Genomic DNA, 57,671 nt, shown 5'->3' with positions numbered 1-57,671 from the left:
TGATGAGCCTGCACTGTTGACATTTGATGAAGCAAGTACCCTGTTCCATGAATTTGGTCATGCACTGCACGGCATGTTGTCAGATGTTGAGTATCGCTCACAAGCGGGTACGTCTGTACCCCGTGACTACGTAGAGTTTCCATCACAGGTGATGGAAAACTGGATGACACAACCTGAAGTGCTAGCGCAGTTTGCAAAACACTACAAAACCGGTGAAGTGATCCCACAAGAGCTGGTTAAGAAAATTCAAGCGGCAAGCAAGTTCAACCAAGGCTTTGCAACAGTAGAGTATATGGCGGCGACTAAGCTCGATTTAGACTGGCACACGGTCACCGACTTTACCCCAAAAGATGCAGCTAAATTTGAAGCCGAGTCTCTGAACAAGATGGGACTTATCTCTGAGATCGCACCACGCTATCGCAGTACGTATTTCTCACATATCTTCTCAGGTGGTTATTCTGCTGGTTACTACAGCTACATCTGGTCTGATATTTTAGGCGCCGATGCGTTTGAGGCCTTTAAAGAAAATGGTATTTTCGATAAAGCCACTGCCGATGCCTTTAGAAACAATATTCTGTCTCAAGGCGGCAGCGAAGATCCGATGAAACTTTACAAGCAATTCCGCGGTAAAGAAGCCGGTATTGACCCACTACTACGCAGCCGAGGCTTGCTCGCTAAATAAGGCTGGCACCTGTAAATCGTTCAATAAAAAGACACGCATTTAGCGTGTCTTTTTTTGTGCCATAAAAACGTCAAACGTCAGAATTACCACCAGCAAAAACATCTGCAGATCCGATAAATTGCAGTGACTTAAACCGACTGATCGGTACGTTTTCAGCAGAACACCGCGTCACAAATTGATACACGGAAAATCCACCATTGATCACAATTGTCTCATCAACACTCTCTATAATCGGGACGGCTAATAGTGAGTTATGCCAAAAATAAACCTATTCGCAGTTTAAGAAGGGTTAAACCTTCTTGGGGTCTAAACAATTATAAGAGTATGGATATGTTAAATAAGAAAGTACTAGCAGTGGTTATCGCTTCTACGCTTGGTCTTACGGCCTGTGATTGGATTGATAATGACGATGACGATAAAAATGTTCAAGTTGACTTACGAATTCTAGAAACCACCGATCTTCACACCAATATCATGGACTTTAACTACTATAGTGGTAAAGAAGATCCAACCATAGGTTTAGCCAGAACAGCGAGCCTGATTGCCGAAGCGCGTAGCGAAAGAACTAACACAGTATTAGTCGATAACGGTGATCTATTACAAGGTAGCCCTATGGGTGACTATATCGCGAGCGCTGGGCTAAGCGACACCCACCCAGCCTATAAGGCAATGAACACTCTTGATTATGATGTCGGTAACATAGGTAACCACGAATTTAACTATGGTCTTGAGTTCCTAGAAAAAGCCATTGATGGTGCAGACTTCCCTTACATTAACGCTAACGTAATCTGTGCAAAGGAAGACGGCTGTTGGAATGATGTTGAGTTTGCCGACAACATGTTCGCTCCTTACTTGATCACCAATAAAGTGGTTGTCGATACTAATGGAAATGAACACAGCATCAAGATAGGTTATATCGGTTTCGTGCCGCCACAAATTCTGCAGTGGGATAAGGCTCATTTAGACGGCGAAGTCGAAGTACTTGGGATCACCCAAGCTGCTAAGAAGTTTGTTCCTCAGATGAAGGCTGAAGGCGCCGATGTCATCATCGCAATTCCTCATTCGGGTATTGGTTCAAGTGAAAACCCTGGTGATGCATGGGCAGAAAACGCCACTTATGCACTAACCGAGGTTGAAGGCATCGATGCTATCATGTTTGGCCACAGCCACTCTATTTTCCCTGATGCTCGTTTTGCCGACCTACCTAATACCGATATCGAAAAAGGCTTACTCAACGGTGTTCCGGCGGTTATGCCTGGCCGCTGGGGTGATAACCTAGGTATTGTGGATCTAAAACTGCGTAAAGAAGATGACAAGTGGGTGGTTTACCACGACGAGTCTCAGACCGAAGCTCGCCCTGTTTTTGACAATGCAAACAAGGTTGAACTGGTTGACGGTGAGCAATCAATTCGTGACGCTGTTGAGCTTGAGCACCAAGGTACGATGGAATTTGTTAGCCAGCCTATCGGTCAAGCTGCTGCAGACATGTATAGCTTCCTCACACTGGTACAAGACGATCCAACGGTACAGATTGTATCTAATGCACAAATCGCCAAAGTAGAGCAGCAGATCCAAAATGGCTCAGATGAGGAGCTTAAGAAGCTTCCTGTACTATCAGCCTCTGCGCCATTTAAAGCCGGTGGACGTTACGAAGAAGGCGATGCAAGCCAGTTCGTGATGGTAGAAAAAGGCGAGCTGACTTACAGTAACGCCGCCGATCTTTACCTGTACCCAAATACCATGGTGGCAGTTAAGGCCACAGGTGCCGAGCTAAAAGACTGGCTAGAGTGTAGTGCTAACCAATTCAATAAGATTGATCCAAACAAAACTACGCCACAAAATTTAATTAACCGTGCAGGTCACCCAACTTATAACTTCGATGTTATCGATGGTCTCACCTACAAAATTGATGTCACGCAAGAATCTAAGTTTGATCGCGATTGTAAAGTGGTTAATCAAGATGCTAACCGTATCGTCGATTTAAGCTTTGAAGACAGTGACGGCAAGATCTTTACTGGTGAAGAGTTAGCGACCAAGGAGTTTATTGTCGCTTCTAATAACTACCGTGCCTTTGGCGGTGCTTTTGCGGGTACAGGCCCTGATCACGTAGTGTTAGAGCTTCCTGATGAGAACCGTGAAGCCTTATCGCAATACATCACAGCAGAGTCAAAGCCTAACGATGCAGGTGGTTACGATAGCGCTGTTGACCCAACAGCCGATTACAACTGGGACTTCAAGACAATTGAAACCAACGTAAAGCTGGACGTCCGCTTTGAAACTCAAGATAGTGCACTTGCGGCTCAGTTTATCGAAGAAAACCAACAGCGTAAGATGGTTAAGATTGATAATGCCGAAGCCGTTGCAGGCTTTGCCATTTACAGTATTGATCTAGTGACAGAACCCGTTGCTAAGTAAGCGAAAATACCCAAGCAACTTTAGCCACTAGAACTGAAAAGGCTCCAATAGGAGCCTTTTATTTATCGTTCTATTTTACTGAGCTATTCTATCAAACATGAGGTTAACTCATAGGTAATAGCCATTGATACAACCAGCGGGCACCGTAGAAACCTGCAGGAAGCCCCGCCGCCACGCCGACAACAAACACAAAAAACTTCAATCTTTTACTATTGAGCTCAGAAAGAAGTGCTTCAATTTCAGCGTCATTCAGTTGTTCTTCAGAAGTAAGTTTATTTGACTCCATGTCATATAACTCTCTTAATCCATATTAATCTCTTACTAAACAGTCTAAACCATCTTTAACCGAGCACCGTAATAGATTTTAGTATAAGAATGTTTCACCAAGACAAACTCGCTGAATCAAATTCAATATATCTAGAACTAGCGTGTCTACTTATAACAGCCTGACAACCTGCTTACACCTGCGCTCCACCAGCACTTTCTCATCCACTAAGCTTAGTGCCTTGCCTCAAAACGGCACTGTTTACTCGGGTTGGCTAAACAGATGTTATCTATTTTTAGGCTAGCCTGAGTCAAGGCTATCATCTGCTGTGTCTGCCGGCCTGACCTGGCCTTATCGAGTAATACTTGCGACTCAAACATAAAGGTGATCACTAAAGAGTCCATTCCCTGTGAGAAGTTAACCCTATGAGTCAGCCAACTAAAACCTTCAACCTCTTGTTTAAGTGTTTCACACACTTCAGTGAGGGCTACGCGAATGGCATTATCAATCTTCTTATCAGTTTTTCTCATCAGCTTTTCACCCTTTTTACCTAGGCATTTTCGTCAGCTGTACCTTAGCCCTGGTTGATAGTGATCAACTGCTTGATAAAGCTTTTTAATCCATCTGCGTTATCGAAGCTAAATGCTAAACCGTAATGAATGCCATTGACGCTCTTTTGCACTCTTTTAGGAAATCGGGTCATCTCTGAATAATGGCAATACTGCTCTTTTGCATTGACCCCCTCAAGCGCTGCTAAATCGGCTTTGAATACTTCATAGGCAGGGCGGATCACCAATTGAGCCTGTTTACCATCAACATACAGATAGAAAGGCTCCTTTAATTTAGGCAGCATGTATTCGGTTACTTTCTTGATTGAAAAATTGGTTCTGCACTCGAGTTCACTTAATAGCGCAACAATCTCATTTTGTTCTATAGCCAAAGTCTTGCCTTATTCACTGCAAATTTGAGCCTAGATAGTAGCGCCTTTTGTCGGCAACACCTAGTGGCTGTTAGGCTTTTTCAACTTACTTGGCATTCGTTAGCTACATGATAGTGACTTGTTTTAGCTGATTTCATTTTTAGCTCTTCACCATTTACTCATGGATCCGTTAATTGCTTAATGGCAGATCTATTCGAAAGCAGCCCTGTTCCAAAGTGACACAGGGCTTTACAAAACAAGTGCAAGTTTAGGCTAGGAGAAAGACCCCATAGGGTTAGCAACGGTTGAATTTATTCAGTATTCGGGGTAAAACAATGACCTAACCCCAAAATATAGAAGCTATTTTGAGCTCATTACCCTACTCCCAGTCTTGTGAAAATAATAAATCTGCCATCGCCGCCGTGTTAGAACACAGCTTTGCCCAAGTCAGGCATGTACTAGAAGTGGGCAGTGGTACGGGCCAGCATGCGGTACACTTTGCTAAGTTGCTGCCACACCTTATTTGGCAAACTAGCGATCAGCTTGCTTACCATGATGGGATCAATGCTTGGCTTTGCGCAGAACCTAGCTCTAATTTACGTACCCCGCTGGTACTTGATGTCACTCAGCCCTGGCCGATAGAACAGATCGAATCAACAGATCTCGATGGTATTTTTAGTGCCAATACCTTGCATATCATGTCGAAGGAGATGGTGGAGGATTTCTTTGCTGGGATTGGAAAACATTTAGCTAAGGGCGGCCATTTTTGTGTCTATGGTCCTTTTAACTATAACGGCGAATATACTAGCAACAGCAATCGTAATTTCGACCAATGGTTACTGCAGCAAAACCCACAAAGTGCCATCCGAGATATCGAATGGATAAATGCGCTAGCTGCAGTGCAAGGCTTGGAGCTCATTGCCGATCACTCCATGCCTGCCAATAATCGTTTACTGCATTTCGAGAAGAAACGCTAAAGCCTTAAGCGATCATCTTATCGCTAAGTAACAGCCTTAATTCACATAACGAACTCACCTGATAGTGAGGGTCGATATCATGGGGTTTCTCGGCTCCGTGACTGTTAAGCCAGCAGGTATGAATACCGGCGTTTAATCCACCTAAAATATCTGAATGAGGATTATCGCCCACCATAAGAACCGACTCTTTGTGTGGGTGACCCATCATCTCGAAAGCGTGATTAAAAATACCAATATCAGGCTTAGCAACTCCAACTTCCTCAGAGATCACTAACGGGGAGAAACGATTGGCTAATCCCACCTTTTCTAAACGGACTGTTTGCAACTGTGTGAAGCCATTGGTGATAATGCCCATATTCACGCGACCCGTTAACGCATCTATCAGCTCCTGAGCACCTGGAAGCAACTGACAGATCTCAGCCATTGCAGTAAGGAAATCGCTATTTAGCCTCTGGGTTGAAACAGCCAGTTTCTGCGCCCAAGATTCGAAACGAATATTCTGTAGCTCGCTCGCGGTCAGCCTTCCATCTTGGTAATCGACCCAAAGCGGCTGGTTGACCGTTTGATAATGAAGAAAATCTTGACGAGTAAACTCCACGTCAAAACGGGAGAACATCAACTTTAAGCCTTGAAATGCATCGAAGTGAAATAAGGTTTCATCGGCGTCAAAAAGTACCCATTTATACTGCATCTCAGTCCTATTAAATATTCGACAATAAAAAGTCCGGCAAGGTTATCTTAAGTCCTATTTCTTGTCCAAGCCCCAGATACATTTTTGCTATAAAGACCTTATCGTCGGCAGATAGAAATAGATCTCGAACAGCACTTAGTGCTTGATAACTCTTAAAGTAAAGAACCCAGTTTATACTGGGTTCTTAGTTTTGCGTTTTACATTTTTCGTTTTAAATCTGTTTGAGCTTAACTTACCGCCATTGCTCGTAAAAAGCGGCTTTAGGTAAAGCCGCCGCTATGCTTTAAAAGCCACTGTCATCAAATGCCATGATACCTTCACTTGCCGCCTGGATCTGTTTACGCAAACTACGAGTCTGTACAGCCCAGTAGTTCATGTAAAACTGCGCCGTATCTAACTTATCTTGGTAAAACGCCTCTTCATCGCTGCCATTAGCCAAAGCTGCTAGCGCAGTTTCGGCGCTGCGCGTCCACATCCACGCCAGTGCCGTGATCCCCAAGATTTGCATATAAGGCATTGATGCTGCGCCGATAAGATCTGGGTTCTTACTTGCATTAGCGGCAATATATCCCGTGGCCTTTTCAAGATCGCCAGCAGCATCCATTAGCCCGGCAAGATAAGGTTTCATCGCTTCATTGGCCATATTAGTTTGGATAAGTCCTTTAACTTGCTCAGACCATAACTGCAAAGTCGCACCTTTATCAGACAATATCTTTCGTCCAACTAGATCTAATGCCTGCACCCCATTGGTCCCTTCATAGATCATCGCAATACGGCTATCACGGACAAATTGCTCCATGCCCCATTCATGAATATAACCATGACCACCAAATACTTGCTGAGCATCCACACAGGCCTTAAAGCCCTGATCTGTCACGAAGCCTTTCACAATAGGTGTAAATAACGCTGCCAGTTTAGAGGCTGCTTTTGCTTGTTCGGGAGAGCTATCTCTTTGCGCCTGATCGAGCCAAAGTGCCTGTTGCCCCATTAATGCACGAGTTCCTTGGTTAAAGGCCTTTTGTGATAGCAACATACGGCGAACATCACCATGAACTAAGATGGGATCGGCTGCTTGCTCAGGTTGCTTCACTCCGCTTAATGCACGGCCTTGAATACGATCTTTGGCGTAAGAGACGGCATTTTGGTAAGCAATCTCAGACACGCCTAGCCCTTGAACCCCTACCCCGAGTCTTGCTTGGTTCATCATGGTAAACATAGCTCTTAAGCCTTGGTGCGCTTCGCCCACCAGCTCGCCAATTGCGCCGTCGAAATTCATCACACAGGTAGAGTTACCGTGGATCCCCATCTTATGTTCGAGACTGGCTGCATAAAGACGATTTGATTCGCCTAGGCTACCATCGTCGTTAATTAAGATTTTAGGCACCACAAACAGTGAAATTCCTTTTACGCCTTCAGGCGCATCGGGCAGTCTGGCTAACACTAAATGGGCAATATTATCGGTCAAGTCATGATCGCCCGATGAGATAAAGATCTTCTCCCCTGTTATGCTGTAATTGCCATCACCACAAGGAATAGCTTTAGTGCGCAGCAAAGCTAAGTCGGTGCCAGCATGAGACTCGGTAAGGTTCATGGTGCCGGTCCACTCGCCGCTAACCAGCTTATCTAAATACTTGGCTTTTAACGATTCGCTGCCGTGAGCATGAATCGCGGCGTAGGCTCCGTGAGTTAGGCCTGGGTACATGGCGAACGCCATATTGGTCGCCGTTTTCATCTCGGTAGCAAAAATACCCACCACTTCTGGTAGCCCTTGTCCGCCGTATTCGGGATCGCAAGTTAAGGTTGCCCAACCATTATCAACATACTGCTGATAAGCATCGATAAAGCCTTTAGGGGTTATCACTTTGCCCTCCACCAAACGACAGCCCTCAACATCGCCACTGCCATTTAATGGCAACATAATGTCAGTTGTAAAATCGGCGACGCCCTGAAGCACTGCATCAATCAACTCTGGGTCAAATTCGTCAAAACCACTTAAGTTATCTTGCTGGTAAATATTGAGTAGTTCGCCTAATACAAACTGATAGTCACGTATTGGTGCTTGGTAAATTGGCATAGTGTCGTCCCTTTCAATTTCTTATTAATCGTTATCATTATGGTCAGTGCTCTGACCACCTTAACCAAGTTTGAGCAAAAACTCAGCAATAAAATGTGTTTGTTTGTACAAGAGAACAGCATTACCGTAAATACAGTCGAAAGAATGCTTATCTAGATATTGAAAAACGGGTAAGCTAAATCAATTATTAGTGCTAACGCTTTGAAAGGACAACTCCTCATGGGTTCGGTCACCACCAGTAAACATGCTAATGGTCTAGAATATGTCGACATCAATACTCCTTTGTGTAAGGCCAGAGTCTTTATGCAGGGGGCGCAAATTGATTATTTTGAGCCGGTAGGCCAAAAGCCATTACTTTGGGTATCCAGTGCCGATGATTATCAGCCAGGTAATGGTATTCGTGGAGGCATTCCGGTTTGTTGGCCTTGGTTTGGCATGAGTGATAATCCTGATTTCCCTCAGCATGGTTTTGCTCGAACTCGTATTTGGTCGCTTGAGTCGGTTAAAATGCGAAACCAAATCGTTGATTTAAAATTTACCCTTAAGATTAGTGAAGAAGATAAGCAGTACTGGCCCCACGATACTAGCGTTGAGTTACTGTTCACGCTAAGCGACACGCTATCGGTAAGCTTGGTCAACACCAATAACTGTGATTATGAAGTCAGCCTAACGCAGGCGCTGCATACCTATTTCCCAATAAACGACATTCATCAGTTAACAGCCAGTGGTTTTAGCGGTGCCAAGTATATTGAATTTGCTAAAGGGCCGTTCCCGCAAGAAGGTGATAGTGTCGATTTCACTCGCGAAACTGACCGCGTCTATACCAACTTAGGCGAGTGCCAAGAATTACATACCCCAGATGGCATAATAGAAGTGCGCCGTGAAAACAGTCAGAGCGCCGTACTTTGGAACCCTTGGATTGAGAAATCACAGCGTTTGTCTCGATTCAATAGCGATGACTATCTCACCATGGTCTGCCTAGAAGCTGCGAATGTACTAGAAGATAAGGTGACACTCGCGCCAAACGAGAGTCATACCCTAACTACCCATATTCGCTGGAAAGCATAAACGGTTAATAGCTTTTAACGCCGTATCAGCATCAGCTGTAGAAGACCGGCATGTCGGTCTTCGCTTTTTGGACTAAAGTCATTACCCTTGTTTTGCTCCCCATAGTCTTTTGAGCACTATGTTTCAATAATGGTGCTTTCAATAGCAGTGCTTAATCACGCCATCGCCCCGAATCCTCCTCTCAATACACATAAACACTAACTCATTGTTATAAAATATTAATCGAGAGTATTTGTCATTTAAAAAACACCTAAGATAAGATTTTAATCCCCTATTCAGCTCTTTAGTTAAGATGTTAGAATCTCACTACTATACTGAAAGCGAGAAGCTACCCAGCTCCTTCTAAATCAACTACAGATGGGATCTTGCAAGTGTCACAGGCTGTACAGAAAAACTGGCGCCAGAAAGCCGCGCGCTTTACATTATTCTCGTCCCTTGGCTTGATCGCACTTGTAGCAATCGTTGCAGGCCTTGCACTGTGGCATTATGAGCGGCTAAGTATCAATTTCGCCAATCAATTTCTCGCCGCTTACCAGACTAAAATACACACTCTCAAGTTTACGCCTACGAGCCTGACCCAATGGCAGATTTCTCGAGCCGAATTAACGGTAGACAGCACAGAGATAGTCATCTCAGATCTTACTATCTTACTCAATAAAGACACTAAGCTCTGGGCGCTCAAGGCCGGCGAACTGCGCGCTTTATCTGCGGCAAACATAGATGTAAAACTTGCGCCCAGTGCATTGAAATTATCGAGCCAGAGCAACAATGACAGTGGGCCGACTATCGGCCTGAATATCGATGCATTTCCCGAGATTGTGCTCGATAACATCCACATCTCCATTGAAGGGCTTAAGGAGCTCGCGCCAACGCTTCAGCTAGAACAGCTAAGTTTAAACAGGCTGGGCGAGCTAAAAAGCCAGCTCAAGGTGGATCATAAACCACTGCTGTCTTTATCTGCTGAACTCAACCAAAAGCAATGGCATACATCAACTAAGGTTGACTTAACTCTGCTGCAATCTTTTAGCCGTCGATTAGCCGCAGCGGAGCACAGCTTAGAGGCTAACCAGCCCCCTAATGCCATCGCTTCAAATAAGAGCCTATTTGCGCCGCTATATCGACTCACCCAAGCATTAGATGATAAGCACGTCTTACTCGACGCCACACTCGACTCGACGGCCACACTCGATTTGAAAACTGCAGAGCTGAGCTCTCACCATAGTTTGCAGGGAACCCGATTAGTCTTAAACGACTTTGCCAAACTTATTCTGCAACCCATTAGCCTTAACACCAGTCTACAGCCATTAGGCAGACTCGATTTCGAGGTGAACGGTCATATTGCCACTCCAAAGTTCACAATTATGCCCTTTGAGTTGCCCATTAGCTTAGACAAGAGCCTCTATGCTGATCCCCATTTACCTGCAAACATAAACAACGATAAGCAACTTAAACAGCTACTCTCGTTACTCGATAACAAACCGTTCGAGCAAGCCCTGAAGCAACTATATGATCAGCTAAGCCTGACTCGTGACAAAGTTACAGCCAGAGATGGACCCAAACCGAACTTGCGACTTAGCTTCGATGAGGGGTTAAGCTATCAAATCGACCAAGAGGCATTGTCTATACCCAGAGTATCGCTGGCGATAAAAGACAGTAAACTCGAAGCCAACTTGTTAGGTTCAAGCTTAATTTATCAAAGCTTAGCTGCTGACGATTACCAGTTCAGTGCCAATTGGCAACTCACGGCAAAACATCAGCAATCTATGACTCTCAATCGTTTATGGCCTAAATTAGCCGAGCTCCCCTACCGCATTGAGATTGATAAAGCCTCATTAAACATCGGGGGGAGATTCTCTCTTAAGCAGACACAGCAACAAGCAAGTTACACTATCAGCATCGATAGTGGTGCCTTACAGCAAGCCGAGGGCATAACGCTTAGCAGTCCAGTTCAAAATTCAGATACCAACATTGATCCTGGCGCAGATACAGCGCTCGCCACTTCTTATCTAGACAGTAAAATAGGTCAGACGAAGCTCTCTATCGACTCTCCTGTCGAGTACCATTACCAGCAAGGGCAAACTCGGCTGACCATTCCAGCGCTTAGCTATCAAGTCATAGGCGTCGATGGCCATTTACTGTTACATAATGCCCTTGAAGAGAACTATAAACTTCATCTCGATAGCGCCAACATAAAGCTTATGCAGGCTATCCCATTGATGTTTCAATCAAGCGACAAGGATAATGCAAAAAATAGCACTGCCAATAGCGAGAAAAAAACCTTAAAAGCTGATGCCTCATTTATCTCTCAACTGCTAAGCCACACCCTGAGTAATCAAGTTGATATCAGCCTCACAGAGCTGAGCCTCGACAAATCTGGCTATAATCGAGTTCGACATGGGGATGGCGCTAAAAGCAGTAAACACAAGAGACGCCTGATTAAGCAAAAGCTCGCTCAGTTCGAGTCCATAGAGTTAAGCCAAAAACTCCAACTTAAACAGCAACGTATTAACAGTACTGAAAGCTGGCACATTAATGATCTCACCCTCAACAGCCAACATCAGTTCGTACCTGAACGCGATAAGTTAATAAACGACTTAAGCCACTTTCGCTTAACTGGGGACTGGCAATTTGAGAGCGAGTTTGCGCCTATCTTGGCGTTTTTAAGCCAAACTGACAGCTTGCCAGACTCACTGGATATTCAAGGTAATGCCGACTTATCCATGCATTATCAGCTTAATAGAGAACAAAAACTGGCATTTAACCTCACACTCGACCCAAAGGTTAGCGATATTCAAGGCAGTCTTAACAACCTGCCCTTCGATGGCGGCAATATGGCTACCCAATGCCAATTTGAATGGCAGCAAGATAGCAGCAATAAGCGCGAGAGCGCCTTTAACTGCGATAACATCACCCTGTCACTGAAAGCCTTTAACCCGGGTGTACTGATCACCGATATCAACGCCGACGCTGCTATCTCTTTTGCCACCCAGTCCACATCAGAACCTGACAATGAGCTAATGAGTGAGTCTGCCAATAAAGGTGAAGGCACGCAGAACTTGGCCTTAGCGCAGCAGTTGTTAGGCGTAAAGCAGGCATCGGTAGGATTAACAGCACAGGGCAACTTATTGGGTGGTCAGTTACTAATTCCGCAGTTTCAGCTAAACCTTAAAAAACCTTCATCGGCATATTTCGTACTGCAGCAGATAGATTTGCAGCAGCTGCTAGCAATCCAACCCCAAGTTGGGATCTACGCCGATGGTATTTTCGATGGTGTCCTGCCCGTCAATATCGAAAAAGGTAAAGCCAGTATCTCAGGCGGTCGACTCGCAGCACGAGCGCCCGGCGGCCTTATCGCCATAGGCAACAACCCTGCCGTTGAGCAGATGCGCCAGAGCCAACCTTACCTAGAGTTCGCCTTCTCCGCGCTCGAACACCTAACCTATTCAGAGCTTTCAAGCAGCTTCGATATGGACGCCCAAGGAGATGCAATATTAAAGGTCAATGTAAAAGGACGCAGCCGCGGTATTGAACGGCCTATTCACTTCAACTACTCTCAAGAGGAGAACATGTTACAGTTATTGAGAAGTTTACAGATAGGCGATAATTTACAGGATCAGATTGAGCGAGCAGTCAACTAAGCATAGATAGCTCCCAAACAATCAAAGTGTTACTTTTGCCAATTGCATTCACAGACAAAGCGATTGGTAACTCAATTCAGCCTAACCCGATAAGGAAAGGATAAACCAATGAAAACATTGCACAATCCAAAAGTACTACTCAGTGTAATGCTTGCGTGTTATGCGCTAGTCGGTTGCAGTCCAACCGTTAAGATTGAGCCACCAGATAAACCAATAGTGATCAATCTCAATGTGAAGATTGAACACGAGATTAAAATCAAAGTCGACAAAGAGTTAGATCAACTTTTATCTAACGACGAACTGTTTTAAGCAAAGAATTAAAGGAGATCATGATGAAATCAAAATTACTTATCCTTTTTGCAGCTCTATTGCTTAGCTTTAATGCCTTTGCAATTTCACTGCAAGATGCTAAAGCTCAAGGACTAGTCGGTGAACAGCTTAATGGCTACCTGGGTGTGGTTAAAAGCTCTGCCGAAGCCAAGTCAGTTGTTAGCTCAGTCAATGCCAAGCGCAAGGCTCATTACGAGAAGATAGCTAAGAAGAATAGCATCACAGTCAGTGACGTTGCTAAGCTCGCCGCCGAGAAAGCAATTCAGGCCACTAAGAAAGGCCACTATATTCAGAATAAGTCTGGAAAATGGGTTAAGAAGTAACTAAAACTTTGCTAAACGGCCGTTATTCTATAGCGGCTTAGCGGATTAGCTATGTAGCATAAATCAGGCGTCAGTTATCTAAAGTAGGCTTATGTATAGGCTTGATAGTTTCTCATTAAGCCACAACGTTTTGAACTCTCACTTCCCCCTTATAATCCGCCTATGTACCGCTGTAAAGCTATAACGGATAACCTATAGCGAATAAGTTCGACCCGACCCGCTATAAATCAAAGATCCAGATATGCTAATCAAGATCAGTTACTGACTACCTAGGTTCGTCATGGATAAATCGATGAGCATATTGCCGTTAATCAAGCTCGTTTTCACACAGATTCTTTGCTAGAGTGTCGATAAATCAACATGTTGGCATTTCGACGTGTAGATAAATATTTATTACGCCGCTATCTAAATAGCCATGCGCGTTTCGCCAAGGAAGAGATCATTCATGTTCCGTCGCTTTATCGATAAATTCAGTTCAACTTTATATGTCCAGATATGGGAAAACCGGATCCGGGTTGTTGATATTAAAACAAATGTGGTATTTGACGAAAAGCCGCAGTTGCAAGTCGAACAAGGTAAAAATGGAGCCCAAATTGTGACCGCTTTTGGTAACAAAGCCTACGTTAATCCATTAAATCCGTTCTCTCACCCGAGAGCACTCCTTAATGATTTCTTTGTTGCAGAGCGTTTACTGAAAGAGATCATCAACAAATTAGGCGATAACAAGCGGCTAGCACCAGCTCCGCGCCTCATCATTCATCCAATGGAAAAAACTGAGGGCGGCTTAACCATGATAGAAATTAGAGCGTTTAGAGAGATGGCTTTAGGCGCTGGAGCTAGAGATGTTGTTATTCACCAAGGTCATGAACCATTAGTTAACTCAGCAATCTGTTTTCAAGAGCTTGCAAAACAGGAGCAAGAGTTAGCGATAGCGTCTATCAATTAAGCGCTAAGCTAAGCCAATAGAAGCTAAGCTAATAAAAGCAAAACTATTTAAATACTGATGAGAAACTTATGAAAAAAATGCTATTTCAAAACAGGCTATTTAAAAGCAGGCCTTAGCTTCATACAATAAGCATTTATCCATATCGGTACTTAATATATGAGTAGTCCTCTAGGCGGTTTATACATATCTTCGCTTAACCGTAATAAGCAGACTAAGTTTGACTTATCCCGTCGTGTATATATCCGACTCGATGTGACGCTAGAATATAATGGCCAAGTATTGGTTTCACAGTACCGTTGTTTTTATGTGGGAGAGGCGCAAGTTTTTGATACTGAATACGCTTCAATCATTATTAAAAGCAGCTTTATCGACTCTGCAAATTCTCCTTCAATACAATCAGGGTTACTTAACCTAAAGTGTCAGGTTAGTTGTCTGCTGCACGACAAAGAGTTTAACGGACTACAAGAGCTAAACTTATCTCCACATGAACCACTAAGCTGCTTAGTCAATGGTCATGAGAGGCTTAAAATCACCTTGTGTGGCAAACCTATTTAATCGCAAGCGCAATGTTATAAATAATGCTCAACCTACACTTCAACAATTAATTAAGACTTTGATTTTTGACATCTTAGACTGCTAACTTAAAGTGGTTTAAAGTCTTTATCTAACATGGACTCTAATAGTAAAGCCCCCTGCTGATTGACTCTGAACTGGCCATATTTCGCGGCTTCATATCGCTTAGCTTGGCCCTCTTCAAAAAAGTAGGCGTTGCTGGCAAACTTGATTTGCTTGTGGCGGACTCGATATTGAATATTTATGATATCGCTCGATGAAAGCTTTTTTGCTTCAGAGCCATTATCGACAGAGACTAATTGCGCCACTTGGTTTTCATCCAGTTTGACCTGCAATAAACCATCACCCACCTCCATAGCAATTCTGGCTCTCAGTTCGGCGGCAATGGCGTAGTTAAGTGCCATATAATCTCCCTGCATTAAGGAGCGTGGATCGACTGGCGCTAAGGTTAAGCGAACCACCTTACCCTTAGCTAATTGCTGTTCTTTTTGGTAAATGTCCCAATTAACAAATGCCAAAGTCCCTAAAACAGTCGCAATAAGAATATAAACCGAAACAGGTAATTTACACATCATCACGCTCTCCCACTTGCTCTTCCTGCTTCTCTCGAACGAGCTCGCTCTGTTGTAGCTCGCTCTGTTGTAGCTCGCTCTGTTGTAGCTCGCTCTGTTGTAATTGGGCTGACTGTAATTTATTTAGCAATAATTTAGCCAAAAGCAGTAACGAGCCAAGAGCCGCTAACCAGATTGACTTGTCGAGTAATGGCAATTGCAAATTGTAATAATACCAGGCAATAAAGCTAAGTATTCCGACAATACCTAACACAGTAATAAGCCTTTCCTTGACATAAAAACCGATAATCAAGACAAGCAGAGACGCGGACAGCCCCGTCATAGGTATAGAAAGCCCTGCCAATACAAGCATGGCGGCAATGATGCTTAAGCCCTGCTTACTGGTTAGCGAAATGGATAGAAGCCGTAAGCATCTTCTTAACAACACAAGCGAAATGATAAGCGTAGAGATAACAGACAAAGCGCTGGCCCACTCGGCGAGTTGAGGAAACTCATCTCGACCAAATAAATCAGATTGGCTGATTAGCAAAGGGAACTGAATTAGCAGCAGCCACAAAGCGAGCATATAACCAAAGGATCCCATAGCGGCAAAGTGCTTACCTGTTTTGCCATGGTTCAACCAGACTCCGGCAAACAAGATCATGATAAAGCTCGGCATGATCTCAAGCAGCCCTAACTCATAACTGGCACCAACAAGACAAGCTATCATGCCAAAGCTCATCGCATATTGATGACTAGTGTGCTCAATGAAATACCATTGAAGTAATAAGAGCCCACCAAAGGTTAAATACCATGCTAACCCAATATCTTTGCTCAGCTCATGGCTAAACCAATCTGTCATGCCGTAACCTAGAGACAGCAGTCCACATAAACTTAAAGCAAAAGCCATTTGATTTAAAAACAGTTGCTTATCGGATATGCTTCGATAGATAACCAAGGCGAGAAAACTATAAAACACACCCACAACCGTCGCAAAACCTGTGTCTAAGTCATCAAAAAAAAGGTTAAACAAACTGATGCTAAACGCGAGGATAAACAGTGATGCTATCCAAGCTGCAACTGACTGCATAAACTGGATATACCAAGGGCTGCGGTCTTCTACCTCAGGGAATTCTTCTTGGCTAGTTAGATTTAGCTTAAATAAACTAGACCAGAGTTTGTAAAGGTCAGACTCTGATGACGAGAAAAACCTTGCAATAAGCATTTGATTTTTCATCTATTGCCTCCTTTCGAAAATACCCTGTGACGCTGGCGAAGCCATATGGTCAGCAAACTGGTAGTTCCGATAATGCAAAGACCTAGCACTAATAACAAACCAACGGGCTCGTTTCCCTCGAGTACCAAACGAGTTAATAGACTATTGCTGACAGCGACTAAGCTAAAACCACCGATAGCAAGTACAAATATCTGTTTTAATTTCAAATTATAAAGCCAGTATCCCACTGCGATAAGAGCAAAGTAACCCCATAACCAGACACCTGAATTCCAATCGAAGATCTCTTCAATTGCCAACAGTGTTGCACTCACAACGACGACCGAGATGGTAAGCTGTTGCAGTAAGGTCGCTGCAAACCTTTGATGATTATTTGATGACAACTCCTTAGATAAGCCAAGCGTTAAACCTAGTGAGAAGCCTAGCTTGCCACTGAGTAGCAGGCTGGAGACATGGAGTAATAAATTCAGCAGAAATAGTGCCTCTAAGGCGAGATCAAACAAAAAAAGTCGGCCAAAAAAACCTGGAAAGGTTTGATAATAGAGCACGGTGGCAAGGTTCAATAACAAGCCAAATAGTAGCCATAAAAGTTCAGACCCAGCAACCAAAGCAAGTGGAAGTGTGAATAGTGCCCACAGGGCGAACAACTGCCAGGGATCTGCGCCTGTCTGATAGGTCTGGCCAACGAGTGCCAACAGACTACCGATCATGATGGCTAACATCAGCAACACCGCATTTGCCGAGGTATAGCCGAAGCCGAGTTTATCTCTATGATTAATGGCGCGCCAGCGCATGAATACATATAACAGTAGCGTAAAAATAACCGCCGCCTCTACCAAAGCAAATCGAGCAAACAGGCTCATGGTTTGCCAATTTGCCGCCACAAAGAAGACGAGTCCAGTTCCTATGAGTAAGGCTGCAAGCCAGCTAAGGAGTAAATCACTCAAGGCACACCATTGTGTGGCTGTGGGATGATTTTCTGCATTATCCGTTACACAAGTTAACGCGTCAGGGAGTGACGCTTGCGTTATCTTCTCTTGCTTATACCAATGCCACACTGCGGTCTTTAAATTATTCACTCGCTGTTCCTAGATGTTCTAGATCCCTTGATATTTCTACACTTTAGTATCCAATCAATATCTGATTAATTTTATGCACTAAGCTATTTTATCTCAATAAATTGATACTTTTAGCCAAATAAAATAGGCGCACAGTGGCGCCCATTGTCATTGAAACTAGCTAACGATTAACTCAATTAAGCATCCTTACCGCTCTGCTCTGGTGCACTAACGAGCTTATCTTCCGCTGCATCGGCCGCTTTAGCACTTGCCAATTGAGCCTCTTCCATATTCAGCCAAGTCGTAAATAGCTCATACCAAATAGCCAATATCACTGCGCCTAAGAACAAGCCGATAATCCCCGCGGCAATCATACCGCCAATCGCACCAATAAGGATCACAGGCATGGGTACATCGACTCCGCGCCCCATTAGCATCGGCTTTAAGAAACTGTCAGAAATACCCGCAATCAATACCCATACAGTAAATATCGTTGCTGGTGTAGTGTCTTGCGTAGAGAAAACATAGAAAATAATCGGTAATACCACCAACAGAGGTGGTAATTGAGCAATACCCAAAATAAACACGATAAAGGTAAATACGCCCGCAGCAGGAATACTAAAAGTAAATAATGCTGAGCCAATTAGCAAAGATTGAATAAATGCCACGCCAACCACACCGAGCAATACGCTGCGAATGGTTGCCGCAGTTAAACTGGTCCACTCTTCTCCATTTTTACCTACCACTCTCACTGCTACAGTACTCACCGCTGCCGATGACTTTTCGGCGTGAGCCATAAAACCACCCGCAATGGCCAGTGAAATAATAAACATCACCAAGGTACCTAGACTACTGCCGAGCATTCCTGCCGCGGCGCTAACCCCGGTCTTTATTTGCGGTAAGAAATGTAGCACGGCTTTTTCAAGGTTGGTGGCAAACAGTGCCCAAGCCTCAAATAGCTTGTCGCCAATTAATGGGATATCAGCCACCCTTTGAGTCGGCCCAGGGATCTTAATATCGCCTGCTTGCATCACCGCAACCATATGTGAGATCCCTTCAAAGATTGAACTTGAGACAATCCAGAACGGTGCGATAAGTAAGATAATCCCAGCTAACGCCAGTATGGTCGCAGCAAGCCCTCTGCGCCCCTTTAGTGCACGCTCAAGCTTTTGAGTCATCGGCATCAATGCAACCGCAATAATCGCTCCCCAAAGCACTGGGATCACAAAGGGTTTGATGATATCGAAGGTCCAAACAAGCAGCATAAACAGCAAGCCTATTCTAATTGCCGATTCCATCATGTTATTGATAAACAATTTACTTTGATTATGTTGCATTGGATTTTCCATATTAACGTTCCTATTGGGTCTCTTTTTGAGCTAATCCTGCGCTCACCAAACTTGCAACGACAATTGCCATGTAAAACACTCCAGCAATGGCCTCCATATATACTGCGACTTGGGCAAAAGGCGTATTAGGACTAATATCGCCGTAACCTAATGTCGTTAACGTGACAAAGCTAAAGTATGCCATTTGAGAAAAATCCTTCCCCCATGCGCTATGTTCGATACCAGAAAATGCTCCCGGCGATAACGCCAAGATAAGCAAATAAACCAGCGCCCACATGAGCCCAAGAAGTAGAAAAAGTGCTATGGAGCCAACGACTTTGTTGCCGTTAACTGAACCTGTGAAGAGTATTTGACGGGCGATAGAATTAAAGGTGCCCCAAAAAAAGGCAAACATTAAGCCGAGCATAAATAGGTCTATATAGGGGATACTAAAAAAACGTTTTACGATTGCAGTCAACAGCCAAATCAAGATAAGGCCTGACATAAAGCGCTTCCAGTTTGAATCTATCTTTAAGCTAACGACACAAACTAAAAAAGTGACGGTAATAATTCCCTCAAGAAAGGACTCCAATATTCCGTCAGCCACAGATTTAACCAAAGACGCACTCAATAACAGCACTACCAGTGCACAGGTCATATAGTAAAAATTATTCTGTTTATTAATTCTTTTATCAGTCAACTGACAATTCCTTGGCCGTAATCTTTACTCGACAATAAAGCGAACTAAGTCGTTTGGCGAATGCTTCTAATACAATAGCTTAGTTTACCATTTTACGCCTACTGTTTTAACATGTTTGCAACCAACAAAAACTAAATATTACCGTCAACGAGTTTTCTAAGTATATTGCGTCAAAAATAAAAAATAACCCGCGATGATATCGCGGGTTATTTGAATAAAATATAAGAACAATTAGTCCCGTTGCAGAGCCACGATGGGGTCAAGTTTCGCCGCCTTATTGGCTGGATACAGACCAAATCCCACGCCTATCGTCATACAAACGCCAAGAGCCAATAAGATAGAGAAAGGCGACCATGCCACTGGCCAGCCAGCTGCAGACGAAATCACCAGAGCTAATAGTAAGCCTACCGCAATTCCAATAATGCCGCCTGTTGCTGAGATAGCGATACTTTCAATTAAGAACTGACGTGCTATATCTTTGCGTTTTGCCCCTAATGCGCGTAATAAGCCAATTTCTCCAGTACGTTCGAGAATGGTTGCGAGCATGATATTCATAATACCAATACCGCCCACCAGTAAAGAGATCCCCGCCACACAGGCCATAACGATATTAAAGATCTGCTGGGTCTTTTGATGTTGAGCCAGTAGGTCTGCTGGAACCACAATCTCAAAGTCTTTCTCGCCGCCATGGCGCCTATCTAACAGATGCTGCAAACTTTTAGACGCTAATGATGGCTCAGTGCCATCCGTTAAGGCTAGTTTAAAGGCGTCAAGCTCGCTTTCTAACGTATTAAACTGCAGCTTTTTAAGCGCGGTAGTTAAAGGAATAAAAACTTGATTGCGCTCCCCCCCAAGTTTAACCCCTTGAATGCTCGACTTGCTGCCCTCTCTTTCTGAAAGCACACCCACCACGGTAAACCACTGATGATTAATCTTTATCAAACTATTAATTGCATTGCCTTGAGGGAACAAGCTTCTTGCCGCTTCTGGACCCAATACTGCAACTTGTTGATAATAATCTTCATCAGTAGCATTTAGCGTTCGGCCTTCGCCTAAAGGCAGCGCACTTAACTCAAAGTAACTTGGCGTCACCCCTGCAACTTTTGCATCGCTACGGCCTTTTAAGCTGAATAAGCTAAACACCTTTACGTTTTTCTCGGCGCTCCAATTTTCAACAAACGGTAAAGTATCCCTTGCGCTTTCTATGTCTCTAAGGCTTAAGCCGATACTGTGTTCGCGTTCGGACTTTAGCGCCTCACCTTCAGCGCTGCGCGCATTAACCACAAGGTTATTTACCCCCATGGATTCAATCATTTTTAACGCTTCGCGTTCAGCTCCCTCACCCACACTTAGCATTGCTATCACCGCACCAACGCCAAAGATCATCCCCAATAAGGTTAATGAGGTTCTTAGCTTATGATGACGCATTTCATCAAATGCTTGCTTAACCCCCTCCCAATATACGCTAAGAGGTACGGTCGCTTTTTTGCCTTGGATAGTTGTCAGAACCGCCGCGGGTCTATTCTGGGTCATACTCGATTCCTCTTTGGCGGTGTCGTCAGTGCAACCGTATCGCCTTGCTTTAATCCTTCAGTAATAACGGTACGGTTTAGACTGCGATTACCTAGCGTCACGCTTTGTTTGGCAAAGCCTTTTGGCGTTTTAAGGTATACCCAATACTCACCGGACTTTTGAAACAATGCTTGATTAGGCACAGTAATCACATCTTTTGCGTCTAGTGCATGCACCATGGCATTGACCTGTCGGCCAGGCTGCATAATTTCAACCAGGGTTTTGTCGAGGCTAACAGTAATTTGAAAATAATTCACAGGGCTGTCTTGCTCTTTTGCTTTGGCAAGCGCATCGAGCTGGGTCAAAGTGCCTGTAAGCGCAAGCTCTGGATAAGCATCAAGATAAAGGGTAACAGGTTTACCAATTGCTAAACCTAATGCCTCTGACTCAAGTACAAACAGTTTTGCTTGCATTTTAGAAGTATCAGGCAGTAAGCCTATCGCCATGCCCGACCACATCATGTCGCCGGGTATCGGTATTACCCCGTTCCAGCCAGGCTGGGCAACAAACAGGCCATCTTGCGGTGCTACGATTTCCATCTGTTGCAGATTACTAGAGTAGCGGTTCATCTTCGCTTTATGCCCTTGTTGCTTAAGCTTAATCAGCTCTTGCTCGGCATCTGCCTGAGAACCATGCTGACTAATCCCCCAGCCATAGAAATCCATTTTGGCTTTAAGGTAATCTTGGTTTCGCATCTGATCGATAATATCGATTTTGGTGTAAACACGTTCATCTTCACTAAAAAACCTATCGGCGAGATCTTGCTCTTGTGCCGTTAATTTAGTGTCAGTACTGAGTGTTTTATCTATGGTTTTATCTTTTTGCGATTGGATCTGACTATCTAGCCCTAAACGGTCATAGTCGAGTGACTCCATCTCTAAACGAAAGCTCTCTCGCGTACCGTCCATCCGCGCAATGACATCTCCAGCTTTAACATTGCTAAAATTGTCTATGATCCAGGCTAGAGACTGCGGACCTCGAAGGCCTGTGGGTACATTGACTGTGGTTGAGTTACTGGCTTCTAGTTCACCCGATGCTGGAATATCCACTTTAAAATCAGCACGCTCAACTTCAAAGGTTATTACGCCATTAGTGGCAGGATCGCTACACGCACTTAACGCCAGGGTCGCCAACAATAACATACTGCAACCTAAGCTTTTCTTATAGGATTGAATGCCATTACCGTGCACACTCTTTGTTGTAAAAGCGGTTATGTTTATCATGGCAATAATACCTCTTCACCTTGCTCAATCCCTTCGGTAATCACCACTTGCTCTTTACCCATAGCTCCTAAACTGACGTATTGTTTACTGTCGCTAAATAGGCCTGGTTTTATCACATAGGCTTTACCACGATCGTAATGCACTGCATCTAACGACAATAATAACTCAGGGGTGTTATTCGCAATGTCGATACTGATTTTAGCTGTCATCCCCGGACGCATTAAGTCAGAATCCACTTCATCAATACTGGCCACCGCATCAAAGATCACTAGCGGCACATCTTGGTTTTTAATTCTAAACACCGCCCCTAGCTCAATGATTTTGCCATTAAAGGTTTTTTCAGGATTAGCGTCGAGACGGATCTTTAACACTTGACCGACTTGTACCCTGCCCGCTTCCACTTCTGGTATGGTCATATTGACCTGCATGTGTTGCAGATCTGGGATACTCAAAACCGAGTCACCACCATAAATATTTTGTCCTTCCGCTAACTTATTGCCTTGTTGGTCGTTACCGTAAACAACCATACCATCACGGGGTGCGATTAAGGTCAGTGACTTGATTCCTTTATTTAAGGCTGCGACTTCTGCGGCAAACTTTTGCTGATCGCCTTCCAGCATCTTCATTCGCTGCTCAGCGCCTTCGATTTCAAGCTCAATCTTCTGCTTGATTAACGTCACGCGATCGGTAGCGATAATCGCATCTTTTAGGTATTTTTGCTGATCGATAACCGAAACGGTTATATCGGAAATGTCGACTTTCATCTGACTTTTCTCTTGATTCATCTTGGCCTCAGCCAGATCAAGCTTAAGCTCTTCCAGCTTCTTGGCATTACGCAGTTTGGAGGTTTCAATATCTTGTACGGTTGTCGCTAGATTTGCCGATTTAACCGACAAACGCTGGGTCAAGGCAGAGGTATCAAGTTGGGCAACTCTATCGCCTTTTTGCACCTGACTACCTTCGGGTGCTAACATTTTGACCTGATACTGCCACACACGCCTTAATACAGGCGGCTTGAGGTTAACAGTATTGGCTGACACTAATTCCCCCGTCACTTCGATTTGTTGATCTAATACGCCCGACTCAACTTGAGTTACCACTTCATCACCACAACCTGTGAGCAGACTAGATAACACGCATATTGCTATTGCTGTTTGCTTCATGATGAGCTGACTCCTGTTTCGACTAACACGCTCATTCCGGGAATAATGTCCACTCGATCATCGACGGCAAACTTAATCGCGATTTTAAACCAGTTACTATTTCCCCACGCCGCTTGTTTACGCGCTTGACGGCTCACTTGATTAATACTGCCGTTCAGTACAGTGCTCGACTGCGAGTCAAGTCTTAAACGTACTGGCTCCCCAACCGCAATGCGATCAACGTCGACTTCATTAACCCATGCAACCACTTCTAACTCATTCAATGCGGGAATATTGGCGACTTGCCTGCCTATTTGTACGTTGTCTCCCACCGAGTACTTTTTATCCCGCCACGGTTCGCGGCCATACAAAACAGGGCCGGCAATCTCTGCTTTTAACTCTAATTGTTCAAGTCCTGCAAGTGCCTGAGACAGTTCCAGCTCAGCACGTTTTTTATCAATCGCAAGTTGTGATAAAGAGGCTACACGCTTATCTTCAATTTCGGCTAACGCTTGGTATTTTTTTGATAATTCAGACTCAGCTTTGAGTTTGTTAAATTGATTATCAGCGTAATCCTTTGCAGCAATAAAATCGGCTGGAATGGCGGCATCTAATTTGGCTTTTTCTAACTCAAGCTTGGCCTGCTTTAAATCAAATTTTGCCTGTAACAATTGCCCATTGAGTTCAATCGCTTGGCTTTGCTCCTGAGCCGTCACTCTTAACAATGTGCCCTCTAATTGCTCGATACGGCTATCAATCTCACTTTTATCAAAAGTAACTACAATTTGCCCCGGCTCAGCTAAGGTGCCCTCGGGCATCATCCATTGAATTTGATAGCGCCATGAGTCGCCCGCTTTGGGTACGACAAACGCTTGTGAGTTCACCGATGCCACCTGGCCCGTCAACAATAATGGCGTGAGTTGTTTTTGTTTCACAGCCGCTATCGCCGACAGTGCATTTGGCTGAAGATGAGTATTAATATTGGCATCCACTGACTCAGCTAGTGCTAATGGGCTTATACTGCTAGCCAGTAACATTGAGACTGCAAGCTTGCGCTTTTGCCCCGCAAACAGGCTTAGTCGCCCAGTCACTTTATTGTTAAGAGTCACTGTGTGGTTGAAAATTCGATTAGGCAGCATTTTCACCTCGCTCTTCAATCTCAACAATATCACCATCACGCATGCGAATAATTCGCTGGGCGTAAGCGGCTACCTCTTCTTCGTGGGTCACTAAGATGATGGTTTGGCCAGCTTTATGTAACTCAGTAAAAAGCGCCATGATTTCAACCGAAGTTTTGCTATCTAGCGCACCGGTAGGCTCATCGGCTAATAAAATTGCTGGGCGGTTAACTAAAGACCGTGCAATGGCAACACGCTGCCTTTGTCCACCGGATAATTGATTTGGCCTGTGCTCATGACGGGTATCAAGACCAACCCGCTTAAGTAACTCATGAGCATAATCAGTGTCTTGTTCTGGTGAAGCTGAGAACCTTAAGGGTAACAATACATTTTGCAAAGCAGACAAACGAGGTAACAGATGGAAGCTTTGAAAGACAAATCCAATCTCCTTGTTACGCACAGCAGACAAAGCGTCATCATCGAGTTCTGCAACTTCTTGCTCGTTTAAGCTGTAGCTGCCCGACGTTGGCTTGTCTAAACAGCCAATAATGTTCATTAATGTCGACTTCCCAGAACCTGATGGCCCCATGATGGCAACAAACTCATTTCTCGCGATAGCGAAGCTCACCCCATTGAGCGCTTTCACGCAGCTGTCTCCCATGGGATATTCTTTTTTTAATTGATGAACTTTAATCATAAAATGCTCATATGGCTGGATTAGCAAACATCATAGACAAGCTCTAATCATACAGAGAAGAGCGCCGTAGCTATTTGGTTAATCTGCAAAAATTTGTAAATTATCGTCATTATAACTATCGGACAACGATTGTTACCAAATGTTCGGTAGGAACACGTAAATAGGCATCAAACGCGGATCCCGAAAACGTTTAGGAAGGCAAAATGATAGTGAGGTGCATAATGTCGTCCTTGTTTGTTGTTTATTAAATTCCAATCCTTTTGGAATAGGCTGTTCAACTTACCTAGCTGCTCAGTAAAAGACAAGTTGTGACTCTGTAATCAAATATTAACATGAGTAATATTCATAACACCCTATTACAGTTCAAACTTTAAGTCACTGTTTGTACGATCAATTGAGCAGTAGAGGACTCGAATGAGATGATACTGATTGGGGTTAACCTACTAATATGGCCTAATTTAATAGAGTCCCCGCTAAGGTAAACCCTGCCACTAGTGCAAAGAACACCCACTGAAATAACTGTTTAAATGGCGCTTCAAGGCTGCTCATAAAACCGATATAAAGCTGCCAGATGGCGAATAATCCAAAATTAAGCGCTATAAACAGTAAAGTGCCAAAACTTTGCATCTCAGAGATAGCCTCGAAAGCGCAACAAAGCAGAACCAAGGTAGACAGTACTAGAAATACTGATACATAGTGAAATACACAGTTCATAACGGCCTTGGCTCCTGGGTCAAAATCTGCTGCTTTCATCGGCATCAAAAAATGCGTTCGACCATAGGAAAAATGACCAATAGCGGTCAATGCTGCGAAAAGACCAGCGATCAATAAATAGATATTCATGGGTTACTCCAAAGCGCGAGATTACAGGGACCAATAATTAATATCTTGGGAGCTTCCAAGCAATTAATTAAGTAAGTAAGTAGACAGGGGATAGGCTGACAATATTACAGAGCTGTTCTTTTAAAAGTCATAATGAGAAAAGTCGTGTTCACTAAACCATGATTGCATATACCATGATCGCATAAACCATAATTGAATAAGTCATGATTTTAAAACTGAGTATAAAGAGCACACCTGAACTAATAGTAGAGCCAGCCAAGCTTATTGGTGGCTCTACTTACACTTCTGTCAGCACTTCAACTAACTGGCTTAAGCCAGGTCGAGGCAAGTATAATCCCAAGCGTATTACATGGTAACCATAGTCCAATAATCGAGACGCTTTTCTGGCTGGGCCAGAATACTCTTACAAGTCTCTTTATACTTTCCCATTAATGGGCCTAGGCTTTTAGCATTTGGCATTGAAGATTTATGCTTCTTCGCGGCTGCGACAATCGCGGCCGAGACCTGCTCTTCTGTTTGATATTGCTTCGCCAGCTGCGTCGCCTGCTCGCCCGAGAGTGTTAATCTATCAACCACTGCTGCCATCTGAGGAGCATCCATCGCAGAAATCGCATCGGAGGCGATATGGTAATAGGCAGCACAATCGGCAAGCTCGCTAACAAAAGCGTCTTCCGCCTCTCCAGCTTGGCTATTAAAAGAGAGTGCGCTGGCACCCAGTACAATTAGTGCTAGGTTCATCTTTGCAAACATTGAAGGTTATCCTTTTCTTTTAGTTGCTTCTGTTAATTGCTAATAGTTAGCGCTGAGTTCTGTACAGTACTTATTTCTACTTTAGCCTTCAATGAATATCAAGTGCATAGCTGAAGAACTCGTTATCTTTTTTAAATAACAGCGATTCATAGAGTGCCTGAGCCTGACTATTTTCATGGTGGGTTTGCAGGGATAAACTTGCAACATCTTGGCTCTTGGCGTAATCGATAGCACTTAACATTAAAGCGCGACCAATACCTCTTTTACGGGCATGATTAGTCACATACAGATCATTAAGAATGAGGCTGGTTTTAGCCGATATTGAAGAGAAAGTCGGGTATAACTGAATAAAGCCCAGAGGCTGATTTTGGCTTGAGAGTGCAATAAAAATCACCGATGTAGCTTCATGAATTCGCTGACCAATAAAACTACGAGCAAGTGCAAGATCATCGGCTTGCTGATAAAACTGTCGATACTGATTAAACAGCTTCGCCACCGCATCTAGATGTTCAGTTGAGGCTCTGACAACTTTAAACCCTTGTTCCATTGACACTCCTTTGTGATTTATCATCCTTTATTGAACATTCAGTGGCACAGCTTGTGCCACTGATACAGGGCTTAAGCTATTCCTGATAAGCCGATAACTTGTCTTTCAAGCCCTGCTTTACCTCAGGCCATTCGGTATCGATAATTGAATACACCACAGTGTCTCTGATGGTGCCATTATCTAATATTTGATGATTACGTAAGATACCATCTTGATTGGCGCCTAAACGGCATATTGCTTGGCGAGCAACCTGATTCTGAATATGGGTTCTAAACTCTACGGCCATCACATCTAGCGTTTCGAAAGCGTAATTTAGCAACAGTAATTTTGCCTCAGTGTTAACTGCCGAACGCTGAGCACGCTTTGAATACCAGGTGTAACCAATTTCGAGTCGACGATGTTGCTGCTGCCAGTTACAGATCCGAGTGCAGCCCACGATTTCTCCCGAGTAGCGATCACGTACGGCAAAAGCTAAGGCTTCACCTCTCGATTCGGCCGCTAACGCCGTTTCGATATAGGCTTTCATATCGTCTGGATGAGGCGCTGATGTATACCAAAGATCCCATAAACTACCGTCTGCAACGGCAATACTTAATGCGGCTTGATGCTCCAGTGACAAAGGCTCTAGGACGATATGCTCACCCACTAAACTGGTTTCTCTGACTTCTTCGTTCACCACAACCTCCTGAATTATAATTCTTCTACGCTAGCATGGTAACTGGCTCATTTTAAGCAAATTCTTGATGAAATTAGCTCAACTCCTAGGCATTATCTTTATCATAATAATTAGGATAAAGCGCTATAAATATCGAGCGAAGCTCTTGCCATCTTTAAGTGTTTTTGTTGGAGCTTTAATCGCTGGAGTACCTAGATAGAGAAAACCTACAATTTGATCCCTGGCTTGTAACCCAAGTAATTGATGCACATTGGCATCGAAGGCCAACTCTCCAGAGCGCCATATGCCACCTAATCCTTGAGCAAATGCCGCTTGTTGCATCGCCATCACTGCGCATCCGGCTGCAAGTTGTTGTTCAAGCGCTGGGACTTTAGGGTGTTCAATTACCTTAGCCACCACAGTGATCACCATCGGCGCTCTCAGGGGCATATTCTTTGCCTTAGCAATATAATCCTCATCGGCTCCTTTCGCTTGCAGCGCTTTGACAAATACCTCACCAAGTCGAGTGAGCCCATCCTCCTCGGCAATAATAAACTCCCAAGGTGTCAGACCCGCATGATCTGGTGCACGGGTTGCGGCATCTAAGATCGTTTGTAGTTGCTGTGTATTAGGTGCTGGTGCAATGAGCCTAGGGGTAGATTGACGAGTTAACAATAATTCTAATGCGTCCAACGGATTATCCTTAATAAACGTTCTGAGGGGGAAAGAATGACTTACGTCACAATTCGTGTTCGAGAATATCAATTGGGTAAAAATATTCCACCCATATTTATGAAATTTAACTGACTTACAAAAAGTTAAATTTACCTAAAACGATAAATCCAAAGCTTAAAATACAAAAAATCCCACTTAGCCAGTGGGATCTCGTCAGTTTTGATACTGCTATATTTCGCATCTATATCGATTTAGGCAATACCATTTCGTTTAGCAATATAGTAATCAAGGCTTGTGTAACGCCCTCCTCCCATAAACACTAAAGCCAAAAGCATAAATAGATATGTGATGGCAAATTCAATACCGTTATTTAAGATCACGAAGTTACCAGAGCTGGTTAACCATTCATAATTACCATTTTCTTGTAAAATCTCTTTAGCCTGTTGCAGCTTCTGAGCAGAGGCAAGTACATTCTCATTAGCTAGCCAAGAGCTCGGATCGGCAATCGCCAACCAGCCATTTTCAATATGTACACTAAAAGCTGCGACGAACATGGTGAAAGCTAAAGGGATTGAGATGAGTCTTGTCGCCAAACCGACCACCAGCAATGCGCCGCCAAAAAACTCGGTACCTGCGGCAAGGGCTACCATCACCTCTGGAAACGGTAGGCCTAGACCCCAATCAGGGTTACCAAACCAAGCAGCGGTGTCACTAAAGTGGGAAAGCTTATTGTATCCAGCTTGCATCAATACAGGAGCCAGATACAAACGTAACGCGAGTGGCGCAAGCCCTTCGCCATACTTTAGCATGCTTAAAAACTTCTGATATAAATTTACAAATTGCATTTGATTCCCTCTTCAAATTAATCACATAAGGATCCAGCCTAACGCTACAGCCCCTTGTTTAAGAGTACTTGTCTATATAGACCCTCATTACTAAGACTATCTTTCATCACACTTTTTAATTGCTCTGATTTATTGTTATGCGGTGCATTAACAGATTGATCACTTAGCTCGATAAGATCCGTTATCAAACCCTGTAATTTATTCTTGAATCGCCTTTTTTGCTGACTAGTAGCCAGTCCGTTGAGCCGGATAAGCAGCTCACCAAACTTTTCAGTATTACTGTCGACAGAGGCCTTGTAGATATCCGACTTAATTCTATCCGGTTCAAGCATCAATACCTTTAGACTATGGGATAACGCCGACTGATTACGTCGATTCTTCAAAGCCTGTTCAAAGAGTCTGATCCACTCATGCCTATATTCTAGCCACATATCTAAGGTCGAGGCTCGACTCAAATTGTATTCGTGTATCGCTTTTATTTGCTGTTTAGACAGCTTTCCTATCCATCTTTTTACTCGTTTCTCAATCCGCTTGTCGGCCATTTCGACTAAGGCATGATGATCTTTACCTAAATATTTTTGATTCAACCGTTTTTCATCGACTCTCAATTGCGCTATGACTTGTTGAACTTGGTTATCGGAAAAAGAGCTAATAAGCACGACGAGGGATGGCTCAACAAACACTAAGATCCTAGCCCAATGAGCCTTAGCTTCATCGACCTGTTTAGCCCAAAGAGCTGGCGTTAATGCTTGACTGTCAAACAAGATCAAAAGTTGTGACAACTGCTGTTCATATCTCGGAAGCTCCTCTGAGCGATGCCAAATTAAGAATTCGTTTAGCGTGGATTCAAATTCAATCTGTTGCTGCTGATTAAGGGTAACGTACTCCTCGAGCTTCCACTCGATAACCCAATCCAAAAAGTAATAGCCCATTTTCGTTGAGCAGCCCACGAGGGTCACAAGCAGTAAAACACAGATACAAAACCTCCTCATTTCCCCTCCTTTGACTCTCGCTACTATTTATCTAGCATAGAACATGCTTGGTAATTCCCCCTAACTCGCTACCGACTTTGCTCAGCAAGATAAAGCTTGCGGAGGCTTAATGAAGCCAAAGTTTCCCCTATGACGGGGCTATGCGACACAGCCTATGAAACGTAAATGATGTAACGTAAGTCATGTGAAATGAAGAGTGTGGTGTGAGATGTCAGCAGTAACAGCAATGGTATTAAGAAAGACTGAAAGAGCTGGAAATTAAGAGTAGCTGGCGATTAAATTCCGATACTGATTGGCATAAGTTAAATAATCATCACACAAAAGACTATCTTCCTCATTAATTTCTGTATGTTTTAGACCAAGCTTTTCTAAGCCACAACCATCATCACTATCATAGCCAGAACCTCGTTTCAGACAATCAAATGCCATTTGCAGTGCCCAGCATACAGCGAAGACCCAATACAGATCTACTGCCGCGGGCAGTGCATTACTCGCCTTTGAATTCAAGTTTGGGTGCTCGCTTAAGTAGTTTTTTATCAACCAGCGGCGCTGCTCAGAAGAAAGACTATGACTGGCAATAACCGAGGCTAAATCACACAAAGGGTGAGAGCTGCAAGCATATTCAAAATCGATGCATTTCAGCTTATCTTCAACGACCAAAATATTATATGGATTCAGATCTCTATGGCTAAACTGCAAATTAACCAGACAATCGGCTAACGTTGCTAGCATGTCATCCACTTGCAGACTGAGTGCCGATAGCTGGCGATGTAAACCTAACCAAGTTTCAACCGTATGAGACTTTATCTCCAGCGCACTTAACTGCTGTTGCATCTGCCCTAGTCTATGTTGGTATACCTGCCATTGCTCATCGAATCCCATCACATTGTCAGGAGCTGGTAACTGCCTCAATCCATTGAGTAAGTCCAGCAACTTGTACTCGGCACTCGGCCATTTTACTTGCATAGTAGTAATGGGGTGTGACGAATTTGCTGTAATCAAATCACTCCAGCAGCTTTGCTCATTTTGAGCGAAAAACTCACTAAGGTAGAATTGCTTGTCGGGGCTGATATAAACAAGTTGAGGAGCCAATTTAATCTGACTCGCTAGCTGCCAATTGAGTACTTCATACTGACGGTCGCAGATCTGTGAACTTGCCCAACTGTTGACTCTTAATACCCACTCTGCGGCATGAGGCTTACTTGGGTGTAAGCCTCGAATATAGTAATTTTGATTACTCAGCCCTTGGGTTAACGGTGCGATCAAACTGACTTGTGAAAGCTGTGCTTGCGCAAGGTATGCTGATAATTTGTCCGCTAAAGGGCTGAGCATTTATACTGCGCCAGCTGGTAGAGATTCATCGACAGATGCTTGCTGATCTTTCATCTTACTGCGCCACATCATATAGCCAAACACCACCATTCCAATATAAAGAACAAAAAGAATCGCAGTTAGCATCAAACCTTTACTGACATATAGATAGATAGAAATCGCATCGATAACAAACCAGTAAATCCAATTTTCTAATACTTTCTTCGCAACCAGATAAGTGGTCATCACCGCAAAACAGGTTGTCGCAGCGTCGAGGTAGGGAAAGGCCGCCTGGGTTTGTGTCGCCATAAAGTGACCAATAACCAATGCGATGACCGTGGTCACACCGATTAATTTAAGGTGGGTGGATACTCCCCAAGAAACAATATTGACTCCATCATGCTCCTTGCCTCCTCGCGTCCACATCCAATAGCCATAGATGGCCATCGCCATGTAGTAGACGTTAAGGACTGACTCCATTAGCAATGATACTTTCCAAAATAATACCGTATAGATGGCCGTACTCGTAAAGGCCGCAGCCCAACACCAGATGTTGCCTTTCATTGCCAATATAAGATAAGCCAGAGCCAATAATACCGCCACCGCCTCCCAAGCCGTTAATGCTTGAGCCTCACCAAAAGCGGCCGTAAAGCTATTGACTAATGTTAGCCAAAGTTCTGACATAGAGATGTCCTCGACTTAGCACTATCAAGTGCTTCGCCCATAAAGATTTGTTTATCGAAAATCTAAACATGGCCATAGAATTAATTGAGTTGCTATGGCCATATTATCGGTACTTAAGTTATTCGCTATGACTTAAATTTAGTTCACCGCCAATAAACTTACATACGAATACTGCTTTACCGAACTTTTCATGAGCCGCTTGCATTTCAATCGCAAGCATTGACATCACGTCGCTGTATTCTCCAACGACTTGCGTTGCCATTGCATTGGTAACACGTTGAATATTGTCGTAAGAATCGACACGGGCGATAAACCACTTAATAGGGTCTAAATAGTTATCTTGTAGTGGGTAGCAACTAATTTCTGCTGTTAATTTCATTTTATTGACCTCAGCCGCACTCGCGTACGGCTCAATGATGATTTTACTTAATTGTTTGTCTTACAAAAACTTAACGTTAAACGTCATACCAATCTGACGTGGATCGCCATAACGGATATATTGCTTATCTGCCCAACCTAGGTCTGGCTCATTACCGAAGTAGAATCCGCGAACACCGTATTGTTCATCAAATAGATTGCGTCCCCATAGGTAAACTGACCAAATATCGGCCTCATAACCCAGCTTGGCATTAAAGATTTGATAAGCATCGGATTTAGACTCATTACTGTCTGAATAATAAAAATCACTCTTACCACTAGCGTTTACATTAGCAAACCAACCGCTATCACTGCGATAAGTCGCGCCAAGACTAAAGGTAAAGTTAGGCGAATGAGCAAGCTCTCGGCCAGAAAGATCAACCATGGTGCCGTACTTATCTTCATATTGATAATCACCATAAGCGGTTTCAAGCCAACCGACACTGCCGTATAGGTTCAGGTTATCGGTAGCGTACCAATTACCGTCTAATTCGGCGCCATAGTTATGCGAACTACCTGCGTTTTCGGTGAATAGAATAAAGTTCCCCTCTTCACCCGGCACAGTTGATTGCTGTGAAGCCGCTACTTGCTGATCTTGTCTATCCATATAGAACAGCGCTAAGTTAGTGCTTGCCTGGCCCTCGAGCCAAGTTGACTTTAAACCAATCTCATAGTTATAAAGAATTTCTGTGTCATATTCTTTCTTGTCAGCTAACTCAATCGGTAGTGACATGTTAAAACCACCAGCTTTATAACCACGTGCCACACGTATATAAGACTCATGATTTTCAGCTAACGCCTTGCTTAGTGCAATATGGCCGCCCCACATGGTTTCACTTGGATCAAAACTGTCGCCTGCTGAGTCGCTATAATCACTGTATCTACGCTCCACACGTAAACCTACAGAGAGTGCATAGCTTGCACCTAAGTCTGAATCTAACTGTCCGAAAATAGCGTAGTTTTGTGCTTCGTACTCGGCGGATAACTGGTTATAGCTATCAACCGTATCGTTATCTTCTTGTAAATCCATGCCATAAACACCGATTAACCAATCTGTGCTATCTGCAAAAATACGACCCGATTCGGTAGAAGATAATCTGAACTCCTGAGTAACAGTTTTACGCTCACCTTTCTTATCCCAGTTGTACTCGTATTCGCAAGGCGCACCACCGCAATCTCGACTAGCCCAGTAATCAGGGTTCGCCCAGTCACCATCGTAATTATGACGAGTATCAGATTGTGCAAATGAGGTCAGTGACGTTAACTCAAAATGCTCAGCGCTAGAATAAGTAAACTTAACAGAAGACCCTGTAGTACGTTGTTTATCAACACCCGGTGCATCGGTTAACGTATCGAAGCCATTGTTATCTAATGTCCAAGCATCATAACCATTGTCGTAGTTAGCGTGTAGGAAGGTTAAATCAACTTCTAGATCGTCAGTGGCGTACCAACGAAGCTTTGCGCGTCCGGTAAACTCATCACGGTTGTTGGTGTCACTACGATCAAGATAAAGGTTATCTCGGTAGCCGTCTTGTTGATGTTGCTGCAGTGAGACACGATAAAGCAGATTGCCCGAATCGGTTAACGGGCCAGAACTAAAACCACTGAAAGTTTGCAGATTATCATCGCCCAATGACACTTCTGCACCATTTTCAAAAACATCTGTTGGATCGTTACTCTTAAGATAGATCAAACCCGCTAAAGCATTAGCCCCGTAACGAGTCCCCTGTGGTCCTCTTAGCACTTCAACTTGTTGTAAGTCATACATGCTCGACACCATACCCAGGCCGGATAGGTCAATATCATCAACCACAAACCCTACTGAAGAGTTAGGCGCGCCTTGGTACTCCTCCTGCTCTCCTACACCACGAATTTGAAAATATTTAGGTCTTGAGCTGCCGCCTGACCAGTTAAAATTAGCGATGCTATTGAGGATATCTTCGAAGTGCTGAGCCCCCTCATCTTCAATTTGCTGCTGGTCGATAACTGTGACACTCGACGGCATTTTTTCTAGTGCACTGCCGCGAAAATCAGAGGTGACAACCATGACTTCAATATCGTCTTTGGTTGGCGATGCGTCGTCATTAGCAAATGTACTGGGAGATGAGATGGCAGCAATAACCGCGAGGGCTATAGGCGAATAAGATTTTAACTTTAACATAGGACCTCAAAATAAAAAATTTGAGATCCGGCAACATAAAGAAGCGATCGGAAAATGAATTGTGGCCCATTCCTACGCCGGTATTAGCCGGATCAGGTTCAAAGGGTTCGTTTTTCAACATCTCAGTCAAATCTATAATTCCCACTTTCGGCTTATAGACTTTAACACCCCTTGGCGAGCGCGATTATACATGAAATTTACAACTCGGTGACACTCTTATTAAGAAACATGAACCCTATGCATAAAAAAACGCCAGCTTAACTGACGTTTTTAACCGATTTACTCCGAAATAAGCTTTAGTCAGCCAAGACTAGTTCGAGAAGGCTTTCCTAACATATAACTCAAATCGAGTTGCGGTGGCATTAGGCGCGACGGCACTCACCTGCATCTGCTGTTTACCGTGCAATTTAATCGACTTCCAGCTCACCCCTTCATCGTCGATAGTCATGCCGTTGAGATCAAACCAAGTAAACTTATACTGTAACCTCAAGTCAGTTGATACCTGACTCGCTATGGTGCCAGTACCGCGTAAGAAACCACCTTCAGGGCGCGCCATGATATTACTAACTTGTACCTCTTTGCCGAAGCTGTTGCTATCGACACGTACCTCTCCATTCGATCCCGCCATAACACCAGCGGTATGTGGAGCGCACGCCGTAATCGCCGCGGCGGTAAGAAGTCCCAATAATAGCTTTTTCATCTGTGTCCCCTGTTTAACGCTAAAACCTTATCTAGTTATACAATTAATCGCTTAGTCGATCAAAAAGTGCGCTCTCGCAGTCGCAATAAGATGCTTACGATTGGTTTGCCAACAATTAATGCTCACATTAGCCACTCGGCGCCCCTGACGGGTAATTTTGCACTCGGCAAAGCTGTCTTTATGGTAACCCGCCCTGAGGTAATCGATAGAAAAATCCACAACCTTCGGCACCTTGCTTGTTTGCATAAACACCATCAGCTGCACAATCGCAGACATTTCCATAAAGCCAGCAATCACTCCACCATGAAGCGCAGGTAATATTGGGTTACCTATGTTGTCTTCTTTAGCTGGAAGCTTAAATACTAGCTCGTCACCAAAGCGTTCAACCGCCATGCCAATAAACTTAGCATAGGGGACGTGCTCGAGCAGATGGCCGAAGTCATTAAGCTCTTTTGCCTTTTTGACGATGCTTTTAACATCTAGCTTAGCGCCCTCATCATGAACTGGGTCACCTTGCGCCAAACCCGTGGCAGATTCTAGCTCATCATGCATTGCCATCACCTTCTCCCATTAACGCCAATCTAAACTCTTCGCCAACCATCTCAGGGCTGATCCGCATAAACGATCCAACGGCATGAGCGATAGGGTCATCAATTGAGTCTTGATAAGCAATCGCGCGGGTAAAGGCGACACTTGACGACAATTTATAACACTCGGCAAAACCATAAACAGGCTTATGAGGCTCGGCAGGCTTCATATAGTCGACTCGCAAATCGAGTGTCGGCGAAATCTCTAATAATCGAAATTTATCGAAAATAGAACACACCACGGCGCAACCACTTGCTGTGTCCATTAAGGTGGTGATCACCCCACCATGGATCACGCCAGTATCAGGATAACCGACCAGCTGAGCATCATAAGGCAGCTCCATCAGCACCTTTTTGCCACTGGCTTCTAACACTTTGAGTTTAAGTTTACGGCATTGGGTCAACTGTTTAACGAACCGGCTCGCCATGCCTGTTAATGAGTCATGCTCGCTAGTTAAACTCATTCACCTAGGCTCAGCATCGGACCTAATGGCAGCCCACCGAGTAAGTGCATATGGATATGGAAAACTTCCTGACCACCATGCTGATTACAGTTCATGATCAAGCGATAACCATCTTCAGCAATGCCCGCCTCTTGCGCCAATTTTGCAGCAACAGACATCATACGCCCTAATGCTTTTTCATCAGAGGCTTTGATATCGTTTGCAGTTGGGATCAAATGATTAGGTATAATCAACACATGGGTTGGTGCTTTAGGCGTGATATCTCTAAAAGCCGTAACAAGATCGTCTTGATATAGAATATCGGCTGGAATTTCACGTCGAATAATTTTGCTAAATATGGTTTCTTCGGCCATTTTTCTGCCCTCAATAAAGGAAATTACTAGCCATAGTATACTCGAAAATCTAGCTAAGGCGATGGCGATTACCCGATGTAAATCATTCAATTGGCGTGAAGTCATTCATCGCCACTTTAAACAGCTGTCTATACAATATGATTGACTTTAGATTGATTACGGCTTCTAATGAAAAAAAATTTGCAGGAATTTGACAATGCTTACGGAAAAAGAAACCGCACTACTCAATGCGGCCACCGAACTAGTGCAGGAAAAAGGCATGATTGCACTGAATATGTCAGATGTTCATAAACGAGCTGGATATTCTCGTGCCGCTCAGTATCAATCCTTTAGTGATAAGAACGCACTTCTTGCTGCACTGTGTATGCGTGAACTCGTGAACAATACACAAGCCATCGAAGAACAACGCTTTGATGATTTCACTGGTAATTTCTCGGTAGTGCTTAGACCCGTCGTTTATCGTTACTTAAAGCTGTCAGACAGGTTAATGATAGATTCAGCCTTCGGCCTGATGCTAGCGCAAGTGCGTTCCCTACCCGATGAAGAGCGTTTTAACTTCTTAAAGAGTGGTTTCGAGTTCTTGAATAAAGAACGTGAAATGAACAAGTAGTCCTCTAACAAAACCTAGTAATAAATAAGGCACCGAATCGGTGCCTTATTTAATGTCTATTAAAACCGATATATAGATTGAAATTAGCCTTGTTCTAGCCTTGCATTTACACGTTCAGCTGAATGTGCTTCTAGCCAATATTTCTTTAAAATAGGGTTTTCGAGCCCAGTTTGTGTATCGGCAAGGTTCCAAGCACGCTTCCAGATCCCATCAGCAATCATATGTACTACCGCGCTTTCAATCGCTTGTGCGACACACAGACTCACAGGTTCATTAGAGGTATAGCCGACTTCTGACTCTAACAACTCTTGAGCGTCAATAAACTTAAATACCCCAGCAGTCAGCTCCTTAGACAGTACCGACTTTGTAGTGGTAACACTACTAAGTAGTCTCCCAGTTCTAATGTCGACGGCTCTTAGATTAACGGTAATGCTATCGACTCTAAATTGTCCCGATGCACCGATCCCCAAATATCGTGCACCTGCGCCACCCGTTCGAATGTTGGTGTCATATGCAACTATGCCGCCTTCCATAAGAATTTGTGCCGAATTTAATTGACTTAAACTCGCCGCATCCCCTTTTAAACCCGCTCGAACAATCTTGCGCTCCGTCAGCAGATTCTGCAGCCCCTCACGCTCCACAGGTATAAACCAGCTCGAATCATTCAGTGCTTGGGCTAAAAAAGCGGTACCGCTTTGTGGCACTGCAGTCGAAAAATTACTCGATGGAATGGGCTTATATTGACCCGTCTGATCTCTGAAGTCATAAACTGCCGCTACCATGCTTCCTTGTGGGGCAGGTAAACCGATAAGATCATAGTAGGTCTCACTTTTCGGCATTAGACTAGACGTAGGTTCAATCTGTTCAACTTCACTAGTTGTCGAGCAGGCACTCACCAGAGTTAACAATACAAGTGGAATTAGCTTTTTCATGATTAGCCTTCTCCAGTGCTGTTATCAACGATACCGCCAACTTCAATAATCGTGGTTTCACCGGTCAATACGTCAGTAATATGTACCAATAAGGCGCCATCTTCATTCACGACCTGGATCTCGAAATCATCGGTTCTAAGGTAACCTTCGCCGCCATTTGCCGCATCATTAAAGAGTTGACTCATTAGGCGTGACTCGAGAGAACTGGCGAGACGATCGAGTGCCGAAGGCGGTACATAGCTAGAACCTCCTGAATGCTTGTTTTGTGCCGACGCATTAGACAAGAGATAGGAGCCATTTAGGTAGCTACCACCAAAATTTGGATTGACAGGGGTATAAGTCAATTGAGTTGCTTGAGCCCCCCCTGTCGTAACAACCAGTCCTATAGCGACAGTTTTTATTATTTTCATGAACATTCCTTGTTAAAACTCATCTGGAGCCAAATCTGGATCGAGAAATTGGCTCCAACTTGCTTGCCTCTGATTCTGTCTTAATTTTTGATTAACCCGGGACGCAGCGACAAGCGCTTGGTCGTCAATATTGCGACTTGCCGGCGACACAACCGTAATATAAATAGGCTTTCTATTATGTAATATACTAATTTTACTTCCACTTCTTGCGGTAGCTTGCTCAACTATTGTTAAACCTGAATGTTCAACAACACCTCCAATATCGCGATAAGCCGCCACAAATTCACGGTAAAAGCGATGCCCAAAACGAGTCATAGCTCTATTGAGGATCAGTCCATCAATCAGGTCCGTTTCAACTTTAGGTGGTTTATCACTGGTATTTTTGGCCGCAGGCGGAGACTGTTTATCTAATACAATCTCCTCTGCCACAGCAGCTTGCGTAACGAGCAGTAAGCACAAATACAATCGTTTCACTGAGTCACTTCATGTAGGTTAGTCTGTGCCCAAGCTATTGCTTGCCCTCGACTGGAGACACCTATTTTTCTAAAGGCCCGATAGAGATGGGTCTTAATGGTACTTTCACTGACAAATAGCCTATTCGCGATATCAATGTTGGTGCTACCACCTCGCAGAACTTGTAGCACTTCCCGTTCACGAATAGTGAGAGTTTCAACATTTTCTAGGGCAGGATCTTTGCCGCTATTAGCTTCAATAATAGTCTGAGGAATAACAGCTTTACCTTTTACTATCTCTGCCATGCCTTCTCCAATGACTTCTAATGAAGCGTCAGAGTAAAACACACCAGCTGTAATAGATGACTGCACTAAAAACTTGGCATCAACTTGTTTAGGAAAGTGTACAAATACTACTCGTGCAATATTGCTCCCCTTCTCTATGCGTTTCTGGAGCTGATAGGCGGTTTGAACATCGACAGTAGCAAGATCAATTAGGATAATCGTAATGCGACTCTCTAATAGGTCACCATTAAAATGTTCAGGAGAGATCCGATGAAGTTTGACCAGAAACTCTTGTGGCCATCTAGTGTTGAGAAGATCCGCAAACAGATGCGAACGGGTAACGATGACCCAATGTGTCACTTTAAACATAAACTCACTCCGTGTTTATTTTATATCACCATCCGTGTGACCAATATTGTAATACACTTAAACGAGAAAGAAACATCAAAATATTCACATAAGCATAACGCAATAGCAAAGTGGCTAATTTGAAATATAACCTTGCGTCACTTGAGCCGATTGACCTTGGCCATACTGAATAACAGAGACACCATGGCCGGTGCCGTTTTGATAAATGGTTACAGAGCTTTCATTACCCACCTGTAAGACAGAAGCTAAGTTGTCGTTTCCCTGCTGTTCTATTTCGAGACTAAGATAAGCCCCTTGCTGGGAAGAAACGACAACATTATTAAAGCCACTCTGAAGAATAGCCGCTTCTATTTCTGCGCCGCTTTGAAAGGCGGTTAGTTGGTTACGACTACCGACCTGATTAACATCGATTTGGGTCGAGAAGCCCGTTTGGCTGACAACGGCTCGATTAGTTAGACCTTGCTGACTGATCGTCGCATTTAAGCTATTTCCGTATTGAGATATCACAGCGTGATTGTCATAACTATTAAGCTCATCTAATTGGCTTAAATCTTGTGCATATAACATTGAAGGAGAAATAAGTACAGACGCTAACAAACCGGTTCGGGCCAATGGAGTGTTAATTCGAAGTCTCGCGACCTTTCCCAAACATTTTAATCTATCCATAACTAATCAACCGCCTCGTACTGAGCTTGTAAATTTAACGCGGCCATTATGTAGCTAAACTCAATGTTCGGCATCAACCCAGAGTATTAAAAGATGCCATACAAAATGACTAGCCCAAGATTAAAACCTAGACTTTCCTACTAATGCCTCATGATATTAGTTTCTTCCCTCCCGTAGCAAAAATTTAGAGTAAGCAACTGTATAGCTAAAGCAAAAGCAATATCATCGACAAATTATGAGCTCCAAGGTGCCTCATACGAAGGAGTACGGCTGAAACTATAAGGCTAACAACCATTGCCGCTTTGCTCTATACAGATGCTTATCTTTATCTCGTTCAGAATAACTGAGTGCTAGGTCGAGCGACTCTTTTGCCTCTGAATACTCACCTAGTCGCACAAGAACCTTAGCTAAATCGTAATAGGCTTTATGATAGTAATGAGTGTTTTGCAAAAACTTCTTTAAATATACCTTTGCGCTAACAAAATCATTTGATGCCATTGAGTCCATCGCCTGTAAATACCATTTATATGGGCTAGGATCATCAAGGGCTAATAGACGCTGCTTAATAGCTAACGCTTGTTGCTGACGCTCTTGTAGGCTTAACAGAAAGTGATAATTACTTAATAAGGTTATCTTGTTGTCCGATACCTCAAGGCCGTAACGATACAACCGCTCAGCACCTTCCTCATCTCCTAACAGCCTTAACACAACAGCCTGCATATTTATCCCAGGGCCATAATCTGGGGCAAAACTGCGTCCTTTCTTTAACAACAAATAAGCATGTTCAAGTTCACCGTTCAACATGGCATCTGCTGCAAGGTTTCTATAAAACATCGTCAAGAATTCATTGCGTTCAATCATTTTACCTCCCCTATCATAACGTTCAGGAAAATAATCTATGCGGATACGGTTTCCCCCAGAAAAGTAGCCCTTTTTCTTCGGTGCCGATTCATAAAGAAATGTACTGACATGATCAGAAGTGACCGCAAACTTATCCGTCACTTCCAAAAGTAACGGCATGGTATGCATGACTTGGAAATTAAGCTCTACCTCCATTTGCTCAGCAATCGCATAAGTGAGCATGGCAAGCGCCATACAATTTCCACGACCATTGGCTAATGACTCACTCGCAAATAGGTTCTCTCCCTGAAAATTAAAATTCACCAGTCGAGACTGTAAGAATGCAAACGCTTGACGATGACGTGGCAGTTTTGAAATCTCTTCCTTTTGCAAAAAAAGGTCTAGCTCAATAACTTGTTTTTGGGTTAACGAATAAAAAGCCTCTGGCTCTGGGATGCTATATTTTGTCTCATCGACAAAATAGTTAATCGTGGGGGATTTAGGTAAGCTTGCAGCGGTATTGGCTCTATTTTGACAACCTTGGATCAATGTGAATAAGAATAAAACAAGTACAACCCTCATAATGCAGTCCTTTGCAGTGTATCGATTATCCTCACCCTAATTTAATTAGAACATAAAAACAACGTACACAAGACGATTCACACTTAAGCAGGCCCTGAAAGAAATATCGCTAAAAAATTGATAAACAATGTAAAAGCCTGTACTACTGCTATTCATTAAGTATTCAAACGAAAAATTTTATTCCCTATAAAATCGTTGCGGTTAATTCCTCCAATATTTAAATTCACGCACAAAAAAGCCAGCAATAAGCTGGCTCATTTTAGGCGTTTGAGTTAACTCAAATTACTTAAGTACTGACTCTGCAGTACGGCCGTCATCGTGACAGCTATCGCAAGTAGGTTTATCACCTACGTTCATTTCGTGTGGCGCATGACAATCAGCACACATAAGCATACCGTCATGTGGTTGGTGAACAGCGTCCATTTCAGCTAATGTACCGTGACAAGATTGGCACTGTTCGAATTCGTATTCACCGTCTGCCGATGGCTCTCCATCAGCGTGACACGCCTCACACCCGTCCATCTCTGCATGCATTTCTGCTAGCTCTTGGCCTTCTGCGAAAGCGGCTGGTGATAAAGCAAGTGCTGCGAACGCCGCACCAAAGATTGCACTTAGTAGTTTATTGCTCACAATTGTATCCTCATTTGATGTTCGCATAGTGAAAACCTATATGTCAGGTGGCTTTCATCTTGCAAACAATATTTTTTAGCACGACTTAGGTTAATTTAGCTAAGCATTAACCAATTCGCAACTAATTTAGCTGAAAGATCATATCATTGTGCCAATCACCAAAACGTGCGCTCAGTCAAATTACGCCTGAGAATAAGATGGGGGCATCTATTTATTCCCTTGATTTTGGTTATAAAAAAAGCGGTCCGACGCTTTTCGCCCCGAACCGCTTTATTTAGCAAGAGCTGATTTAACGAGCTCTTAATGCCGCAATACGCTTTTCTAATGGTGGATGACTCATCATTAATTCAGCCATTGATTTCTTACCTGTAATACCTAAAGCAGACATTGACGCTGGCATTGCACCGGCTTCTGGACCGCTGCGCAATCTTTCTAACGCAGCAATCATCTTCTCTTTACCCGCTAAGCGCGCAGCACCTTCATCGGCACGGAACTCACGAATACGAGAGAAGTAAGCCACGATAATTGACGCCAAAATACCAAATAGCATATCTAACACGAATACAACCGCCATGTAGGCGAACATACCTAAGCCTTCGCCTTCTTCGTCATTACTTGCGACAAAGTTGTTGATAATGCCTGCAACAACGCGGGCAGCAAAGATTACAAATGTGTTCACTACACCTTGGATAAGGGTCAGTGTCACCATATCACCGTTGGCAACGTGGCTGACTTCGTGGGCTAAAACCGCCTCAATCTCATCTTGGTTCATGCCGTACAGTAGACCACTACTCACAGCGACTAACGAGTTATCCTTGCTTGGACCCGTAGCGAATGCATTCAGCTCTGGCGATTGGTAAATCGCAACTTCCGGCATCTTAATTCCAGCTTGCTCAGCTTGACGGGCTACCGTCTCAACTAACCAACGTTCTGTATTATCACGTGGGGTTGTAATCACCTCACAACCCATGGTCTTCTTAGCCATCCACTTTGAGATTGCTAAACTAATAAATGCGCCACCAAAACCAAATATTGCAGCAAAAACTAATAAGCCGCCCATAGTTGAGGTGTTAACACCTAAAATAGACATCACAATCGATGCCACCAACAAGATCGCCATGTTAGTAGCAATCAGTAAAAATATACGCTTCATTTAAGCTCCTGTAGGATACAAAGTACCTGATATACACTCTTGAAGACATAATATGTCCAAAAAACAAGAATTCAAGGGGAGAGAAAGAAAATTATCTATCATTGCTTTAATAATAGACACTCTAACTCCACTTTAATATCAAGTGATGTGAGTCTAGGTCTATTTCATTAAAACAAGATTAATTTATTCCGCAAAGGATGAGAATAATATTGAGATAGGATTAATCTTTGTTAACAGAAAGATAAGCCTAATTCACTCAGGAAATATCCCATTGAATTAGGCTGCTTTTATCGAACAAAATTGCTTAAACTAAGGAAAATACAGTTAAGCTAATAGTGTTAGATCTAAATGGCTAGCTGCTGTTTCGGCCTTTGCCTCGGCAAGATAAGGTACATAGCCTAAACATGGCGCAGGCAGTAGAGCTTTTAAAGTTTCTATATTCTGCTCTAAATAATCCATCTCAGGTTCGACTTGGTTTGCTACCCAACCAACAATATTTAAGCCATCGGCTTTAATCGCTTCAGCCGTTAATAGTGCATGGTTCAAACAGCCCAGCTTCATACCAACGACTAAAATGACAGGTAACTGCATTGACTGGACCACCTCAGAAAGGAAATGCCCTTCTCCTAACGGCAGGCGCCATCCACCAGCACCTTCAATTAAACAAAAATCAGCACCTACAAACTCAGACATTTTTAATAATGCTTCGATGCGCTTAGGATCTAACTTGATCCCTTTATCCGCAGCCGCTAGGTGCGGTGCAATCGCAGGTTCAAAAGCAAATGGGTTAATGTCGTCATAAGGTAACTTAATACTCGACGCCGCCATCAGTGTTAACGCATCGCTGTTTCTAAGGCCATTATCAGTTTGCTCGCAACCCGAGGCTATCGGTTTAAAGCCCAATGTTTCGCCTTTAGCCGCTGTTAATAATGCAGAAGAGATCAAAGTCTTACCACAGTCGGTATCTGTACCCGTTACAAAAAAAGTCATGTCTACTCCAAGTTGACTCAGCGACGCTTAGCGCTTTTTGCGCGCCTTTATAAAGCTAATGTTATAAGTTAAAGGAAGGCCCTCAGGGGCTCGATTTAACTCTGCCTTAAGCTGCAGTGCTTGCCAATCTTTACGTCCTCTCAATGTGACTTGGGGCTGATTAGCACTCTGTTGTTGCTTAACAATTGATGCACCAACACCTTTTATCGACTGTAACAGTGCCCTTAAGTTGCTAAAGTAAACCGTGACGTCGAGAGTTTCACATAACTCGAGCTGCCAATCATCATCTTTAAAACAAGCAAGTAGCTCCTGCTCATCGATAAAGCTATTCACTTTAAAGCCCAGTTCGGCTAACTGTTTAAGGCTATCTCTAGTGACTATGCTCATATTGAACTCACCACCAGGGATAAGCACTCTATTGGCTTCACTCACGGCTTGCGGCAGCTCTTGGCACCACTGTAAGGCGACGTTCGAGTATATACTGTCTATGACAGCGTCAGTAATCGGCAGATGTTGGGCATCGCCGCAGATCGGTACATGGGTGGGAAAGCTGCTGCTCAGTGTTTTAAGCATGCCATCGGCAATATCGAGGCAGAACACTTGATTGACATGCTCAAACTGGGAAAAACATGTGCCAGGCCCAGCACCGATATCGAGCAAACGCGTACCTGGTGTCATTTGTCCGAGCAAACGCTTAGCCGTCTGCTGCTGTAGCACATCATAGCTGTGATAATGTGCAGCGGCTGCAGAGAAACGCTCTGCAACCTCTTGGCTAAGCTTATCTGATCCTATATTCACTGCATTGGATCCTAAACGATTAATTACTTTGATGGTTTATAGTTTAAATTGTAAAAAAGAGTTAAGGCAGAAGACTCAAGTCAGTCATCGTTTAATATGGTTGCCAACACATCCACTAGTGCCAAAATATCTCTCTGGCAATGGTTAGCATTCAATGTCAGCCTTAGCCTTGCGCTATCCTTAGCAACGGTTGGTGGCCGAATAGCCCCAAGCCAAAAACCATGTTCTTTCAATCTTTTTGCCACGGCCATCGTCTTCGCCGAGCCACCGAGCATAATGGGCTGAATGGCGGTTTGCGATTCAGTCAGCGCGATACCTTTGGCTGCACACGCTTCTTTAAAACAAGAGATATTCTCTGTGAGCTTTTCATGTAGTTGAGGCTGCTCTGTTATCACTTTTATCGCCGCGCAAGCAGCTGCAGCGCTAGCGGGTGATAAAGCCGTCGAATAGATATATTGACGGGCGTTAGCCACGAGGAAGTCAATCAAGTCTTGGCTGCCTAGAATGGCTGCACCTTGGCCCCCCATGGCTTTGCCGAAAGTTACCAGCTGCGCATCGATTTTGATCTCTGCGGATAAATTAGAAGCCCCTAGACCATTCTCACCTATGACTCCGAAGCCATGAGCATCATCTACGATGAGCCAGCAGTTATGTTGCTGACAAAGTGCAGAAAGTTCAGCTAGCGGTGCAATATCACCGTCCATGCTAAACACGCTCTCGGTGATCAAGGCGCTAGGATTAAAGCGCTCCAAATCAGTTTTAGCACTGTTAATATCGTTATGTGTAAACCGCTTAAGCTTTGCGCCGCTATCTTGAATACCATCAATAACCGAAGCATGAATAAGCTTATCGGCTAGCACTGTGTCAGTTTCATTAAATAAGGTCTTCATCAGTGCCGTATTGGCGCTAAAGCCAGAACAAAACAATATTGCAGCCTCATGCCCTGTTGCTTCACATAAGGCTTGTTCAAGTTGAAGATGCGCTTGCGTGTAACCAACCACCAAAGGCGATGCAGTGCTACCCACACCGTAATCTCTTGCTCCTTGATACAGGGCTTCAATTATGGAGGCCGAAGTGGAAAGTCCCAAGTAATCATTACTACTGAAGTTGACGTAAGGCAGCGCATCGACTTCGAAATAGTTTGACTGACTAGGATCTAAAACAAGGTTAATTCGCTGTCTTAGCAGGCCTTGTTCATCTAACGAGCGATTTTTTGTAATCACTCGTGTGCTCAATGGCTCTTTAACTGGTTGATTAACTGAAGTTTCTGACATTAAGCTGGCTCGATTTAAAGATTAAATAACCTAACAGACCCGCCTCTGTTTAAAGCGGGTCTGTCTTATTTCTGTTTACATCACTTAGGAAAACATAGAGAGATGGTGAAAACGTGAAAGACTCTCTTAGTTTGATGGCTGTTAATTATACAAAGCTTTAATTGCGTTACTCTTTAACTGTGTTACTGCTGTGAAAACCACTGTTATACGTTTTAGAGTGCGCCCGCGTCATAAAATGCAGCTGACTTTTTATCCTGATGTGCAGCCGCTTTAGCTAGCATAGCTTCATCTTGCTCTTTCGTTGAAGCGATACCTTGCTCAGGGTGTAAGCCGAGTCGTTTGAACAGCCCCATGTCATCATTCTCTTCAGGATTTGCTGTCGTCAGTAGCTTACAGCCGTAGAAGATAGAGTTCGCACCAGCAAAGAAACACATAGCCTGTAGTTCGTCAGTCATGTTCTCACGGCCCGCAGATAATCGAACTCGTGACTTAGGCATAGTAATTCGAGCAACTGCTATGGTACGCACAAACTCTAATGGGTCGAGATCATCAAGTTTTTCAAATGGCGTGCCCTCGACCTTCACCAACATATTAATAGGCACAGAATCAGGATGTTTGTCTAAATTGGCCAGTTGCTGAATCAGGCCAGCTCTATCTGTTGCCTTCTCGCCCATACCGACAATGCCACCCGAACAGACTTTCATACCAGATGCACGCACATTTGATAATGTATCTAAGCGGCTCTGATAAGTACGAGTAGTGATCACATCACCATAGTATTCTGGCGATGTGTCTAAATTATGGTTGTAATAGTCTAAGCCTGCATCGGCGAGAGTGTTGGCTTGCTCAGCAGAAAGCATGCCTAGCGTCATACAAGTTTCCATCCCCAACGCTTTTACTTCTTCAACCATGGTCTTTAAGTAAGGCATATCACGCTCTTTTGGGTTACGCCAAGCAGCGCCCATACAGAAACGTGAAGCACCTGCAGCTTTCGCACTGCGCGCTTCCGTTAAAACGGTTTCCATCGCGAGTAAACGCTCTTTTTCAAGACCAGTATCATAGCGAGCACTTTGGGGGCAGTATTTACAGTCCTCTGGGCACGCACCTGTTTTAATCGACAATAGACGGCTTATCTGCACCTCGTTTGGATCAAATTCTTGGCGATGGATACTATGCGCCTGAAATAGGAGATCATTCATCGGTAGTGCAAATAGGGCTTCAATCTCTTCACGCTTCCAGTTATTTCTTAGCTGTACTTCAGACATGCTGTTCCCTTTTGCTCATACATTTAACTATTTCTGCTGCTTTCTTATCATGGCACTATGACTTTATTTGATTAAAGTAAGCACTTTGTTCTTTCGGCATTATGTAGAAGGCAAACTATTTTATATTAAAAACAAGCCATTACAATTTATCACCTGGCTCATTTAGCAAATAATTACTTGCTTAGGATACCTGCAAGTCGTAACCTGTCAACGTCACTTTAATCACACGGTTTACTAGCGGTCACTTTATGAGCGATAATAATCAATTTACTATAAACAGTATCGATCTTCAATTTGATAAAGAGCACTTGTGGCATCCTTATACATCGATGGCTAATGCTCTCCCCTCATTTGGTGTAGTTGCTGCTGAAGGCGTTGAGCTGCAATTACAAGATGGTAGTAAACTCGTTGATGGAACGAGCTCTTGGTGGGCTTGTGTCCACGGTTATAGCCACCCAAAAATTGTTACTGCCATGCAGCAACAAGCATCGCAATTGAGCCATGTGATGTTTGGCGGAATTACACATCGCCCAGCCGTTGAACTTGCGCGTCTGCTGGTCGAGATAACTAGTCCTAAGCTAACCAAGGTTTTTTTAGCTGATTCTGGGTCTATTTCCGTTGAAGTGGCAATAAAGATGGCGCTGCAATATTGGCAAGGTAGGGCTAAACCATATAAACAGAAGATCTTGACGGTTAAGAACGGCTACCACGGTGATACCTTTGCAGCCATGAGTGTTTGCGATCCAGAAGGCGGCATGCACACCATGTTTGGCGAATTAGTTACCAAGCAATTATTTGCTCCAGCTCCTCAGTCTCGCTTTGATGGTAACTTTAACCCTGAGGAGCTAAACGAAATAGCCAACCTCTTGGAAGAACAGCACCAGCAAATTGCAGCGTTATTGGTAGAGCCAATTATGCAAGGTGCCGGCGGTATGCGCTTTTATCACCCAAAATACTTAACTTCGCTACGTCAACTTTGTGATAAATATGACGTACTACTCATTCTTGATGAAATCGCCACCGGCTTTGGTCGTACGGGTAAATTATTTGCTTACGAGCACAGCCAAATCGAAGCCGATATTTTATGTCTAGGTAAGGCATTAACAGGTGGTTATATCTCGTTAGCCACGACAATCTGTACCGATGAAGTCGCGCAAGGTGTGAGTGATTCACCTGCAGGAGTGTTTATGCACGGCCCAACCTTTATGGGCAACCCACTCGCTTGCTCGGCTGCGATAGCAAGTATAGAACTCATCAAAGAAAATCGTTGGCAACAACAAGTGAGCGCAATCGAGTGTCAGCTCAAGCAGGAGTTAGCCGAAGCGGCGGAATTTGATAACGTAAAAGATGTGCGAGTTTTGGGTGCTGTAGGTGTGTTAGAGATGAATACCACACTCAATACCGCCGAGCTACAGCAAAAGTTTGTCGATTTAGGAGTTTGGATAAGACCGTTTTCAAACCTTATCTATATCATGCCTCCTTATTGCATTAGCTCGTCTCAGTTAAGCAAATTAACGAATGCGATGAAAACAGTGGCAAAGCAGATCAGTCTACCCAATGATACCAGTGCTTTTATTAGCCACGGATAATTACTAAAGAACTTCCTTTCTGTACTTTAATTTATTTCTCTGTCCGGCCAATAACAGTAAATTTTGCCGAGGTCGGACAACATTTCTGCTGAAAGCAATCTCCATCCGTCTTATTACTTTTTGTACCAGTTTGTTGAACGTGCCTCACATTCTCTCCCACAAATCACTGAAAATTAAATATACAGTGATACTACTTGAATAATTTTAGGCCAAAAATGCTTTCTTCCAGTCAGGGTCTGGGCTTCATGTTTAATTCCCCACCTTAAATTTGGCTATAAAATGTGATTTTTTTATGATATTTCGTTTAATTTAGCCCTGAATGATAAAAATCGATAAAATAAATTGAAAAGTATTGCTATACTTGCGCGGAATTTTAGAACGTAACTCCAATAGAGTAGAAAAATGACTGATTTATCAAAGTACAGAAACATTGGTATCTTTGCTCACGTTGACGCGGGTAAGACTACTACAACTGAGCGTATCCTAAAGCTTACTGGTAAAATCCATAAGCTAGGTGAAGTGCATGACGGCGAATCAACAACTGACTTCATGGAACAGGAAGCTGAGCGTGGTATTACCATTCAGTCTGCTGCTGTTAGTTGTTTCTGGAAAGATCACCGTTTCAACGTTATTGACACCCCTGGTCACGTTGACTTTACAGTAGAAGTTTACCGTTCTCTTAAAGTTCTTGATGGCGGTATCGGTGTATTCTGTGGTTCTGGTGGTGTTGAGCCACAATCAGAAACTAACTGGCGTTATGCTAACGAATCTGAAGTTGCTCGTATCATCTTCGTAAACAAGTTAGACCGTATGGGTGCTGACTTCTTACGCGTTGTTAAGCAAACTAAAGACGTACTAGCTGCTAACCCACTAGTAATGGTACTTCCAATTGGTATCGAAGATGAGTTCAGTGGTGTTGTTGACCTACTAACTCGTAAAGCATACGTTTGGGATGATACTGGTGAAGCTGAAAACTACACAGTAACTGACGTTCCAGCTGACATGGTTGACCAAGTTGAAGAATACCGTGAAATGCTAATCGAGACTGCGGTTGAGATGGACGACGACCTAATGGAATCTTACATGGAAGGCGAAGAGCCATCTATGGAAGACATTAAGCGTTGTATCCGTGCTGGTACTCGTGACATGACTTTCTTCCCAACATACTGTGGTTCTGCATTCAAGAACAAAGGTATGCAGCTTCTTCTTGACGCAGTTGTTGATTACCTACCAAACCCAGTTGAAGTTGATCCACAGCCTCTAACTGACGAAGAAGGTAACGAAACTGGCGAAGTTGCTTTAGTTTCTATCGATGAGCCACTAAAAGCACTAGCATTCAAGATCATGGATGACCGTTTTGGTGCACTAACATTCGTACGTATCTACTCAGGTCAGCTACGTAAAGGCGACACGATTCTTAACAGTGCAACTGGTAAGACTGAGCGTATCGGCCGTATGTGTGAAATGCAAGCTGACGAGCGTAACGAACTTGATTACGCACAAGCTGGTGACATCATCGCGATCGTTGGTATGAAGAACGTACAAACTGGTCACACTCTATGTGATGTTAAGCACCCTTGTACTCTTGAAGCAATGGTATTCCCAGAGCCAGTAATCTCTATCGCTGTAGCACCAAAAGATAAAGGTGGTTCAGAGAAGATGGGTATCGCTATCGGTAAGATGATCGCAGAAGATCCATCATTCCGCGTAGAAACTGACGAAGACTCAGGCGAAACTATCCTTAAAGGTATGGGTGAGCTTCACCTAGACATTAAGGTAGACATCCTTAAGCGTACTTACGGCGTTGAGCTAATTGTAGGTGAGCCTCAAGTTGCTTACCGTGAAACTATCACTCGTGAAATCGAAGATAGCTACACACACAAGAAGCAGTCTGGTGGTTCTGGTCAGTTCGGTAAGATCGACTACGTTATCCGTCCAGGCGAAGCTAACACTGGCTTGACGTTCAAATCTTCTGTTGTTGGTGGTAACGTTCCTAAGGAATTCTGGCCAGCAGTTGAGAAAGGTTTCGCTAGCATGATGAACACCGGTACTGTTGCTGGTTTCCCTGTGTTAGACGTTGAATTCGAACTTAAAGATGGTGCTTTCCACGCAGTTGACTCGTCAGCTATCGCGTTCGAAATCGCTGCTAAAGGCGCATTCCGTCAATCTATGCCTAAAGCTGGCGCACAACTTCTTGAGCCTATCATGAACGTTGACGTATTCAGCCCAGATGACAACGTTGGTGACGTAATTGGTGACCTTAACCGTCGTCGTGGTATGATCAAAGACCAAAACGCTGGTGTTACTGGTGTTCGTATTAAGGCTGACGTACCGCTTTCAGAAATGTTCGGTTACATCGGTTCACTACGTACTATGACTTCTGGTCGTGGCCAATTCTCTATGGAATTCGCTCACTACGCACAGTGTCCAAACAGTGTTTCTGAGAAAGTTATCGCTGAAGTTAAAGAAAGAAACGCTAAGAAGTAACTATTAATTTAGTTATGACTCTTTTGAGTTTTAATCTTTAACAAAAAGCCTGTAGATTTTATCTACAGGCTTTTTTATTGCCTAAGCTCAAATACCTTAGCCCAAAACTTAGCCCAAACTAGAAATAACCCTGAACAGAATTTAGCTCAGCCTAATGCCTGGTGTTACTCATACTGAAAAATTGTTATAAGTGTCCTGAGACTGCTACAGCAGGTAATCGCGACTAAGCCTATGAAATAAGGCTTTATTCGAGACGGTAATAAGTAAGAAAAGATGGGATGGCTGAACCGCCAGTGATAAACGAGAGCTTACTTCCTCAGTCACTCAACTGTGACAAAATAAACAAACTCTCGCTTTGTCGCCTTAACCATGAGGCTCAAAGACATTAGCCATCCTGATAATGCTTTTGAGTGGCACGCGATGCTTATTTCTATCTGCACAAAGAAGCTGATGTTCTTTGTCTTTAGGCTCACCAATCTGCTGGATCTGAATGCGATACCCTTCCGCTTTAGCGGCTGCACAATAATCCTCAAACTCCCATTGCGCCATATTGGTATTGTCACAAATAACCAAGGGGATTTTATTGGCTATTGCATGAATAAATCGCGTTAAGTTCAGCTGATGATACTTAGGTAAATCCTTCGCATTAAAACAGTACTTACCATCTTGATAGAAAAACTCATCGGTTGAACAAACTTTGAATTGCTCACTATCACAACCACGCTTTGGTAAAGCATTGATGAATTCCTCTACCCAGAAGCTTTTTCCGCTACCGGGTAATCCGCGCATGATAATAGCCGTACCATTATAATTTGACTCATGTTTCATCTGTTTAGCCCTCTACGACCGCTTCATTACCTGTAAGCTTGTGTTTTGTTGCTTACCAATAACCCCAAGCCATTACCCTATGTTACTGACAATTTTACCGTTGAGAATATCATCAACTAATTGTGGAACGATTGCACTTGCCTTCCCTTCTAAATGATATTGAAACTGACTATGCCTATCTGCTGGCATTAAATTAACCTCTACAGTTTGAGCCCCGTGATGGTTAGCCGTATCGACGAAGCCTGCAGCAGGATAGACAGTTCCCGATGTGCCAATAGCTATAAAAAGGTCACAAGTATCGAGTGCGTGTTGAATTCTATCTAACCCGAAAGGCATTTCACCAAACCACACAACATGAGGCCTTAACCTTTGGGCTGGGATACAACAAGTACAGGTATGCTCTGGGCCAAAAGCTTCTCTTAGAAGAAATGTTTGCTGTGAACGTGGACAACGACCTTTCGATAACTCACCATGCATGTGCAACAGGCGTCTTGAGCCTGCTCTTTCATGTAAGTCGTCAATATTTTGAGTGACAACCAAGAGCTTCCCATCAAACTCTTGTTCGAGTTTAGCCAGTGCTATATGACCTGCATTAGGTTCAATCGAACCATTATGAAACTGCTGCCAACGGTCGTTATAGAAGCGCTCAACCAATAAAGGGTTATTGGCATACCCTTCTGGAGTCGCCACCTCTTCAATTTTATGTTCCTCCCACAGGCCGTCTTGATCTCTAAAGGTACGTAACCCAGATTCTGCAGAGATCCCTGCCCCGGTCAAAATAACAATCTGCTGGTACATCTACTGTCCTTTTTGTTTGTCTTTATAATTATTTTGCCTACTTATAGGCGCACATGACATTAGGCGTTAGTATAAATGGGCAATAACAATACAAAATGTATGCTTAAATTGCTTGTTTTATATCTAGTTAATGGCTTTTATTTACTTAAGATGCTTTATTGCAAGATCAAAGGTTTAAGTTTTCAACTCGTACACATATAATGGATTCAATACCCACAAATGAACTGATTAACTTATAGCTAATCGTTCTGCAATCAAGAGACCAATAATGACAGATGGAAATCAAGCGCTAAAGAAAGCGGGTTTGAAAGTGACCTTACCACGAGTCAAAATTTTAGAATTGATGCAAGCGCCGGAAAATCAACACATCAGTGCTGAGGACCTCTATAAGAAATTACTCGACTTGGGGGAAGAGATTGGTCTTGCTACTGTATATCGCGTTCTAAACCAATTCGATGATGCAGGCATTGTGACTCGTCACCACTTCGAAAGCGGTAAAGCCGTATTCGAACTTGCAACACAGCATCACCATGATCATTTAGTTTGTTTGTCATGTGGCAAAGTCATCGAATTCTCAGATGAAATGATTGAACGCCGTCAAGATGAAATCGCGATGAAGCACAATATCAAACTAACAAACCACAGTTTATACCTCTATGGCGTTTGCACTAACGATGAGTGTGACCACGGCGTAGCTTAACTGCAGCAGTGTCAGATACAAAAAAACCAGCTAAGGCTGGTTTTTTTGTATCTATTCTTAGGGTTCATCTCGCTAGAGCACCTTATGAAATACATTCACTTTGTGACCCATAAATTTAGCTCGGTTTCGTTCCTTCATACCGATTTTACGCGCAACACCTTCCGAGCCTTTATTACCAAGCAAAATTAACGCGATAGCTTCATGAATATCGTAGTCCTTAAACCGCTCTAGTGCAGCCAATCCGGCTTCAAAACCTATACCTTGTCCCCAATATTGAGGTAAATAACGGTAGCCTAATTCAACTTCATTAAACTCGGTGATAAATGTCGGTCCACAAAAACCGATCACTTTACCGTCGGCTTTATGCTCTACAGCCCAGCGACCATAGCCGCGTTCTTGATAACTTTTAGTGATTACATTTTCAAAAATCTGCTCAGCCTGAGATATTGACGTCATTGGCTCGCCAGGAATAAAAGTGAGGACTTCAGGAATACTGTTCAACAAAAAGATAGCTCTGGTATCTTTAGGCTCGAAATGACGCAAGATCAACCTGTCTGTCTCAGTTATAATCACAATTAACTCCTTTTATTCCCCTTCCTAATCACTCCACTAATATACGCGTATTTTGTTTAGTTTAGAAAGTATTAAAACATGTTTGCTTAAACGTCGCCGATAGCGTTCAATGAGTTGATACCAATCAGTATAAAGATTTGGTCGCTCAGCGAGAGTTTAGCGGTTATGAGGCAAGGCAACGAGTGAAGAGCATAGTTATTCTACGGTTAAGCTCGTTAACATAGCATCAGAACCGCTAAAACTCGCCATTCTGGAGCGTTTTTAGCTGCCTACTTCTGCGTTAAATAGCTTCACAAGGGAATAACCATTCTTTTAGCTATTTGCCTTGAATTAGTTTGCCAAAAACGCTCTGAGTAGATCAACTTCTTATACTGATTGGTATGATACCGCAGTGAAGTCAGCAACAAAGGAATGCTTTATGACTATTATGCAGAAGGTCTACTGGGTTATTGCAACCTTAGGAAACCTAATCGCCATCAATTATATGCTCAACAATACTGGGCTGTTCCCTAGCTTAGTACTAATGTTTACCCTTTTCTACACCGCCATTGGCTATTTCGACATATTCCATAGCCCACACACTCTTAATCGCCTTTATCCCGTTGTAGCCTACCTGCGATACTTTTTGGAGTCATACCGTGTCGAAATTCAGCAATATTTTATCGCCAATGACACTGAGGAGACGCCGTTTAATCGAGAGCAAAGATCACTCGTGTATCAAAGAGCCAAAAATGTAAGAGACACCATCGCCTTTGGAACCCAGAGGGATCTTCTAGAAGATAACTATCTCAGCCTCTGGCAGTCTCTACATCCTAAGGAAATCCCAGAAACGGCCAAGAAAATACAAATCGGCGGACCTGATTGCTTAAAGCCTTATCAAGCCTCTTATTTGAATATTTCAGCAATGAGCTTTGGCTCCCTCAGTGCAAATGCCATCGAATCCCTCAACCTAGGTGCGTTGAAAGCGGGTTGCTATCACAATACCGGTGAGGGTGGTGTTAGCCCCTATCACCTGAAGCACCAAGGCGATATCGTTTGGCAATTAGGTTCGGGTCTATTTGGTTGTCGTGATGAAGACGGAAACTTTAATCCCGAGAGCTTTCGCGCTATGGCAACACGTCCTCAAATAAAGATGATTGAGATAAAGTTGTCTCAGGGTGCCAAGCCGGGGCATGGCGGCGTACTACCTAAAGCTAAAATAACCGATGAAATTGCAGCCATTCGCCATATACCAAAAGACAGAGATTGTGTCTCACCTGCGGTTAACCCAGAGTGTACAACTCCTAAAGACTTGCTGAATTTCGTTAAGAAGTTAAGAGATCTCAGCGAAGGTAAGCCCATTGGCTTTAAGCTTTGCGTGGGTAATCCAGTTGAATTCCTTGGGCTGTGTAAAGCTATGATTGAAACAGGGATCACACCAGACTTTATTACCGTCGACGGCGCAGAGGGTGGTACAGGTGCGGCTCCCGTCGAGTTTACCAACCGCTTAGGCATGATGTGTCTTGAGGCCGTATATTTTGTCCATAACGCATTAATTGGTGCGGGGCTCAGGGATAAAATTCGAATTATTGCATCGGGAAAAACCGCATCCAGTTTCGACCTATTGGCAAAAGTAGCCATGGGCGCCGATACAGTGAATGCGGCTAGAACCATGATGATGTCATTAGGCTGTATCCAGTCAAGGCATTGCAACACCAATATGTGCCCAACAGGGATCGCTACTCAAGATCCCGCAAGAAGTAAAGCGGTCGATGTTCCCAAAAAGAGTGAACGGGTAAAGAACTATCATAAGAATACACTTAACAGCTTTTTTGAACTAGTGGGAAGTATGGGGCTAGATAGCCCAGATAAACTGCAACCACATATGCTGAAACGTCGTACTCCTTATGGCTTACTGATGTCTATTGGTAGCCTAATTGAACCGCTAAAAAC

59 protein-coding genes and 1 riboswitch (2 of these 60 cut by a window edge) are annotated in these 57,671 nt (G+C 43.6%); of the genes, 14 read left to right on the top strand and 45 right to left on the bottom strand.

The genetic code is table 11. The features are described from left to right. Positions 1 to 682 carry the final stretch of a M3 family metallopeptidase gene (locus Q1A86_RS10275; RefSeq protein WP_299806139.1) on the top strand. Its footprint begins 1,508 nt before the window's first position, so only the last 682 of its 2,190 coding nucleotides appear in the window; the start codon falls outside the window, past its left edge; it ends in the stop codon at positions 680 to 682. 330 nt (positions 683 to 1,012) lie between these two features. Further along, positions 1,013 to 3,097 carry a bifunctional 2',3'-cyclic-nucleotide 2'-phosphodiesterase/3'-nucleotidase gene (locus Q1A86_RS10270; protein WP_299806137.1) on the top strand — a complete coding sequence of 695 codons (2,085 nt, stop codon included), beginning with the start codon at positions 1,013 to 1,015 and terminating at the stop codon, positions 3,095 to 3,097. A 103-nt stretch (positions 3,098 to 3,200) separates the two neighbouring features. Here the strand turns inward: Q1A86_RS10270 and Q1A86_RS10265 are convergent, their stop codons facing one another. The 3 genes from Q1A86_RS10265 to Q1A86_RS10255 all read right to left on the bottom strand — a co-directional run bounded on the left by Q1A86_RS10265 (position 3,201) and on the right by Q1A86_RS10255 (position 4,302). Continuing rightward, positions 3,201 to 3,383 carry a hypothetical protein gene (locus Q1A86_RS10265; RefSeq protein ID WP_299806135.1) on the bottom strand — a complete coding sequence of 61 codons (183 nt, stop codon included), beginning with the start codon at positions 3,381 to 3,383 and terminating at the stop codon, positions 3,201 to 3,203. A gap of 212 nt (positions 3,384 to 3,595) precedes the next feature. Further along, a complete protein-coding gene (locus Q1A86_RS10260; RefSeq protein WP_299806133.1) occupies positions 3,596 to 3,892 on the bottom strand; it encodes a hypothetical protein in 297 nt (98 codons plus the stop codon). 44 nt (positions 3,893 to 3,936) lie between these two features. Continuing rightward, on the bottom strand, positions 3,937 to 4,302 hold the full coding sequence (locus Q1A86_RS10255; RefSeq protein ID WP_299806131.1) for a hypothetical protein: 366 nt from the start codon (positions 4,300 to 4,302) through the stop codon (positions 3,937 to 3,939). A gap of 344 nt (positions 4,303 to 4,646) precedes the next feature. Between Q1A86_RS10255 and Q1A86_RS10250 the strand changes: the two genes are divergently transcribed. Next, complete coding sequence (locus Q1A86_RS10250) at positions 4,647 to 5,258, top strand: DUF938 domain-containing protein (protein WP_299806129.1); 612 nt, start codon at positions 4,647 to 4,649, stop codon at positions 5,256 to 5,258. A 4-nt stretch (positions 5,259 to 5,262) separates the two neighbouring features. Here Q1A86_RS10250 and yjjG read toward each other — a convergent pair whose 3' ends face one another. Together yjjG and Q1A86_RS10240 are read right to left on the bottom strand one after the other, a co-directional pair. Next, positions 5,263 to 5,949 carry a pyrimidine 5'-nucleotidase gene (gene yjjG, locus Q1A86_RS10245; protein WP_299806127.1) on the bottom strand — a complete coding sequence of 229 codons (687 nt, stop codon included), beginning with the start codon at positions 5,947 to 5,949 and terminating at the stop codon, positions 5,263 to 5,265. A gap of 283 nt (positions 5,950 to 6,232) precedes the next feature. Then, positions 6,233 to 8,023 carry an acyl-CoA dehydrogenase C-terminal domain-containing protein gene (locus tag Q1A86_RS10240; RefSeq protein WP_299806125.1) on the bottom strand — a complete coding sequence of 597 codons (1,791 nt, stop codon included), beginning with the start codon at positions 8,021 to 8,023 and terminating at the stop codon, positions 6,233 to 6,235. Positions 8,024 to 8,242: 219 nt separating this feature from the next. Between Q1A86_RS10240 and Q1A86_RS10235 the strand changes: the two genes are divergently transcribed. The 6 genes from Q1A86_RS10235 (at position 8,243) to Q1A86_RS10210 (ending at position 14,883) form a co-directional block, all read left to right on the top strand. Continuing rightward, positions 8,243 to 9,091 carry a D-hexose-6-phosphate mutarotase gene (locus Q1A86_RS10235; RefSeq protein WP_299806123.1) on the top strand — a complete coding sequence of 283 codons (849 nt, stop codon included), beginning with the start codon at positions 8,243 to 8,245 and terminating at the stop codon, positions 9,089 to 9,091. A gap of 371 nt (positions 9,092 to 9,462) precedes the next feature. Beyond that, entirely contained in the window at positions 9,463 to 12,729 is a 3,267-nt protein-coding gene (locus Q1A86_RS10230) for a YdbH domain-containing protein (RefSeq protein ID WP_299806121.1), read from the top strand. A 108-nt stretch (positions 12,730 to 12,837) separates the two neighbouring features. After that, positions 12,838 to 13,038 carry a YnbE family lipoprotein gene (locus Q1A86_RS10225; RefSeq protein WP_220759315.1) on the top strand — a complete coding sequence of 67 codons (201 nt, stop codon included), beginning with the start codon at positions 12,838 to 12,840 and terminating at the stop codon, positions 13,036 to 13,038. 23 nt (positions 13,039 to 13,061) lie between these two features. After that, the gene (locus Q1A86_RS10220) at positions 13,062 to 13,382 is read left to right on the top strand and encodes a YdbL family protein (protein ID WP_220759316.1); all 321 of its coding nucleotides are present in this window, start codon (positions 13,062 to 13,064) and stop codon (positions 13,380 to 13,382) included. Positions 13,383 to 13,827: 445 nt separating this feature from the next. Continuing rightward, complete coding sequence (locus tag Q1A86_RS10215) at positions 13,828 to 14,328, top strand: rod shape-determining protein (protein ID WP_299806115.1); 501 nt, start codon at positions 13,828 to 13,830, stop codon at positions 14,326 to 14,328. Between the two features lie 156 nt (positions 14,329 to 14,484). After that, positions 14,485 to 14,883 carry a hypothetical protein gene (locus Q1A86_RS10210; RefSeq protein WP_299806113.1) on the top strand — a complete coding sequence of 133 codons (399 nt, stop codon included), beginning with the start codon at positions 14,485 to 14,487 and terminating at the stop codon, positions 14,881 to 14,883. Positions 14,884 to 14,969: 86 nt separating this feature from the next. Here the strand turns inward: Q1A86_RS10210 and Q1A86_RS10205 are convergent, their stop codons facing one another. The 25 genes from Q1A86_RS10205 to hinT all read right to left on the bottom strand — a co-directional run bounded on the left by Q1A86_RS10205 (position 14,970) and on the right by hinT (position 37,508). Then, a complete protein-coding gene (locus tag Q1A86_RS10205) occupies positions 14,970 to 15,476 on the bottom strand; it encodes a GDYXXLXY domain-containing protein (protein WP_299806111.1) in 507 nt (168 codons plus the stop codon). Further along, positions 15,466 to 16,689, bottom strand: coding sequence for a DUF4401 domain-containing protein (locus Q1A86_RS10200; protein WP_299806109.1), 1,224 nt, complete (start codon positions 16,687 to 16,689; stop codon positions 15,466 to 15,468). Before Q1A86_RS10200 ends, Q1A86_RS10205 begins: the two co-directional genes overlap by 11 nt. Beyond that, the gene (locus Q1A86_RS10195) at positions 16,686 to 17,765 is read right to left on the bottom strand and encodes a DUF2157 domain-containing protein (protein ID WP_299806107.1); all 1,080 of its coding nucleotides are present in this window, start codon (positions 17,763 to 17,765) and stop codon (positions 16,686 to 16,688) included. The genes Q1A86_RS10200 and Q1A86_RS10195 overlap by 4 nt, the downstream gene beginning before the upstream one ends. A 176-nt stretch (positions 17,766 to 17,941) precedes the next feature. Next, positions 17,942 to 19,093 (bottom strand): AI-2E family transporter, encoded by a 1,152-nt coding sequence (locus tag Q1A86_RS10190; RefSeq protein ID WP_299806105.1) that lies wholly within the window; start codon positions 19,091 to 19,093, stop codon positions 17,942 to 17,944. A 10-nt stretch (positions 19,094 to 19,103) separates the two neighbouring features. Continuing rightward, on the bottom strand, positions 19,104 to 19,772 hold the full coding sequence (locus tag Q1A86_RS10185) for a potassium channel family protein (protein ID WP_299806103.1): 669 nt from the start codon (positions 19,770 to 19,772) through the stop codon (positions 19,104 to 19,106). Between the two features lie 231 nt (positions 19,773 to 20,003). Beyond that, positions 20,004 to 21,200: an ABC transporter permease gene (locus Q1A86_RS10180; protein ID WP_299806431.1), complete on the bottom strand. Its 1,197-nt coding sequence runs from the start codon at positions 21,198 to 21,200 to the stop codon at positions 20,004 to 20,006. Between the two features lie 101 nt (positions 21,201 to 21,301). Next, positions 21,302 to 22,486: an HlyD family efflux transporter periplasmic adaptor subunit gene (locus Q1A86_RS10175; protein ID WP_299806429.1), complete on the bottom strand. Its 1,185-nt coding sequence runs from the start codon at positions 22,484 to 22,486 to the stop codon at positions 21,302 to 21,304. A 77-nt stretch (positions 22,487 to 22,563) separates the two neighbouring features. After that, positions 22,564 to 23,730, bottom strand: a complete 1,167-nt coding sequence (locus Q1A86_RS10170) for an efflux RND transporter periplasmic adaptor subunit (protein ID WP_299806101.1) — start codon at positions 23,728 to 23,730, stop codon at positions 22,564 to 22,566. Continuing rightward, positions 23,727 to 24,872, bottom strand: coding sequence for an HlyD family efflux transporter periplasmic adaptor subunit (locus Q1A86_RS10165; RefSeq protein ID WP_299806099.1), 1,146 nt, complete (start codon positions 24,870 to 24,872; stop codon positions 23,727 to 23,729). The genes Q1A86_RS10170 and Q1A86_RS10165 overlap by 4 nt, the downstream gene beginning before the upstream one ends. Continuing rightward, positions 24,838 to 25,524 carry an ABC transporter ATP-binding protein gene (locus Q1A86_RS10160; RefSeq protein ID WP_299806097.1) on the bottom strand — a complete coding sequence of 229 codons (687 nt, stop codon included), beginning with the start codon at positions 25,522 to 25,524 and terminating at the stop codon, positions 24,838 to 24,840. Before Q1A86_RS10160 ends, Q1A86_RS10165 begins: the two co-directional genes overlap by 35 nt. A gap of 453 nt (positions 25,525 to 25,977) precedes the next feature. Beyond that, positions 25,978 to 26,367 carry a hypothetical protein gene (locus tag Q1A86_RS10155; RefSeq protein ID WP_299806095.1) on the bottom strand — a complete coding sequence of 130 codons (390 nt, stop codon included), beginning with the start codon at positions 26,365 to 26,367 and terminating at the stop codon, positions 25,978 to 25,980. Positions 26,368 to 26,712: 345 nt separating this feature from the next. Further along, entirely contained in the window at positions 26,713 to 27,117 is a 405-nt protein-coding gene (locus Q1A86_RS10150) for a hypothetical protein (RefSeq protein WP_299806093.1), read from the bottom strand. A gap of 88 nt (positions 27,118 to 27,205) precedes the next feature. Continuing rightward, positions 27,206 to 27,664 (bottom strand): GNAT family N-acetyltransferase, encoded by a 459-nt coding sequence (locus Q1A86_RS10145; RefSeq protein ID WP_299806091.1) that lies wholly within the window; start codon positions 27,662 to 27,664, stop codon positions 27,206 to 27,208. A gap of 76 nt (positions 27,665 to 27,740) precedes the next feature. Continuing rightward, positions 27,741 to 28,340, bottom strand: coding sequence for a GNAT family protein (locus Q1A86_RS10140; RefSeq protein ID WP_299806089.1), 600 nt, complete (start codon positions 28,338 to 28,340; stop codon positions 27,741 to 27,743). 123 nt (positions 28,341 to 28,463) lie between these two features. Then, positions 28,464 to 29,012, bottom strand: coding sequence for an NAD(P)H nitroreductase (locus Q1A86_RS10135; protein ID WP_299806087.1), 549 nt, complete (start codon positions 29,010 to 29,012; stop codon positions 28,464 to 28,466). Between the two features lie 233 nt (positions 29,013 to 29,245). Next, a complete protein-coding gene (locus Q1A86_RS10130) occupies positions 29,246 to 29,839 on the bottom strand; it encodes a DoxX family protein (protein ID WP_299806085.1) in 594 nt (197 codons plus the stop codon). Positions 29,840 to 29,883: 44 nt separating this feature from the next. Continuing rightward, positions 29,884 to 30,831: a DUF6279 family lipoprotein gene (locus Q1A86_RS10125; protein ID WP_299806083.1), complete on the bottom strand. Its 948-nt coding sequence runs from the start codon at positions 30,829 to 30,831 to the stop codon at positions 29,884 to 29,886. A 258-nt stretch (positions 30,832 to 31,089) separates the two neighbouring features. Beyond that, complete coding sequence (locus Q1A86_RS10120; protein ID WP_299806081.1) at positions 31,090 to 32,163, bottom strand: phosphotransferase; 1,074 nt, start codon at positions 32,161 to 32,163, stop codon at positions 31,090 to 31,092. Then, positions 32,164 to 32,826 carry a nicotinamide riboside transporter PnuC gene (pnuC, locus tag Q1A86_RS10115; RefSeq protein WP_299806079.1) on the bottom strand — a complete coding sequence of 221 codons (663 nt, stop codon included), beginning with the start codon at positions 32,824 to 32,826 and terminating at the stop codon, positions 32,164 to 32,166. 118 nt (positions 32,827 to 32,944) lie between these two features. Next, on the bottom strand, positions 32,945 to 33,205 hold the full coding sequence (locus Q1A86_RS10110; protein ID WP_299806077.1) for a YkoF family thiamine/hydroxymethylpyrimidine-binding protein: 261 nt from the start codon (positions 33,203 to 33,205) through the stop codon (positions 32,945 to 32,947). Between the two features lie 60 nt (positions 33,206 to 33,265). Beyond that, positions 33,266 to 35,404 (bottom strand): TonB-dependent receptor, encoded by a 2,139-nt coding sequence (locus tag Q1A86_RS10105; RefSeq protein WP_299806075.1) that lies wholly within the window; start codon positions 35,402 to 35,404, stop codon positions 33,266 to 33,268. A gap of 52 nt (positions 35,405 to 35,456) precedes the next feature. Then, positions 35,457 to 35,586, bottom strand: a riboswitch (TPP riboswitch). 128 nt (positions 35,587 to 35,714) lie between these two features. Further along, positions 35,715 to 36,104, bottom strand: coding sequence for a YcfL family protein (locus Q1A86_RS10100; protein WP_299806073.1), 390 nt, complete (start codon positions 36,102 to 36,104; stop codon positions 35,715 to 35,717). A 51-nt stretch (positions 36,105 to 36,155) separates the two neighbouring features. Beyond that, positions 36,156 to 36,662, bottom strand: a complete 507-nt coding sequence (locus tag Q1A86_RS10095; protein ID WP_299806071.1) for a PaaI family thioesterase — start codon at positions 36,660 to 36,662, stop codon at positions 36,156 to 36,158. Further along, the gene (locus Q1A86_RS10090; protein WP_299806069.1) at positions 36,649 to 37,155 is read right to left on the bottom strand and encodes a PaaI family thioesterase; all 507 of its coding nucleotides are present in this window, start codon (positions 37,153 to 37,155) and stop codon (positions 36,649 to 36,651) included. Before Q1A86_RS10090 ends, Q1A86_RS10095 begins: the two co-directional genes overlap by 14 nt. Beyond that, positions 37,152 to 37,508 carry a purine nucleoside phosphoramidase gene (hinT, locus tag Q1A86_RS10085; protein ID WP_299806067.1) on the bottom strand — a complete coding sequence of 119 codons (357 nt, stop codon included), beginning with the start codon at positions 37,506 to 37,508 and terminating at the stop codon, positions 37,152 to 37,154. The genes Q1A86_RS10090 and hinT overlap by 4 nt, the downstream gene beginning before the upstream one ends. A gap of 196 nt (positions 37,509 to 37,704) precedes the next feature. Here hinT and Q1A86_RS10080 point away from each other — a divergent pair, with 196 nt between their 5' ends. Continuing rightward, complete coding sequence (locus Q1A86_RS10080; protein ID WP_299806065.1) at positions 37,705 to 38,118, top strand: helix-turn-helix domain-containing protein; 414 nt, start codon at positions 37,705 to 37,707, stop codon at positions 38,116 to 38,118. 83 nt (positions 38,119 to 38,201) lie between these two features. Here the strand turns inward: Q1A86_RS10080 and Q1A86_RS10075 are convergent, their stop codons facing one another. The 12 genes from Q1A86_RS10075 to bioB form a co-directional block, all read right to left on the bottom strand. Further along, complete coding sequence (locus Q1A86_RS10075) at positions 38,202 to 39,050, bottom strand: CsgG/HfaB family protein (protein WP_299806063.1); 849 nt, start codon at positions 39,048 to 39,050, stop codon at positions 38,202 to 38,204. A gap of 2 nt (positions 39,051 to 39,052) precedes the next feature. After that, complete coding sequence (locus Q1A86_RS10070; protein ID WP_299806061.1) at positions 39,053 to 39,460, bottom strand: curli assembly protein CsgF; 408 nt, start codon at positions 39,458 to 39,460, stop codon at positions 39,053 to 39,055. Positions 39,461 to 39,472: 12 nt separating this feature from the next. Beyond that, the gene (locus Q1A86_RS10065; protein ID WP_299806059.1) at positions 39,473 to 39,934 is read right to left on the bottom strand and encodes a curli production assembly/transport protein CsgE; all 462 of its coding nucleotides are present in this window, start codon (positions 39,932 to 39,934) and stop codon (positions 39,473 to 39,475) included. After that, the gene (locus tag Q1A86_RS10060; protein WP_299806057.1) at positions 39,931 to 40,566 is read right to left on the bottom strand and encodes a LuxR C-terminal-related transcriptional regulator; all 636 of its coding nucleotides are present in this window, start codon (positions 40,564 to 40,566) and stop codon (positions 39,931 to 39,933) included. The genes Q1A86_RS10065 and Q1A86_RS10060 overlap by 4 nt, the downstream gene beginning before the upstream one ends. Positions 40,567 to 40,680: 114 nt before the next feature. Further along, complete coding sequence (locus tag Q1A86_RS10055) at positions 40,681 to 41,232, bottom strand: curlin (RefSeq protein WP_299806055.1); 552 nt, start codon at positions 41,230 to 41,232, stop codon at positions 40,681 to 40,683. Positions 41,233 to 41,508: 276 nt separating this feature from the next. Further along, on the bottom strand, positions 41,509 to 42,654 hold the full coding sequence (locus Q1A86_RS10050; protein WP_299806053.1) for a hypothetical protein: 1,146 nt from the start codon (positions 42,652 to 42,654) through the stop codon (positions 41,509 to 41,511). 282 nt (positions 42,655 to 42,936) lie between these two features. Next, positions 42,937 to 43,284: a cytochrome c3 family protein gene (locus Q1A86_RS10045; RefSeq protein ID WP_299806051.1), complete on the bottom strand. Its 348-nt coding sequence runs from the start codon at positions 43,282 to 43,284 to the stop codon at positions 42,937 to 42,939. Positions 43,285 to 43,573: 289 nt separating this feature from the next. Next, on the bottom strand, positions 43,574 to 44,437 hold the full coding sequence (gene htpX / locus Q1A86_RS10040; protein WP_299806049.1) for a protease HtpX: 864 nt from the start codon (positions 44,435 to 44,437) through the stop codon (positions 43,574 to 43,576). A gap of 324 nt (positions 44,438 to 44,761) precedes the next feature. Then, positions 44,762 to 45,427 (bottom strand): dethiobiotin synthase, encoded by a 666-nt coding sequence (bioD, locus tag Q1A86_RS10035; protein WP_299806047.1) that lies wholly within the window; start codon positions 45,425 to 45,427, stop codon positions 44,762 to 44,764. A 27-nt stretch (positions 45,428 to 45,454) separates the two neighbouring features. Then, positions 45,455 to 46,225, bottom strand: coding sequence for a methyltransferase domain-containing protein (locus Q1A86_RS10030; protein WP_299806045.1), 771 nt, complete (start codon positions 46,223 to 46,225; stop codon positions 45,455 to 45,457). A gap of 80 nt (positions 46,226 to 46,305) precedes the next feature. Then, the gene (locus Q1A86_RS10025) at positions 46,306 to 47,499 is read right to left on the bottom strand and encodes an 8-amino-7-oxononanoate synthase (protein ID WP_299806043.1); all 1,194 of its coding nucleotides are present in this window, start codon (positions 47,497 to 47,499) and stop codon (positions 46,306 to 46,308) included. 212 nt (positions 47,500 to 47,711) lie between these two features. After that, on the bottom strand, positions 47,712 to 48,764 hold the full coding sequence (gene bioB / locus Q1A86_RS10020) for a biotin synthase BioB (protein WP_299806041.1): 1,053 nt from the start codon (positions 48,762 to 48,764) through the stop codon (positions 47,712 to 47,714). Between the two features lie 248 nt (positions 48,765 to 49,012). On the opposite strand from bioB, the gene bioA reads away from it, so the two are divergent. Together bioA and fusA are read left to right on the top strand one after the other, a co-directional pair. Next, the gene (gene bioA / locus Q1A86_RS10015; RefSeq protein WP_299806039.1) at positions 49,013 to 50,353 is read left to right on the top strand and encodes an adenosylmethionine--8-amino-7-oxononanoate transaminase; all 1,341 of its coding nucleotides are present in this window, start codon (positions 49,013 to 49,015) and stop codon (positions 50,351 to 50,353) included. A 402-nt stretch (positions 50,354 to 50,755) separates the two neighbouring features. Then, positions 50,756 to 52,840 (top strand): elongation factor G, encoded by a 2,085-nt coding sequence (gene fusA / locus Q1A86_RS10010; protein ID WP_299806037.1) that lies wholly within the window; start codon positions 50,756 to 50,758, stop codon positions 52,838 to 52,840. 363 nt (positions 52,841 to 53,203) lie between these two features. Here the strand turns inward: fusA and Q1A86_RS10005 are convergent, their stop codons facing one another. Further along, on the bottom strand, positions 53,204 to 53,668 hold the full coding sequence (locus Q1A86_RS10005; protein ID WP_299806035.1) for an AAA family ATPase: 465 nt from the start codon (positions 53,666 to 53,668) through the stop codon (positions 53,204 to 53,206). Positions 53,669 to 53,740: 72 nt separating this feature from the next. After that, on the bottom strand, positions 53,741 to 54,466 hold the full coding sequence (cobB, locus tag Q1A86_RS10000) for a Sir2 family NAD+-dependent deacetylase (RefSeq protein ID WP_299806033.1): 726 nt from the start codon (positions 54,464 to 54,466) through the stop codon (positions 53,741 to 53,743). A 268-nt stretch (positions 54,467 to 54,734) separates the two neighbouring features. Here cobB and fur point away from each other — a divergent pair, with 268 nt between their 5' ends. Beyond that, positions 54,735 to 55,166: a ferric iron uptake transcriptional regulator gene (gene fur, locus Q1A86_RS09995; RefSeq protein ID WP_220759366.1), complete on the top strand. Its 432-nt coding sequence runs from the start codon at positions 54,735 to 54,737 to the stop codon at positions 55,164 to 55,166. A gap of 72 nt (positions 55,167 to 55,238) precedes the next feature. Here the strand turns inward: fur and Q1A86_RS09990 are convergent, their stop codons facing one another. Next, the gene (locus Q1A86_RS09990; protein ID WP_299806027.1) at positions 55,239 to 55,739 is read right to left on the bottom strand and encodes a GNAT family N-acetyltransferase; all 501 of its coding nucleotides are present in this window, start codon (positions 55,737 to 55,739) and stop codon (positions 55,239 to 55,241) included. A 418-nt stretch (positions 55,740 to 56,157) separates the two neighbouring features. On the opposite strand from Q1A86_RS09990, the gene Q1A86_RS09985 reads away from it, so the two are divergent. Then, on the top strand, positions 56,158 to 57,671 hold the 5' portion of the coding sequence (locus Q1A86_RS09985; protein ID WP_299806025.1) for an FMN-binding glutamate synthase family protein. It continues 139 nt past the right edge of the window; 1,514 of the gene's 1,653 nt are visible here — the first part of the coding sequence; it begins with the start codon at positions 56,158 to 56,160; the stop codon falls past the right edge of the window.

Origin of the sequence: uncultured Shewanella sp. (assembly GCF_947497935.1) — a bacterium.
In the GTDB taxonomy this organism is placed as follows: Bacteria; Pseudomonadota; Gammaproteobacteria; order Enterobacterales; family Shewanellaceae; genus Shewanella.
Note: the sequence above shows the minus strand (reverse complement) of the source record. Positions and strands in the feature narration are given on the sequence as shown.

What these genes read in the sequence shown, in the direction of transcription:
- Q1A86_RS10060 (WP_299806057.1), bottom strand. Translation starts at nt 40,566, where the DNA reads ATGTTTAAAGTGACACATTGGGTCATCGTTACCCGTTCGCATCTGTTT.
- Q1A86_RS10270 (WP_299806137.1), top strand. Translation starts at nt 1,013, where the DNA reads ATGTTAAATAAGAAAGTACTAGCAGTGGTTATCGCTTCTACGCTTGGT.
- bioD (WP_299806047.1), bottom strand. Translation starts at nt 45,427, where the DNA reads ATGACTTTTTTTGTAACGGGTACAGATACCGACTGTGGTAAGACTTTG.
- Q1A86_RS10080 (WP_299806065.1), top strand. Translation starts at nt 37,705, where the DNA reads ATGCTTACGGAAAAAGAAACCGCACTACTCAATGCGGCCACCGAACTA.
- Q1A86_RS10070 (WP_299806061.1), bottom strand. Translation starts at nt 39,460, where the DNA reads ATGAAAATAATAAAAACTGTCGCTATAGGACTGGTTGTTACGACAGGG.
- Q1A86_RS10130 (WP_299806085.1), bottom strand. Translation starts at nt 29,839, where the DNA reads ATGCAATTTGTAAATTTATATCAGAAGTTTTTAAGCATGCTAAAGTAT.
- Q1A86_RS10175 (WP_299806429.1), bottom strand. Translation starts at nt 22,486, where the DNA reads ATGTTATTGTTGGCGACCCTGGCGTTAAGTGCGTGTAGCGATCCTGCC.
- Q1A86_RS10205 (WP_299806111.1), bottom strand. Translation starts at nt 15,476, where the DNA reads ATGATGTGTAAATTACCTGTTTCGGTTTATATTCTTATTGCGACTGTT.
- Q1A86_RS10120 (WP_299806081.1), bottom strand. Translation starts at nt 32,163, where the DNA reads ATGCTCAGCCCTTTAGCGGACAAATTATCAGCATACCTTGCGCAAGCA.
- Q1A86_RS10170 (WP_299806101.1), bottom strand. Translation starts at nt 23,730, where the DNA reads ATGAAGCAAACAGCAATAGCAATATGCGTGTTATCTAGTCTGCTCACA.
- Q1A86_RS10055 (WP_299806055.1), bottom strand. Translation starts at nt 41,232, where the DNA reads ATGGATAGATTAAAATGTTTGGGAAAGGTCGCGAGACTTCGAATTAAC.
- Q1A86_RS10210 (WP_299806113.1), top strand. Translation starts at nt 14,485, where the DNA reads ATGAGTAGTCCTCTAGGCGGTTTATACATATCTTCGCTTAACCGTAAT.
- pnuC (WP_299806079.1), bottom strand. Translation starts at nt 32,826, where the DNA reads ATGTCAGAACTTTGGCTAACATTAGTCAATAGCTTTACGGCCGCTTTT.
- Q1A86_RS10160 (WP_299806097.1), bottom strand. Translation starts at nt 25,524, where the DNA reads ATGATTAAAGTTCATCAATTAAAAAAAGAATATCCCATGGGAGACAGC.
- cobB (WP_299806033.1), bottom strand. Translation starts at nt 54,466, where the DNA reads ATGTACCAGCAGATTGTTATTTTGACCGGGGCAGGGATCTCTGCAGAA.
- Q1A86_RS10100 (WP_299806073.1), bottom strand. Translation starts at nt 36,104, where the DNA reads ATGAAAAAGCTATTATTGGGACTTCTTACCGCCGCGGCGATTACGGCG.
- fur (WP_220759366.1), top strand. Translation starts at nt 54,735, where the DNA reads ATGACAGATGGAAATCAAGCGCTAAAGAAAGCGGGTTTGAAAGTGACC.
- Q1A86_RS10180 (WP_299806431.1), bottom strand. Translation starts at nt 21,200, where the DNA reads ATGCGTCATCATAAGCTAAGAACCTCATTAACCTTATTGGGGATGATC.
- Q1A86_RS10220 (WP_220759316.1), top strand. Translation starts at nt 13,062, where the DNA reads ATGAAATCAAAATTACTTATCCTTTTTGCAGCTCTATTGCTTAGCTTT.
- Q1A86_RS10095 (WP_299806071.1), bottom strand. Translation starts at nt 36,662, where the DNA reads ATGGCAATGCATGATGAGCTAGAATCTGCCACGGGTTTGGCGCAAGGT.
- Q1A86_RS10125 (WP_299806083.1), bottom strand. Translation starts at nt 30,831, where the DNA reads ATGAGGAGGTTTTGTATCTGTGTTTTACTGCTTGTGACCCTCGTGGGC.
- Q1A86_RS10025 (WP_299806043.1), bottom strand. Translation starts at nt 47,499, where the DNA reads ATGTCAGAAACTTCAGTTAATCAACCAGTTAAAGAGCCATTGAGCACA.
- hinT (WP_299806067.1), bottom strand. Translation starts at nt 37,508, where the DNA reads ATGGCCGAAGAAACCATATTTAGCAAAATTATTCGACGTGAAATTCCA.
- Q1A86_RS10260 (WP_299806133.1), bottom strand. Translation starts at nt 3,892, where the DNA reads ATGAGAAAAACTGATAAGAAGATTGATAATGCCATTCGCGTAGCCCTC.
- htpX (WP_299806049.1), bottom strand. Translation starts at nt 44,437, where the DNA reads ATGAAGCGTATATTTTTACTGATTGCTACTAACATGGCGATCTTGTTG.
- Q1A86_RS10240 (WP_299806125.1), bottom strand. Translation starts at nt 8,023, where the DNA reads ATGCCAATTTACCAAGCACCAATACGTGACTATCAGTTTGTATTAGGC.
- Q1A86_RS10105 (WP_299806075.1), bottom strand. Translation starts at nt 35,404, where the DNA reads ATGTTAAAGTTAAAATCTTATTCGCCTATAGCCCTCGCGGTTATTGCT.
- Q1A86_RS10215 (WP_299806115.1), top strand. Translation starts at nt 13,828, where the DNA reads ATGTTCCGTCGCTTTATCGATAAATTCAGTTCAACTTTATATGTCCAG.
- Q1A86_RS10050 (WP_299806053.1), bottom strand. Translation starts at nt 42,654, where the DNA reads ATGAGGGTTGTACTTGTTTTATTCTTATTCACATTGATCCAAGGTTGT.
- Q1A86_RS10145 (WP_299806091.1), bottom strand. Translation starts at nt 27,664, where the DNA reads ATGGAACAAGGGTTTAAAGTTGTCAGAGCCTCAACTGAACATCTAGAT.
- Q1A86_RS10225 (WP_220759315.1), top strand. Translation starts at nt 12,838, where the DNA reads ATGAAAACATTGCACAATCCAAAAGTACTACTCAGTGTAATGCTTGCG.
- Q1A86_RS10200 (WP_299806109.1), bottom strand. Translation starts at nt 16,689, where the DNA reads ATGAAAAATCAAATGCTTATTGCAAGGTTTTTCTCGTCATCAGAGTCT.
- Q1A86_RS10110 (WP_299806077.1), bottom strand. Translation starts at nt 33,205, where the DNA reads ATGAAATTAACAGCAGAAATTAGTTGCTACCCACTACAAGATAACTAT.
- bioA (WP_299806039.1), top strand. Translation starts at nt 49,013, where the DNA reads ATGAGCGATAATAATCAATTTACTATAAACAGTATCGATCTTCAATTT.
- Q1A86_RS10235 (WP_299806123.1), top strand. Translation starts at nt 8,243, where the DNA reads ATGGGTTCGGTCACCACCAGTAAACATGCTAATGGTCTAGAATATGTC.
- Q1A86_RS10005 (WP_299806035.1), bottom strand. Translation starts at nt 53,668, where the DNA reads ATGAAACATGAGTCAAATTATAATGGTACGGCTATTATCATGCGCGGA.
- Q1A86_RS10190 (WP_299806105.1), bottom strand. Translation starts at nt 19,093, where the DNA reads ATGGAAAATCCAATGCAACATAATCAAAGTAAATTGTTTATCAATAAC.
- Q1A86_RS10075 (WP_299806063.1), bottom strand. Translation starts at nt 39,050, where the DNA reads ATGAAAAAGCTAATTCCACTTGTATTGTTAACTCTGGTGAGTGCCTGC.
- Q1A86_RS10090 (WP_299806069.1), bottom strand. Translation starts at nt 37,155, where the DNA reads ATGAGTTTAACTAGCGAGCATGACTCATTAACAGGCATGGCGAGCCGG.
- bioB (WP_299806041.1), bottom strand. Translation starts at nt 48,764, where the DNA reads ATGTCTGAAGTACAGCTAAGAAATAACTGGAAGCGTGAAGAGATTGAA.
- Q1A86_RS10155 (WP_299806095.1), bottom strand. Translation starts at nt 26,367, where the DNA reads ATGAATATCTATTTATTGATCGCTGGTCTTTTCGCAGCATTGACCGCT.
- Q1A86_RS10265 (WP_299806135.1), bottom strand. Translation starts at nt 3,383, where the DNA reads ATGGAGTCAAATAAACTTACTTCTGAAGAACAACTGAATGACGCTGAA.
- Q1A86_RS10150 (WP_299806093.1), bottom strand. Translation starts at nt 27,117, where the DNA reads ATGTTTGCAAAGATGAACCTAGCACTAATTGTACTGGGTGCCAGCGCA.
- yjjG (WP_299806127.1), bottom strand. Translation starts at nt 5,949, where the DNA reads ATGCAGTATAAATGGGTACTTTTTGACGCCGATGAAACCTTATTTCAC.
- fusA (WP_299806037.1), top strand. Translation starts at nt 50,756, where the DNA reads ATGACTGATTTATCAAAGTACAGAAACATTGGTATCTTTGCTCACGTT.